Here is a 56,386-nt window from a genome sequence, read left to right as displayed (position 1 = left end):
CGTGCACCCCCGGGCAGCACGCGAACCCGTACTGGCGGGCGGGGGGCTCCCACCCCGCCGGGGCGAGGGCCAGGCAGGGTAGGCGCATGACCACCTGGCTGATCACCGGCTGCTCCACCGGCCTCGGGCGCGCGTTCGCCCAGGCCGTCCTCGACCGCGGGCAGAACGTCGTCGTCACGGCGCGCGACGTCGCCTCCGTGCAGGACCTCGCCGACGCCCACCCGGACACCGGGCTGGCGGTGGCCCTCGACGTCACCGACGACGCCCAGGTGGCCGCGGCCGTGCAGGCCGCGGAGGAGAGGTTCAGCGGGGTGGACGTGCTCGTGAACAACGCCGGCTACGGCTACCGGGCCGCGCTGGAGGAGGGCGTCGACTCCGACGTCCGGCGGCTGTTCGAGACGCACGTGTTCGGCACCGTCCGGACGACCAAGGCCGTGCTGCCCGCGATGCGCGCGCGGCGCTCGGGCACGATCGTCAACCTCTCCTCGATCGGTGCGCGGGTCGCGCCGGAGGGTTCGGGCTACTACGCGGCCGTGAAGTCGGCGGTGGAGTCGCTCACGCTGGCGCTGCGCAAGGAGGTGGCCCCGCTCGGGATCACCGCCATGGTGGTCGAGCCGGGCGGGTTCCGCACCGACTTCGCCGGGCGCTCGCTGACCCAGTCGGCCGAGCCGATCGCCGACTACGCCGACACGGCGGGCAAGCGCCGCAAGGAGAACGACACCGTCCACGGGACGCAGCCGGGCGACCCGGCCAAGGCCGCCGCCGCGCTGATCGAGGCGGTCGAGTCGGACGCGCCGCCGTACATGCTGCTGCTCGGCAACGACGCGTCGGACTCGTTCCGCACGGCGCTGCACACCCTGCTCGACGAGGTGGACGCGTGGGAGACGCTGAGCCGGAGCACCGACTTCGACGACTGAGCCGGCGCGGTCAGCCCCCGCCTCAGAGGGTGCCCTCCTCGAACACGAGCATCTCGGTCCCCTTGGGCGCGTAGTTCGCGAGGTCGGCCGCGGCCGCCTGGCCCTCGGGCGACCCGAGGCCCTGCTGCAGCTCGGCCATCGAGGCGAACGTGTACGCGCTGGCCTGGTGGTAGGTCGACGGCCCGCCCGGCGCGCCGATCGGCCCCAGGTTCCGCGTGATCGCCTGCAGCCCCGCGACGGCGCGGACGAGGGGCAGGTGGTGCTCGACGTAGTAGGCGTCGAACGCCGCGGCGTCGGGCGGGGCGGGGTAGAGCACGAGCAGCTTGGCGGTCATCGGGGTTCCTCCTCGTGGGGATCCCTCATCGTCCCGCCGCGGCCCCGTCGGGGCCAGCCCCCTGCGAGGGCGACGGCTGGTCGCGAGCGACGGCACCGTCACTCCCGCCGGAACCTGACCGCCAGCACGACCCACACCGCGCACATCCCCGCGAACACCACGGCGAGAGAGCCGGTGATGATCACCGCGAGCCAGACGCCGGCGACCGAGTCGATCCGGGCGTCGGCGGGTCGGGCCGGCCGGTAGCGGACGTCGACCACGTCACCCTCGGCGTACGACGGCGGGCTGCTCGCCGTGCCGGAGACGAAGTCGACGTCGCGCCCGTCGGCCGTGGTGAAGAAGATCCGCGGGGCGTACGCGATGGTGCAGACCCGGCGGTCCTCGTCGTCCTGGTCGTCCTCGCAGCTCTGGCGGGCGACCAGCTCGACGACCTGGCCCGTGGCGACGACGCTGTCGGCGAGGAACGCCCGGGTGCGGACCACGTTCACGACGCAGATGATCGTCAGCACCACGGCGAGGCCTCCGAGCGCGACCGCGACGAGGCGGAACGCGCGCCCGAAGGACATGGCGCCGGACGCTAGCAGCGACGCGGCTCCCGCACAGCCCTCAGAGGCCGACCAGCTCCGCGCTGCGGTCCCACAGGCCGCGCGCCAGGTCCGCGTCGCGGGCCTGCGGGTTGCTCTTGGCGACCTTGTTGCGCTCGAAGTACTGCCCCGTCGGCCAGGCGCGTCCGGGCTCCTGCGTCGCGAGCCAGACCAGCCCCTTCGCCCCGCGCTCCGGGCTGATCGTGAACAGGTTCTTGATCACCGGCGTGTGGTAGACGAAGCGCATCGGGTGGGTGGTGTCGCTGGCGAAGCTCGTGCCGACGATCCCGGGGTGGAACGCCGCGGCGGCGATGCCGTCGGCGCGGTGGCGGCGGTCGAGCTCACGGGTGAAGAGGATGTTCTCGAGCTTGCCGTTCCCGTACGCGCGGTCGGGGCTGTAGCCGCGCTCGAGCTGCAGGTCGTCGAGGTCGACGTGGCCGAAGAGCCGCGCGGCGATGCTCGCGGTCTGCACGACCGTCGCGTCGCTGCTGACCAGGGTCGGCATGAGCAGGTTCGTCAGCAGGAACGGCGCCAGGTGGTTGACCTGGAAGGTCCGCTCGAAGCCGTCGACGGTGAGCGCGCGGTGCCCCATGATCCCGCCGGCGTTGTTCGCCAGGACGTCGATGCGCGGGTGGTTCGCGCGCAGGTCGTCGGCCAGCCGGCGCACGTCGGCCAGGTCGGAGAAGTCGCTCGTGTACGCGGTCGCGCCCAGCTCGCCCGCGACGGCTGCGGTCTTGGCCTCTGAGCGGCCGACGAGGACCACCTCGTGCCCCTCCGCGTGGAGGCGCCGGGCCGCGGCGGCCCCGATGCCGTCGCTCGCGCCGGTGATGACGATGGTCGTGCGGTCCATGCGGCGGAGCCTCCGGGGTTCGGTCGAACGTCCCGCACAGGGTGCCGGAAGCCACCAACTCCCTCGCGGCTGTGCGCCAGTCCCCGGTTTCGTGCGGGAGCCGGCTTCTTCGACGCCCAGCTGGGGGCTAGGCAGCGTCCATAGGCTGTCCGCATGGACCCCACCGGGGCTGGCCGGCAGCGCGGGTTCCGCGCGCCCGGGGCCGGTGGCCCGGAGGGTCCCGACACGATCGACACCCGCCCGTCCGGCGAGCCGGACCCGAGCCCCACGACGGGCACGGGCGAGGGTCCGGGCCGCGGACGTACGGCGTCCTGGCGCTGGCTCGTCGCGGCGGGCGCCGTGCTCGTCGTGGCCATGGCCGTCATCGGGACCCTCGCCTTCCGCCTCGGGTCGACCTCCGCCGCCCTCGACGCGCAGAGCCCCTCGCCGTCGCCCACGCCGAGGCCGAGCGCGACGCCGCTGCCGACGACCGACCTCTACCGCCAGGTGGTGCCGTCCGTCGTGCTGATCACCACCGCCAAGGGCGCGCTCGGCACCGGGACGGTCGTCACGGACAAGGGCCTGGTCCTCACCGCGAACCACGTCGTCGCCGACGGCGGGGCCGTGACGGTCGTGTTCGCCGACGGAACGCGGAGCCCGGCCAAGGTGGCGTCCACCAACCCGAAGAACGACACCGCGACGCTGACGCCGCAGAAGCTGCCCGAGGTCGTCGTGCCCGTCGCCCTCGGCGGCGGGACCGCGGTCGGGACCGACGTCGTCGCCATCGGCAACCCGCTGGGCCTGCAGGACAGCACGACCACCGGCGTCGTCTCCGGCCTCGGCCGCACGAGCCGGACCGAGACCGGGACGGTCAAGGGCCTGATCCAGTTCGACGCGGCGGTCAACCCGGGCAGCTCGGGCGGTCCGCTGCTCGACCGGCAGGGCCTGCTCGTCGGGGTGGTCATCTCGATCGCCGACCCGGGCAAGGACGAGGCGTGGGCCGGGATCGGCTTCGCAGTGCCGATCGGCAGCGCGCTCGGCGGTGGTGGGGACGGCCCCGGACCAGGAGGAGGACCGCAGATATGACGCAGGCACCCGACCCGCACGCGTGGTCGCGCGCGAGCGTGGAGCAGCAGCGCCAGCAGCAGGAGGAGGCCCGTCCACCCGCCGCGGGCAGCGCGAACCCGCTCGAGCAGGTCCTCTTCGAGGTCAAGCGCACGATCGTCGGGCAGGACGTGCTGCTGGAGCGGATGGCGGTCGCGATGCTCGCCGGCGGCCACCTGCTCGTCGAGGGCGTGCCGGGCCTCGCCAAGACGCTGGCGGTGAAGTCGCTGGCCGGCGCGATCGGCGGGGCCTTCCAGCGCATCCAGTTCACCCCGGACCTCGTGCCCGCCGACCTCGTCGGGACCCGCGTCTACCACCAGCGGACCGGCGAGTTCGAGACGACGCTCGGCCCCGTCTTCGCGAACCTGCTGCTCGCCGACGAGATCAACCGCGCCCCGGCCAAGGTGCAGAGCGCGCTGCTCGAGGTCATGCAGGAGCGCCAGGTGACCATCGGGCGCGAGACGCACCGCGTGCCGGAACCGTTCCTGGTCATGGCGACGCAGAACCCGATCGAGTCCGACGGCACGTATCCGCTGCCCGAGGCGCAGGTCGACCGCTTCATGATGAAGGTCCTCGTCGGCTACCCGTCCTCGCCCGAGGAGCACGCCATCGTCGAACGGGCCCTGCAGCCCGCGCCGGCGCCGCAGGTGATGCTGCAGCCGGCCGACCTGGTCGCCATGCGCGAGCAGGTCGAGCGCGTCTACGTCGACCCGGCGATCGTCGACTACGCCGTACGCCTCGTGGCCGCGACCCGCTCGCCCGCTTCGGTCGGGCAGGGCGACCTGGAGCGCTACGTCACGTACGGCGCCAGCCCGCGGGCCAGCATCGCCCTGGTGCTCGGTGCCCGGGCCCTCGCGTTCCTGCGTGGGCGCGACTACGTGCTCCCGCACGACGTCGACGAGATCGGCCTCGACGTGCTGCGCCACCGCGTCGTGCTGTCGTACGAGGCGCTGGCCGACGGCCTCGACGCCGACACCGTCCTGGTCCGGGTGCTGCGCGCGGTCGCGGCCCCGGACGTGGTCCTCCAGGGCTGAGCGGAGGAGACCGTGACCGTCACCCCGGAGACCCTCGGGACCGCGCCCGCGCGGCCCACGGCTCCGGACGCGCTCCTGCACCGGCTGGAGTGGACGGTGCTGCGCCAGCTCGACGGCCGCCTGCAGGGCGCCTACCGCAGCCCGCGGCGCGGCAGCGGGATGGACCTCGCCGGGCTGCGCGCGTACGCCGAGGGCGACGACGCCCGCCACATCGACTGGAACGTCACCGCCCGGCTCGATGAGCCGCAGGTGCGCGAGTTCAGCGAGGACCGCGAGCTCACCGCGTGGCTCGTGCTGGACCGTTCCGCCTCGATGGGGGTGGGCGGCGCCCGCTCGGGCGAGGGTGCCGCGCGCGGCAAGGCCGACGTGCTCACCGAGCTGGCCCTGGTCCTCGCCCGGCTCCTCGGGCGCAGCGGCAACCGGGTCGGCGCGGTCCTGTACGGGTCGGGCGCCCCGCGCGTGGTGCCGCCGGGCAGCGGCCGCAACCAGGCGCTGCGCATCGCCCGCGAGCTCGGGCGCGACGACGTCTCCGCTGCGGCACCGGTCCCACCGCCGGCCCGCGGGTCGAGGTGGCGCCCCCGGCGCTCGCGGGCGCGTACGCCGGCAGCCGGCAGCACGACCGACCTCGCCGCGATGCTCGGCACCGTGGCCGGTCTGGCCCGGCGCAACCTCGTGGTCGTGGTCTCCGACTTCATCGGCACGGGCGACTGGCAGCGGCCGCTGGTCCGGCTGGCCCACCGCAACGAGGTGGTCGCGCTGCGGGTCGTCGACGCCGCCGACGAGGCGCTGCCCGACGTCGGACTCGTCGTCGTGGAGGACGCGGAGACCGGCGAGCAGCTGCTCCTCGACTCGGGCGACCCGTGGTTCCGGGCGCGGTTCGACGACGGGGTGGCCCGCCGCGACGACGACCTGCGGACCGGGATGCGGCAGGCGGGCGTCCCGCTGCACCGCGTCGACACCGCCGCGGACTTGGTGACCACGCTCGTCGAGGTCGTGGGACGCACCCGGCAGCCCGTCCGGGGCGGCGCCTCGTGAACGCGTCGGCCGGTCCGGGGCTGACCCTGGCGCACCCGGTGCTCCTCGTGGTCGGCCTCCTGGTGACGGCTGCGCTCGTCCTCGGCGCGCTGCGGCTGACCCGCAGCCGTTCCGCGGCGCTGGCGGCGGCCGGGGTCGCCGCACCGGGTGGACGAGGGCTCCCGCTCGGGCGCTGGCTGACGCTCGGCGGGGTCCTCCTCCTGGCGCTCGCGTGGGCGGGCCCGGCGGCGGCGCTGCCCGTCGGCCGCAGCGCGGGCACGGTGATCCTGGCCATGGACGTCTCGGGAAGCATGGGGGCCACCGACGTCGCGCCGTCCCGGCTCGCGGCAGCCCAGCGCGCGGCGACCGCGTTCATCGACGCGCAGCCCGAGAACGTCGACATCGGCGTGGTCGGCTTCGACCAGGGCGCGCTGACGACGTCCCTGCCGACCGCGGACCGCGACGTCTCGCGGGCGGCCGTCGCCAGCCTGCGCCTGTCCGGCGGCACGTCGCTCGCCTCGGCGATCCTCGGCTCGCTCAGCGCCGTCACCGGCAAGACGGTGACGCTCGGGCGCGACGGTTCCCGGCCCGACATCGGCCGCTGGACCTCGGCGACGATCGTGCTCTTCTCCGACGGCGGCGGCGGGCAGGCGGCCGGCGGGGCCGACGACGCGGACGCCGCCGCCGCGCTGGCGCAGGACGCCGGCGTGCACCTCGAGACCGTCGGCGTGGGCACGGCGGCCGGCGCGGACGTGAAGGTGGACGGCTACGCCCTGCACACCGCGCTCGACGCGGACCGGCTGACCGCCCTCGCGCAGACGACCGGCGGCGCGTACCACCCCGCCTCCGACGCCGCCGAGCTCGACGGCGTCGCCTCCGGCATCGACCTGCGCCTCACCGTCTCCCGCCAGGACGTCCCGCTGGCCGGCGGCGTGGTGGCCGCCGCGCTGGCCCTCCTGGTCGCGGGCGCCGCCCTCACCACCCTGCGCACCGGGAGGCTGGTGTGACCCTCACCTGGCCCTGGGCCCTCCTCACGCTGCTGGCGGTGCCGCTCCTGCTGGCGCTCGCCTGGCTCGTCCGGCGCCGACGCCGGCAGGCCGCCGTCCGGGTCACCTCGATCGCGCTCGTCCGCGAGGCCCTGCCCACGCGTACGCGCCGGGTGCGGCTGCTTCCCGGCCTGCTGCTCCTGCTCGGGCTCGTGCTGCTCGGCGTCGGCGCCGCCCGGCCGCAGGCGCGCGTACCGGTCGCCTCGGACTCGACGACGATCATGCTCGCGATGGACGTGTCGGGGTCGATGTGCTCGACCGACGTCGACCCGAACCGCATCACCGTCGCCCAGCAGGCGGCGATCAAGTTCATCGAGGCGGAGGGCGGCGACGTCCGGATCGGCCTGGTGGCCTTCGCCGGGGTCGCCGGCGTGCAGGTGCCGCCGACGACCGACACCGACGCGCTCGTCACCGCCATCAACGGCCTCTCGACCGCGCGCGGGACCGCGATCGGCTCGGCGATCCTGACGTCGGTCGACGGCATCGCGACCGTCGACCCGACGGTGGCGCCGAGCGGGGTGGACGCGGAGACGGCGCAGCGCGACGGCTTCGCCCCCGACGTGATCGTGGTGCTCACCGACGGCGCCAACACGCAGGGCCCCGAGCCGTCCGTCGCCGCGGAGACCGCCGCGGTCCGCGGCCTGCGGGTCTTCACGATCGGCTTCGGCACGACCACCCCGAGCCGGATGGCGTGCACCGGGCAGCAGGCCGGGGGCTGGGCGGGCGGCGGCGGGTACGGCGGCGTCGGTGGCGGGGGCGGACGGTTCGGGGGGCGCAGCCCGCTGGTCATCGACGAGGACGCGCTGAAGGGCGTGGCCAAGACGACCGGCGGGCAGTACTACCGCGCCGAGAACGCCGACCAGCTCGCCGACGCGCTCGGCGACCTCCCGAGCCACGTCACCGTCGCCCGCAAGAACGTCGACGTCGCGTCCTGGTTCGCCGGGGCCGGCGGCCTGCTCGTCGTCGCCGCGCTGTCCCTCTCGCTGTGGTGGTCGCGCGTCCGTACGGTGCGCTGACCCCGCCCGCCGGCTCCGCCTCGCACGGCCCCCGCTTCGCACGGCGCGGGTCTGGTCACCGGTTTCTCACGTTCACGTGAAAGTCCACGGTGCACGCACGGAACTGGTGCTTCCCGCAGCAGATCTGCTGGGTGGAGCATCGGTTTCTCACGTGAATGTGAAGAACCTGGGACTCGACCTGCCGCGAGGAGCGGGAACCCGACCCGCCGATGAGCGGGGGAGCGCGGCAGGGTCTCCTGGAGCAGCCCACGCACCAGGAGGACCGATGTCGTACCAGGCCTACCTCGACGCGCTCGAGACGAAGACGGGGCGTACGCCCCAGCAGCTCCTTGACGAGGCCGCGGAACGCGGGTTCGGCCCGCAGACCAAGGCCGGTGAGGTGGTGGCCTGGCTGGCGGAGACGTACGGGGTCGGCCGCGGGCACGCCATGGCCTTCCACGGCGTGCTCAAGAACGGGCCCGTGGCGCCCGAGAAGCACGTGGGCACGACCGGCAGCCACCGCGACGAGTCCGCCGTCCTGCGCCTCGACGGGATCGCCGCGCGCTGAGCGACCGGTTGCGCGGCGCCGACCCCGTATTCTGCTGAGCCGGAGTACATTTCGCTCCGCATCGTCCTCGGGGGATCGACGAAGGAAGCCGCATGCCTGCCGAGCGCCACCCCCACCACGGACGGTCGTCGTGACCGCTGCCGCCCGCCGTGGCCGCGCACGCTCGGCGTGGGGCTCGTGGCGCCGGCCGGGCCTCGAGCTCGCCGCCTGGGTCGTGGCCACCGCCGCGCTGACCGCCTACCTGCTCACCACGTCGGCGACGGACGGCTGGCGCCTCGTCGTCGGGAACCTCGCGCTCGCGGTGGCGCTGCTCTACGGGTGCAGCCGGTGCCTGCTCCGGGCCTGGCGCAGCGACGAGACCCGCCGGTCGTGGGTGCTGGCCTCGGTGGCGCTGGGGCTGGCCACGGTCGGCCAGCTGCTGTTCGCGAGCTCCCTGCTGACCGGCGAGCTGCCCTCGCCCTCGTCGGTCACCGACCTGGTGGCCTACCTCGGCGCCGTGCTGCCCCTGCTGGTGGCCCTGCTGATCTTCCCGCGCCCGCCGCAACGCCTGATCTCGCGCTTCCGCAGCGTGCTCGACGCCCTCGTCATCACCGCGGCCGTCGTGCTGGTCAGCGAACGCACCGTCCTGCGGGCCCTGCGCGGCTCGGTCGACATGAGCAGCGCCACCGGCTGGGCGACCCTGGCCTACCCCGTCGCCGACATCGCCCTGTGCGCCGTCGTCCTGACCCTCGGCATGCGTCAGCCGCCCCGCTGGCACCTCACCTGGGCCTGCATGGGCGCGGGCCTGGTGACCTGGGCGGTCACCGACAGCATCTACGTCCGCCTCCTCGCCGAGGGCGCCACCGGCCTCACGGGCGGGCCGCTGGTCGTCGGCTGGATCGCGGCCCCGGTGCTCATCGGGATCGCGACGCTGGTCCCGACGGAACGGACGCTGCGCCGCCGCGACCTGGAGCTGGCCGGCCAGCTCGTGCCGTACGTCCCGGTGCTGGCCGCGGCCGTCGTCCTGGCCCTGCAGGTCGTCCGCGACGACCCGTTCCTGCTCTTCGTCGGGGTGCTGCTGCTCGTCGCCGTCGCCGTGCGCCAGGTGATGATCGTCTACGAGAACCTGACGCTCACCCGCGGGCTGGAGCAGAAGGTCGCCGAGCGCACGGCCGAGCTCGCCACCCTCGGCTCGATCGTGACGTCGTCGCGCGACGCGATCATCGGCTTCGGCCTCGACGGCGCTGTCACCGCCTGGAACCCGGCGGCCGAGTCGCTCTTCGGCCTCTGCGCGTCGGAGGCGATCGGGCGCGGCAGCGGCTTCCTGCCCGAGCCCAACCGGCGCAGCGTGGACGCGCGGTTGCAGGCGGCGCGGCGCGGCGAGCCGCTGGAGGCGTACGAGATCGTCTGGCAGCGGCCCGACGGCAGCGAGGTCCCCGTCGCCCTCACGGTCTCGCCGGTGCACGAGGGCGGCGTCGTCACCGGCATCTCCTTCTCCGCGCAGGACATCACCGAGCGGCGCCGCGCGGCCCAGGTCCTCGAACAGGCGCGCGAGGACGCGCTGCAGTCGGCCCGGGCCAAGTCGGAGTTCCTGGCGACCATGAGCCACGAGATCCGCACGCCCATGAACGGCGTGATCGGCCTCGTCTCGCTGCTGCTCGACACCGACCTGGACGCGCAGCAGCGCGACTACGTCCAGGGTGTGCACCACGCCGGGCAGGCCCTGCTGGACGTCATCAACGACATCCTCGACTTCTCCAAGCTCGAGGCCGGCAAGCTCGTGCTCGACGCCGACGACGTCGAGCTGCGCCGCCTGGCCGAGGAGGTCGGCGACCTCCTCGCGCCCGCCGCGTACGCCAAGGGGCTCGAGCTCATCGTCGACGTCGACCCCGCGACGGTCCCGGTGGTGCGGGGCGACCACGTGCGCCTGCGCCAGGTCCTGCTGAACCTCGCCTCCAACGCCGTGAAGTTCACCGCCGAGGGCGAGGTCCAGATCCGGGTCTCGTCGAGGCCGTCGACCCTCCAGGACCCCGCCGACGGGCAGGCCGGGGCGGACGGCGAGCGGGTGGTCGTGGTCGTCGAGGTCGTCGACACCGGGATCGGGGTCGCGCCGGAGGACCAGGACCGGCTGTTCGAGTCCTTCGCGCAGGCCGACGCGTCGACCACGCGGCGCTACGGCGGCACCGGTCTCGGCCTCGCGATCTGCCGGCGCCTGGTCGAGGCCATGGGCGGCACGATCGGCGTCACCAGCGAGATGGGCGCCGGCAGCACCTTCTTCTTCCACGTGCCGCTGCCGGTCGGGCGGCCGGTCGTCGGCGGGGACGCCCCCTACGCCGCGCCCGCCGTGCTTCCCGAGGGTCTGCGGGCGCTGGTGGTCGACGACAACGCGACGAACCGCACGATCGTCACCGCGCAGCTGTCGTCGTGGGGCGTGCAGGTCGACGTCGCCGAGGGGGCCGAGGAGGCGCTCGCCGCGCTCCGCGCCCGGGCGGGCACCGACCCGTACGACCTCGCCGTCCTCGACCTGCTGATGCCCGACGTCGACGGCCTGGAGCTGGGACGCCGCGTCGTCGCCGACCCGGCGCTGACCGGGCTGCCGATGATCATGCTCAGCTCCGCCCCGCGCCCGGCGCCCGAGGAGGTCGCCTCCGCCGGTGTCTCGACCTGGCTCAGCAAGCCCGTGCGGGCGGACGCGCTCCGCTCGGCGGTCGCCGCAGCCGTGACCGGCACCCGGCCGGACGACGTCGAGCCCGTGGTGGCGGCGCCCGTGCGCCTGCCGGCACCCGCCTCGCGCGGACGGGTGCTCGTCGTCGAGGACAACGAGCTCAACCAGGTGGTCGCGCGCGGGCTCGTCGAACGGCTCGGCTTCGGCGCCGACCTGGCGGCAAACGGCGTCGAGGCCCTCGACGCCCTGCGCCGCCAGACCTACGACCTGGTGCTCATGGACTGCCACATGCCGGTGATGGACGGCTTCGCGGCGACGGCCCGCATCCGCGAGGCGGAGCGCGGGGGCACGCGGATGCCGGTCGTCGCGCTGACCGCCAGCGCGACCGTGGCCGACCGCGAGCGCTGCCTCGCTGCGGGGATGGACGACTACCTGGCCAAGCCGATCGAGCCGGGGCGGCTCGCCGACGTGCTCGAACGGTGGGTGCCGGCCGCGCGGACCGCGGCGCCCCAGGCCGTCGAGCCGGACGTCCGCTCCGGACCCCACCTCGTCGACCAGCGCGGCACGGACGTCGACCGGATCGACGTGGAGCAGATCGAGGGCCTCGCCGAGCTGCGCACCGCGCAGGGCGAGAGCCTGCTGGCGACCTTCATCGCCTCCTTCGCGCGCCGGGCCGACGACCGGCTCGCCACGATCCGTACCTGCGTGGCGCGCGGCGACGACGACGCGCTCGTCATGGCCGCCCACGAGCTCAAGGGCTCGGCGGCGACGATCGGCGCGGTCCGGGTGGCCGCGCTGTGCGCCGACCTCGAGGAGGCCGGGCCGGCCGCGCTGGCCGACCGGCCGGACCTGGTCGACGTCCTGGCCCTGGAGCTCCGGCTCGCCCTGCACGCCCTCGACGAGATCGGGCGCCGGGCCGCCTGAGCCAGCGGGACGTCGCGAGACGCGGCCCGGGCGGCAGTCCTCAGACGGCTCGCGGCTCGACGTCGTGGACGACCCAGACGTTGGGCTCCACGTAGGTGCCGCGGCCGTCCTGCACGGCCAGCGGCGCGAGCCCGCCGGGCACGACGTAGCGCCCGGACCCCGGGAGCGGGTCGTCGACCCAGCCGCGCCAGTCCTCGGTCGTGCCGGTGATCGTCATCGACGCGGCGGCGACCCCGAGCACCCGCGCGCCGAAGCGCAGGTGGGTGCGCAGCCACGGGTCGAACGCCTCGCCGTCGTCCCCCAGCCAGGTGAGGTAGTCCGCCATGTCCACCAGCGGGTAGTGCTGCTTGAGCACCGGCCGGACGGGGGCGATCAGGGCCGGTACGCCGGACTCCGCGGTGAGCTCCCGCAGCGCGCGGACGAGGCGGACGGCCAGCCCTCGCCGCGACGCGTCGGAGGCCACCGTGATCGACAGGGCCGTCGCCGCGGTCGCCCGCCGGCCGGAGCGCTGGAGGTCAGCGGCCCGCGTGACGGCGTCGTCCCAGCCGGCCGGCAGGTCCTCGGGCGTGCCGTCCCAGTCCAGCGGCAGGGAGAAGGCCACGCCGCGCACCCGGTCCTCGGCGTCGACCGCCACGACCTGGTGCTCGGGGGCGCCCGCGACGAGGGCGTCCAGCTGCTCGTCGTGGCCCGGGTGCCCGGCGAGCATGAACATCGGCCAGCGCGAGGACAGCAGCGCCCCGATCTCGTCGACGAGGTCGGGCCGCTCGGCCAGGCTCACGAGCCGCAGGTCGTCCGCCGCCACCTGGCGCGGGTAGGGCGGGTCGGCTGGGAGCCGCCCGTGGCGGTAGTCGGCGACGCTGTAGCTCTGCACGTCGAGACCGGAGACGGTGCTGCGCGGGCCGAAGAGCCAGCCGGCCCAGCGGCCGATGCCGTGCTCGTCGTTGTAGGCGCAGGTGTCGAACCCGATGACGACCCGGCCCGCCTCGAGCCGCCGGCGGATCTCCGAGGCCATCAGGAGCAGCGCCTGGGAACGGCGGCGCTCGGGGTCCACGAAGATGTAGCCGAGGTAGCACAGCGCACCACGGGCGACCGCGTCCGGGAAGCGGCTCCAGTAGTAGGACGGGTTGATCCACGGCACGGCCGTGAGGTCGTACGTCAGCGTCGTCAGCCCGCAGGGGTGGCCGTCGTCGTCGCGCACCACGACCTTGGTGATGCGGGGGTCGGCCATCTCCTCGTCGAACTCGGCGCGGGTGAGGACGTGGCGCGCCGCGGCCCGGGTCAGCAGGGGAGCCATCGCGTTGAGGTACAGCGGGTGCAGGACCTCCAGGTCTTGGCCCTCGACAACGGTCTCCGCACGGACCTGCACGTCCGGAGCATAGGGCCCGTCGGCCGAGGACCGGACAAATACGGGTGGCAGCCACCCCCGACGTGATCTCTCCCACAGCGGGGCGCTCGGCGATATCGTGCCGTCGTGCCTGAGGGGGTCGGGGGTCAGCCGTCGGGGCAGGGGCCGAGCCGGGTCATCCGCACGCCGGACCACCGGCTGCGGGTGTTCGTCTCCTCGACGCTGCGCGAGCTCGTGCCGGAGCGCCGCGCCGTCCGGGCGGCGGTCGAGTCGCTGCACCTGTCGCCGGTCATGTTCGAGCTGGGCGCACGCCCGCACCCGCCCCGCGAGCTCTACCGCGCCTACCTCGACCAGAGCCACGTCTTCGTCGGCATCTACTGGGAGAGCTACGGCTGGGTCGCGCCCGAGGAGGAGGTCTCCGGGCTGGAGGACGAATACCGGCTCTGCGGCCCCAAGCCCAAGCTCATCTACGTCAAGACGCCGGCCAAGGGGCGCCAGGAGCGGCTGGAGACGCTCCTCGACCGGATCCGCGCGGACGACACGGCCTCCTACAAGTCCTTCGACACCCCCGACGAGCTGCGGCGGCTCGTCACCGACGACCTCGCGCTGATGCTCACCGAGCGCTTCGAGGCGTCCCTCGTCCCCGGGCCCGCTGCCGGCCCCGTGCCGGCGCCGGACCCGCCCCCCGAGCCCGTCCACGGGGGAGGTGGCGGCGAGGACGGGCGCAGCGAGGACCCCGACGGTCAGCACCGGCCGACGTGGCCCCGGGTCTACACGGCGCTGGTCGGCCGCGACCGCGAGCTGGCCGAGCTCTCCGCGCTGCTCGCGCGGCCTGACCGGCAGCTGGTGACCCTCCTCGGGCCGGGCGGCATCGGCAAGACGCGGCTGGCCCTGGCGGTCGGCGAGCAGGCCGCCCGGGAGGGACGGGCCACGTACGTGGGGCTGGCTACCCTCGCCGAGCCCGCGGGGGTGCTGCCCGCCGTCGGCGAGGCGCTCGGCCTGCCCGAGACCGCGGAGCCGGGCGAGGGTGCTGTGGTCCGCGCGCTGGTCGACGCGCTCCGGGACCGGACCGAGCTGGTGGTCCTGGACAACGTCGAACACGTCGTCGACGGCGTCGCCGGGCTGGGCGACGTCCTCGAGGCGTGCCCCGGGCTCAGCGTGCTGGCGACGAGCCGGACCCCGCTGCGCCTCGAGGCGGAGCAGGAGTACCCGGTCGCCGCCCTGGCGGCACCGCGGCGCGGGGCCGGCGTGGACGAGGTGGCCGGCTCCGACGCCGTCCGGCTGTTCGTCGACCGGGCGTGCACGGTACGGCCGCGGTTCGCGCTGACGCCCGACAACGCCGACGAGGTCGCCGAGCTCGTGCGCCGCCTCGACGGGCTGCCGCTCGCCCTCGAGCTGGCCGCCGCCCGGACCCGGCTGATGTCCCCGGCCGACCTGCTGCGCCGCCTCGACCGCCGCTTCGAGCTGCTGGCCGGCGGACCGCGCGACACCCCGAGCCGGCAGCAGACGCTGCGCTCCACCATCGCCTGGAGCGTCGACCAGCTCGGTCCCGACGAGCGTCGGGTACTGGACGCGCTCGCCGTCTTCGAGCGCGGCTGCTCGCTGGAGGCCGCCGAGGCGGTGTGCGGGGTGGTCGAACCCGACCGGCCGGACGCCGGGGCCGTCGACGTCGTCGAGGTCATGTCGGTTCTCGTCGAGGACAACCTGGTCGTGGCCTACGACCTGCTCGGCGAGAGCCGCTTCACCCTGCTCGACTCGATCCGCGCGTACGCCCGCGAGGTCCTCGAGGCCGGGGGACAGGACGACGCGGTGCACCAGCGGCACGCCGCGCACTACCGCGCGCTCGCCGAACGCGCCAAGGACCAGCTGACCGGTGCCGAGCAGCGCACCTGGCTGAACCGGCTCGAGGCCGAGCACGACAACCTGCGGGCGGCCCTGCGGTGGTTCGACGACCACGGGGACGGCGACGCGCTGGTCGCCACCGCCTCCGCGCTGCTCTACTTCTGGTGGATCCGCGGCCACGCCCGCGAGGGCCGCCAGTGGCTGTGCCGGGCGGCCGAGGTGGTCGATGACACCCACCCGCTGCGCAGCGTGGCGCTCGGCGGCGTCGGCACCCTCACCTGGCTGCAGGGCGACTACCCGGCGGCGCGGGAGGCGTACGAGGCGTCCCTGACGGCCGCCCGGACGACCGGCGACGAGGCCCAGATCGCCTCCGCCCTCGGCAACCTCGGGGTCATCGCGCTCGAGCTCGGGGAGCTCGGGCGGGCCGGGGAGCTGCTCGAGGAGTCGCTCGCGACCAACCGCCGGATCGGCAACCGCGTCCAGACCAGCCGGACGCTGATCAACCTGTCCCTGGTGCGCATCGCGGGCGACGACTTCGCCGGGGCCCGCACCCTGCTCGAGGAGTCCGTCGCGCTGAACCGCCGCCTCGGCGACACCTGGGGGCTCGCGACGGCGCTGATCAACCTCGGCGACGTGCACCGAGCCGAGGGCGAGCTCGACGAGGCGCAGGCCCGCTTCGCGGAGAGCATGCGGCTCGCCCAGGGCATCGACGACCGCGAGTGCGTCGCGTACGCGCTGGAGGGCGCGGGCACGGTGGCGGCGGCCCGGCAGGACCTCGCCGGGGCGGCCCGGCTGTGGGGCGGGGCCGACGTGCTGCGCGAGACCCTCGGGACGCCTCGCCCGCCGAGCACCGCGGCCGACGACATCGCGGCCGACATCGCCCGGGTGCGCGAGCAGCTGGGGCCGGAGGCGTTCGAGGCCGCGCGGGAGGAGGGGCGCGCGACCCCGCTGGCGCAGCTGGTCGCGGCGGTGATGGGTGCGCCCGGAGGTCCGGCACGGGATCCGGCGAGCAGCGCCCCAGTTAGGCCCGCGCACGTACGGTGACGCCCGTGAGGTGGCGCTGGTTCGTCGTGCTCGGCGCCGCCGTGCTCCTCGTCGCCCTGCCCGCAGCCGTCCAGCACCGCCCCGGCGGAGGGCCCCCGACGCGCCCCACGGCCGACGTCCTCGCCCGCATCCAGGCCTCGGCCGACGTCGGCTGGTCCGGTCGGGCGCAGAGCACCGGGACGCTCCAGCTGCCGAGCAGCGACTCCTTCGCGACCCTGGGCACGCTGCTCGGCGAGCAGGTCGAGCTGCGGGCCTGGTGGCGCGGCGAGGACAGCTGGCGGGTCGACCGGGTCCGCAGCACCGGCGAGACGGACACGTTCCGCGACGGGCGGGGCCAGGTGCGCTGGGTCTTCGAGTCCGAGCGGGCGACCTACTCGCCGGTCTCCACCATCCGCCTCCCCGACGCCGTCGACGTGCTGCCGCCGTCGCTGGGCCGCGACCTGTTCCAGGGGGCGCAGGTCGACGAGGTGGCGTTCCTCCAGGGGCGTCGGATCGCCGGGGTCGATGCGGTCGGCTTCGTCCTGCGGCCGTCGGACCCGGCAAGCACCGTCGGCCGCGTCGAGGCGTGGTTCGAGCCGACGACCTGGCTGCCGCTGCGGGTCGACCTGTACGGCCGGGGCGGCACGACGCCGGTGCTCAGCACGACCCTGACCGAGCTCGACCTGCGCCCGCCGGCGGTGTCCGCGGTGCGCTTCGACCCGCCGGCCAGCGTCGCCCTCGCCTACGAGGAGTCGACCGACGTGGCCGCGGCTGCCAACGGACTGGAGCTGGCCGACCTGCCGTCCTCCGTCGCCGGGCTGCCCACGCGCGACGGCCGTGACCCCGGCGCGGTCGGCGTCTACGGGAGAGGTCCCACGACCATGATCGTCTTCCCGCTCCGTGGCTCGGTCGCCCGGCCGCTGCGCGAGCAGCTCGAGCGCAACGCCGGCACCACGCAGACGTCGGCCGGCACCCTCGCCCCCGTCGGTCCGATCAGCGTCCTGCTGACGCGCCTGCCCGGCCGGGGCGGCGGCTTCCTCCTCGCCGGCACCGTGACCCCGGAGACGCTCACCGCCGCGGCGGCCCAGCTGCAGGAGCGCGCATGAGCGGCACGGCCGTGATCCGCACCCGCGGCCTCACCAAGCGCTACGGCGAGCTGCGCGCGGTCGACGGCATCGACCTGGAGGTCGCGGAGGGGGCGGTCTACGGCTTCCTCGGCGCCAACGGCTCGGGCAAGACGACGACCGTGCGGATGCTCCTCGGCCTGGTCCTGCCGACCGAGGGGTCGGCCGAGGTGCTCGGTGCGCCGATGCCCGCGTCCCGCACGACGGTGCTGCCGCAGGTCGGCGCCCTGGTCGAGGGGCCTGGCGCGTACGACCACCTCTCCGGGCGCCTGAACCTCGCCCTCCTCGACGCCGCCGGGCCGGACCCGCTGCCGCGCCGCGACCGCCGCCGCCGGTGCGCCGAGGTGCTGGAGCAGGTCGGGCTCGACCCGGCCGACCGACGGCCCGTCCGGGCGTACTCCCTCGGCATGCGGCAGCGCCTCGGCCTCGCCGCCGCCCTGCTGCGCCGCCCCCGGCTGCTGGTGCTGGACGAGCCCACGAACGGGCTGGACCCGCAGGGCATCCGCGAGATCCGCACGCTGCTGCTCGCCCTGAACGCGGAGGGCACGACGATCTTCCTCTCCAGCCACCTCCTCGCCGAGATCGAGCAGATGTGCACCGACGTCGGCGTGCTCGATCGGGGCCGCCTCGTGCTGCAGGACCGGCTCGACCAGCTGCTGCGCCCCAGCGGCCTGGTCGAGGTCCACAGCCCCGACGCCCACGCCGCCGCGCGGCTGCTGGGGGACGCGGTGGTCGAGGTGGCCGGCGAGCGGATGCTCGTCCGGGCCGACGACGCCGCCTCGCTCAACCACCACCTGGTCGGCTCCGGCGTCCGCGTGGCCCGGCTCGGTCCGTACGAGCGCGACCTCGAGCAGGTCGTGCTGGAGGCGAGCAGCGTGCCCCCGGCTCCGGTCGAGACCCGGGCGGAGGTGCTGACCTCGTGATCGGCGTGGAGCTGGTCAAGCTGGTGCTGCGGCCGCGGACCTGGGTGGTCCTGGGCATGCTCGTGGCGCTCCCGACCCTGGTCGCGGTGCTGCTGGCGGTCACCGACGTCGCGCCCGGGCCGGGGGAGGGCCCGCCCTTCCTGTCCGCGGTGCTGACCGACGGGACGCTCTTCCCGCTCGCGGCCCTCGGGGTCGTGCTGCCGCTGTTCCTGCCGATCGCCGTCGCCGTGCTCGGCGGCGACGCCGTGGCCGGCGAGGTCCAGTCGGGGACGCTGCGCTACCTCCTCGTCCGGCCCGTCGGCCGGCTCCGGCTGCTGGTGGCCAAGCTCGTCACCGTCGTGGTGTTCGTCGTCCTCGCCGTGCTCGTGGTGGCCGCGGTCGCCGCGGTCGAGGGGCGCCTGCTGCTCGGCACCGCGCCGGCGACCGGGACCGTCAGCCTCAGCGGCTCGACGCTCACGCCGCAGCAGCTGGCCTGGCGCACCGCCCTGGCGCTGGCGTACATGGTCGTCTGCATGCTCGGCGTCGCCGCGGTCGCGCTGTTCCTGTCGACCCTCACCAGCTCCTCGGTCGGGGCCGCGCTCGGCACCGTCGGCCTGCTCATCGCCTCGACGGTGCTGCTCGGCCTCGACGCCGCCTCGGCCCTGCACCCCTACCTGCCGACGCGCTACTGGCTGGCGTTCGTGGACCTGTTCCGCGACCCGATCCTGTGGGACGACGTCGTCCGGGGCCTGCTGGTCCAGCTCGGCTACCTCGTCGTCTTCGGCCTCGCCGCCTGGGCGAACTTCTCCACCTCCGACGTCGACGGCTGACGCCCGCTCAGAAGGTCCGGCCCTCGTGCATTTCACGTTGTCGTGAAACGGCCCCGCTCTGCCAGGTCTGCAGGGGTGGCAGAGGACGTGGAACCTGCGCCAAGCGGCCACGATCAGCCGTGCCCGACGGCCGTCGGCGTCGATCGCCGCGGGAGCTCGCGGAGACTGCGGAACCGGCTCAGCAGCATGCCGAGGCACGCCACGAGGTGGACGCCGGCCAGCAGGCCGATGGCCGTACGGGTGCCGAGTGCGGTGGCGAGCCCGCCGGCGAGCACGCCGCCGACCGGCATCGTGCCGTAGTTGACCAGCTGCATCGTCGTGACCACGCGGCCCAGCACCTCGGGCCGCACGTAGCGCTGGCGCCAGGCGGCGCGGACGACGTTGCCCGCGACCACGAGGGCGCCGGCGAGGAAGGTCGCGACGACGACCAGGACGACGCCCCGGCCGGGCGAGGCCAGCGGCAGCAGCAGCGCGGGCGGCCCGCTGAGCACGAGGAGCCAGGTCGACGCCCGGCCGGAGCCCCAGCGCCGGGCGACGGGCGCCCCGAGCACCGCCCCGAGGACACCGCCGGTGGCGCCGAGGGTCAGCACCACGCCGACGGCCGACCCCGGCACCTGCAGCTCGCGGACCAGGTAGAGCACGAGCAGCGCCTGGTAGCCGGTGAGGCCGAGGTTCGACAGGCCACCCAGCCCGCTGAGCCAGCGCAGGTACGGGTCGCGCAGCACGATCCGGAGGCCCGTGCGGACCTGGCTGCGGAGCGGTTCGGTCGTCCTGGCGGGGCGGGAGGGGGTCACGGGGCGCACCCGCCACAGGCAGAGGGCCGAGACGAGGTAGCTCAGCGCGTCGACGACCAGGCCTGAGGCGGCCGAGACGACCTGGGCGAGCAGCCCGGCCAGCCCCGGACCGACGATGCCGGCGCACGACTCGGTCCCGGCCAGGCGGCCGTTGGCCCGCTCGAGGTCGTGGTCGGGCACGACCCGGGGGAGCAGCGCGACGTACGCGGTGCGGAAGAAGACCGCGCAGGTGCCGTTCAGGAGGGCGACGACGAGCAGGTGCGGCAGCGTGAGCGCGGAGAACCACCAGGCCACGGGCACGCTGCCGACGACGAGCGCGGCGACCAGGTCGGCCACGATCATCACCGCGCGCGGCGGCAGCCGGTCGACCCAGGCACCGGCGGGCAGGCCGACCACCAGCCACGGCAGCCAGGCGGCCGCCGACAGCAGGCCCATCCAGACCGGGCCCGCGTGGAAGGCCACGACGGCCAGGAGCGGCAGCAGCACGCCGGCCGTCGCCCCGCCGAGCAGGCTGACGCCCTCCCCGAACCACAGCAGCCCGAACCCGCGCCCGGCCCACGGCTGCCGGTCGGGTGCCGGCGCGCTCACGGCTGCGTGGGGAAGCCGCGGGCGAAGACCAGCACCGGCTGCCGGGCCGGGTCCTCGTCGGACCCGCGCGCCGCCCAGCGGTCCACGACCGCGATCAGCTCGGCGCTGACCTGCCGGAGCTCGTCGGGGGTCAGCCGCAGCCAGCGCTGGAGAGCGAACGCCGCGTCCGCCCACGGGTCGTCGGGCCGCCCCTCGTCGAGCCAGGCCCGCGCGCGCTCGTGCTGGCGGGTGAGGGCTAGCCGTTCCGCCGCCAGCGCGGCGTCGACGGCCGCCGGGTCGTCGACCAGCTCGGCGCTCGACCAGCGCGTGGAGGGTGCGGCGAGCCGCCACCAGCGCTCCCGCCGGTCCCGGGCCAGCTCGGGCGCCTCCTCGACGAGGCGCGCCGCGGCCAGGACCTTGAGGTGGTGGCTGACGTTGCCGACCGCCTGGTCGGTCCGCGTGGCCAGCACCGACGCCGTCGACGGACCGTCGACCGCGAGGACGTCGAGCAGGCGCGTCCGGAGGGGGTGCGCCATCGCGCTCAAGGCCTTGGCCTCGGTCAGAGTCTGCACGTCTCGCGGGGTCACGTCGTCGACGCTAGATCAGCAAGAGCAGTTGCACAAGAAGTCTTGTGCAGTTGTCGTGGTCGGCCGGCCGAGGCGGTCTGCGGCATCCGCGATCCAGGGCGGCCCACCCGGCGCCGCGCACGTTCAGCCGTACGCGGGTGCCGTCGTCCCGGGTCGGGGATCGAGCATCAGCCGCAGCCGGTCGCAGGAGCCGCCGGGGGGCCGGCGCCCAGCGTCGAGCGAACCGTCGCGGCGACGACGGGGTCGGCCGGCAGCGCGTAGTGCGAGGTGGTGGCCGTGGGGCAGACGTCCTGGACGAGGACGTTCAGCGCGCCGGCCAGCGCGGCGGAGCCGGTCGGTGTGACGACCTGGTCGGCGCCGGAACGTACGGTCGCCCACTCCGGTCCCGCCGGGGTCTCGTCACCGGCGTTCAGGCGGCGCAGCAGCGCGCTGTCGGGCAGGAGCTGCTCGCACGCGGTCGGGCACCCGCCGGCGACCTGGGCGCCGAGGGCGGCGACGCTCGTGCCGTGCTGCGGCGACCCGAGCGTGAGGACGCGGCGGGCCTGCTCGCCGCCGCCGTGGTCGCGCACCCAGAGCCGGACGACCACGCCGCCGGCGGAGTAGCCGACCACGTCGACCGAGGGCGCCCCGCTCGTGCGCAGGACGTCGTCGGCCACGTCGGCGAGGTGAGCAGCCTGGGCGTCGAGGTCGCCGGTGCCGTCCCCGAGCAGGCTCACCACGGTGACGTCACGACCCTCGGCGCGCAGCACCGCCGCGAGCGGGTCGAGCGAGGCCGTACGGCCGCCGTACCCGGGCACCAGCAGCACCGGTCCGGGCTGGTCCTGCGGGACCGGCCCGCCCCGCGTCAGGCCGCGGACGACGGTCGTCGCGACCAGGGCGAGCACGAGCGCGCCGACCCCGACCAGGAGCCCGACGACCAGCCGCCGGCGCTGGGGCGAGAGGGCGTCGAACGGGCGGGCCACCGCCCCAGTGTCCCCGGACGCCACGAGCGGTAGGTTGCGGCGCGAATCTGGCTCGACTTCGCGCGGCAACCTACCGCTCGGCGGTTCTCAGGGGGCGGCCTACCGATGGCCGCTCGGTGGGGTCAGCCCGCTCAGCCGAGCGTGACGTGCTCGTTCGGGACGCAGTGCGTCATGACGAGCCCGGTGACGTCGCGCGAACCGTTCTTGCCCAGGTTGGCCGCCCGCTCGAGCTCGGCCTCGGTGAGCGTCTGGGTCTGCAGCGGCTCGAGCCCGCGGACGTCGTCCGCGCTGATGCCCAGGCCCTCGCCGACGCGCCGGCCCAGCTCGTCCTCGGCCATGAACAGGTGCCAGACCATGCGCTCCTGGATCGGCCGGTCGCACTGCGACAGGGCGTCGACGAAGTTGGCGACCAGGTCGTCCTGCTCCCACGCCTCGCTGAGCAGGTAGCGCTGGCCGGCCTGGGTGTAGTCGTCGGTCCGCGGGATCCGCTTGCGCGTCAGCCGGCCGGTGATCTCCGGGCCCTGCTCGTCGTGGGTCGGGGCCTGCGCCTCGCGCAGCCCGCCCAGGATCGAGGGCTCGTAGTTGACGTGCGGGTTCTGGCCCTCGCCGAGGTCGACCGCGTACGCCATCTGCCCGTCGCGCTGGTTGGTGGCGAAGCGCGTCTTCGGCGCGTTCACCGGCAGCTGCAGGTAGTTCGGGCCGACGCGGTAGCGCTGGGTGTCGGAATAGCTGAACGTGCGCCCGACGAGCATCTTGTCGTCGGAGAAGTCGAGCCCGTCGACGAGCACACCCGTGCCGAAGGCGATCTGCTCGCTCTCGGTGAAGAAGTTCTGCGGGGTGCGGTTCAGCGTCATCGTGCCGACCTTGCGCAGCGGGAAGTCGTTCTCCGGCCACACCTTGGTGTCGTCCAGCGGGTCGAAGTCGAGCTCGGGGTGCTCGTCGTCGCTCATCAGCTGCACGTGCAGCTCCCACGACGGGTGGTCGCCGGCCTCGATCGCCGCGTACAGCTCCTTCGTGTGCACGCCGAGCTCGCGGCCCTGCGCGACGGCGGCGTCGGCCGCGGTCCAGGACTTCACGCCCTGCTTCGGCAGCCAGTGGTACTTGACCAGCTGCGTCTCGCCGGCGGCGTTGACCCACTTGTACGTGTTCACGCCGAAGCCCTGCTGGGTCCGGTAGCTCGCGGGCAGGCCGCGCGGGCTGAACACCAGGCAGAACATGTGGATCGACTCGGGCGTCTGGCTGGCGAAGTCGAACACCCGGTTGGCGACCTGGCGGTCGAAGCTCACGGGGTCGGGCTTCTGGGAGTGGATGAAGTCGGGGAACTTGATCGCGTCGCGCAGGAAGAAGACGCCGAGGTTGTTGCCGACGAGGTCCCAGTTGCCGTCCTCGGTGTAGAACTTCACCGCGAACCCGCGCGGGTCGCGCGCGGCCTCGGAGGAGTCCCGGCCGCCGGCGACGGTGGAGAAGCGGACGGCGACCTCGGTCTCCTGGCCCGGCGTCTGGAAGAGCCTGGCCCGGGTGTAGGTCGAGACCGGCTCGTCGCCCACCGTGCCGTCGGCCACGAACGTGCCGAAGGCCGTCGCGCCGCGCGCGTGCACGACCCGCTCGGGGATGCGCTCGCGGTCGAAGTGGCTGATCTTCTCGAGGAACTGGTAGTTCTCCAGCGTCGCCGGCCCGCGGGCTCCGACCGTGCGCTGGTTCTGGTTGTCGTAGACCGGGTGGCCCTGCCGGTTCGTCAGGACCGGGCGGTCCTGCTCGCTGCGGGCCGGGCCCTGGCTGGCGACGTCAGTCACTGCTGATCTCCTTGCTGGTGGGGTGCAGGAGCGCCGTCGAGGCGGCTCTCCTCCCCAGGGCCTACCCCGTTCGCGCGGCGGGACACGTCCGGCTCGCGTCCGGTCTGCCCGGCCGCGCCGGTCCGCCGACGCCCGGTGGTCGGCGGGCGGCTCAGCCCCGGCCCTTGCGCACCGCCTTGTGCAGGTCGGCGACCAACGTGTCGCGGATGCCGACGGGCGCCAGGTGCAGGCTGCGCTCCAGCGTGCGGATGATCGAGGTCGTGTCGTAGGAGGTGTGGTCGACGCCCGAGCGGCGCATCCGCGCGGAGAGCACGAGCGCGGGGATGCGCGTCCCCGGGCCGAAGGCGTCGTACGCGCCCCGCGTCGGGCTGCCCTTCCCGGGCGGGGGCACGTGGTCCCACTGCCCGCCGAACTCGTCGTAGGTGACGACCACGAGCGTGTCGTCGGCCTCCGGGCCGGCCATGACGGCCTTCAGCAGGTCGACGAGGTGGTCGCTGCCGGTGCTGGCGCTGGCGTACCCGGGGTGCTCGTTCTCGGCGCCGTACGGCTTGACGAAGCTGACCGTGGGCAGGTTCCCGACCGCCGCGGCGGCCAGGAAGTCGCGCTCGTCCTGCAGGTGCGCCCGGCCCGGCTTCCCCTTGGCGTAGTCGGCGAAGTAGTTGAAGGGCTGGTGGTGGTACTGGAACAGCGGGCCGGGGTGGCCGGCCTCCGCGTCGTCCCAGCCGCCGGAGTACCAGGCCCACGAGACGCCCTTCGCGCTCATCCGGTCGCCGATGTTGGGGTACTTCGCGTCGTCGACGAGCGGGATCGCGGCGCCCTTGCCGTACGGGGCGCTCGCCGGCTGCACGGTGTTGACGGCGAAGTTCCCGCAGGCGTGGGCGTAGTCCTCGACGTGCGTCGGGTCCGGGCAGGCGACGGTCAGCTGGCCGTCCTTCACGTCCGGCCGTGTGGCGGCGTACTGGTCGTAGCTGGTCGGCATGCCCTGGTCGTCGAGGACGGTGGCCGCGGGCCGGGTCAGGCCGTCGGGGATGGGGCCGGTCGGGTCCGCCACCGGGGCGCGGCCCGCGACCAGCCACTGGTGGTTGAGGAAGGACCCGCCGTTCGCGCCCTGGAAGAAGCGGTCGGCGACGACGTAGTGCGGCGCCTCCTGCCCGTGCAGGTAGGTGTAGATCGGCAGCTGCGTCGTGTCGTAGGTGCCCATCGTCAGCCCGACCGCGTCGGAGCCCGTCACGTAGCGGTCCTGCCGGCCGCCGTCGATCTGGTACTTCTCCTGGTAGAAGCGGTGGACCAGGTCACGCGTGCAGCCGCCGGGGTCGCCGGTGCCCTTGAGCGTCCCCGTGCCGGACGAGACCCCCGGCTTGGGGCACGTCGTGTCGGTCGGCTCGATGAGCGCGTCGATCGAGAACGGCCGGTTCGTGAAGGCGCTCGGCTTGCTCAGGCCCGGGTCGGTGCAGGTGCCCGGCAGCGGCGGCGAGGTCAGGTTCACGTCGTTCTGCGGCAGGCAGGCGTACGGCGTCCCGTCCTGCCGCACCTGCGTGGTGTGCGCGGCGTCCGCCTTCGACAGGCCCTGGACCTTGTTCTTGCCGACTCGGCCCCAGCTGCCGTACAGGTTGTCCAAGCTGTGGTTCTCCTGGTAGATCACGACCAGGTGCCGGTAGCCCAGGACCTCCGGCGTACGGCGGTGGGTGCGGCTCTCGCGCGCCAGGGCGGCGTCACCCGGGTCGGCGACAGCGGGGGCGACAGCGGGGGCGGGTGCGGCGGGCGCCGGCGAGGCGAACCCGGCGGTGGTGCCGAGGCCGGTCACCGCGGTGGCGGCCAGCAGCGTCGAGGCGAGCACCCCGACGGCGCGACGAGTGATCATGGACGTCTCCTTCGACGGTGACCGGTCTCCTCGGTCTACCGCCGCGGGGCCCTCGCCCGCCAGGGCAGGGGGCAAAGCACTGCGAACTGCCCCGCGCCTGCCGGAACCCGCCACGGAACCGGGTCCAACGGCCCTGGCGCAGGGGCCGCGCTCACTCCTCCAGGACGGCGGCGTACGCGTCGACGGCGCGGTCCTCGATGGAGGTGGGCAGCTCGAGGTGCCAGGCGCCGGAGGGCAGCAGGCCGGCGCCGCCGTCGCGCTCGGCCACCTGGAGCTGGGTGACCACGTCCTCGCCGCGCAGGTTCGGCGGGAGGTCCGCCCAGAAGCGGTAGCCGCCGACGGCCCGCAGCGACTCGGTCCGGAACAGCACGCACCCGGCGACCCACGCGACCTTGTACGGGACCCAGCCGTGCGCGGCGAGGGCCCCGGCGGGCACGCGGTCGAGGAGGTGCTGGACGTTCGCCGCGTTGTGCAGGCGCCAGCGCTCCCAGCCCGGGTCGCCCTTGCGGACGCGTTCCGGGCGCACCCGGCCGCCCTCCCAGAGCTCGAACGCCTCGAGCTCGACCGGGCGGACGTCGTCGAGGTAGGACGCGGCGGCGTGCGCCATGCCGACGAACCCGCAGCCCAGCACGTCCATCGCCTCGACGAGCTGGCGCAGCACCCAGCGCTCCAGCAGCACGTCGTCGTCGAGCATCAGCAGGTAGGTGCGCCGGGCCCGGTCCAGCAGGTGCTGGCGCTGCTCGGTCACGCCCTGGGCCGGCCCGGTACGGTGCTCGACCTCGACCTCCCAGCCGCGCAGGCGCATCACCGCCAGCAGGCTCGCGATCTCGGGCTGCTCGGCCGCGCTCGTGCCGGGCGTCTGGTCGGCGAGCACCAGCCGGGCGCTGAGGTCCTGCGCCAGCAGCCCGGCGAGCGTCACGGCGAGTGCTTCGCGACGGTTCCGCGTGGGGATCAGCACGTCCAGGTCCCCGCGGTGGGGGACGGCGGTGCTCACGGCTGGGTAAGGATCGGGGCCGGCACGCCGCAGATCGTGGCACGCCGAGGACGTCGGATGCTGCGCGTGAACGGTGCGCGCGGACAGGGGGAGCAGGTGCGGGTGGCCGTGGTCTGCGGGACGTACGCCCCCGAGCGCGACGGCGTCGCCGACTACGTCCGCCGGCTCGCCGGGGAGCTCCGGGGAGGTCCGGACCCGGTCGACGTCGTGGTCGCGGCACGTTCCGAGGACGGGCGCGCCCCCGAGGGCGCCGTCGCCCTCGCGCCCGGCTGGTCGCCGCGCCACCTGCCGCAGGCGGCGCGCGCGCTCGACGCGCTGGGCGCCGACCTGGTCCACGTGCAGTGGGCCCCCTCGGCGTACGGCTGGTCGGGCGCGGTGGGCTGGCTGCCCGCCCTGCTGCGCACCCCGGTGGTCACGACGCTGCACGAGTACGGCTGGTGGGCCTGGCCCGCCTGGGTCCCGCAGCGGGCCTGGCCGCTCGTCGAGGGCGGCGGGGCGTACGACCGCGAGACCGGGCTGCTCGGCCCCCGGAGCCGGGGGCTCGTGACGACCAACGCCGGGCACGCCGCGGTCGTCGGCGCACGCCTGGGCCGGTGGCCGACGACGATCCCCATCGGCCCGAACGTCGCCTCGCCGGGTCCCGACGCCGCCGGGGCGCGGGCTCGCGTACGGGCCCGGCTCGGCCTGGCCGACGGGGTGGCGCTGCTGGTGTTCTTCGGGTTCGTCCACCCGGTCAAGGGCTTCCGCGAGCTGGTCGACGCCGCGGCCCTGCTCCGCGACGAGGGCGTGGACGTGCACGTGGTCGGCGCGGGCGGGTTCGCGTCGCTGGCGCTGCCGGGCGACGAGGCGCGCTCGTTCCGGGCCGAGGTCGAGCAGCGGATCGCCGACCGCGGCGTCGGCGACCGGGTCACGCTCACCGGCTGGGTCGACGAGGCCGAGGTGTCGGAGCTGCTGTCGGCCGCCGACGCCGTCGTGCTGCCGTTCACGGTCGGGGTGACGACCAAGAGCGGCTCGCTGCTGGCCGCCCTGGACCACGGGGCGCCGGTCCTGGCGACCGTCGCCGACGAGCGGGACGCCGACCTCGTCGACGGGGCGACGGTGCTCGACGTCGCCGCGCGGCGCGACCCGGCGGCGATCGCCGCGGCCGTCCGGCGGCTGCTGGCCGACCCGGACCTGGCCGCCCGCGTCGCGGCCGGCGGGCGTCGGCTCGCCGCCGGGCGGGGGTGGGACGCGATCGCCGACGCCCACGTCGCCCTCTACCGGTCGGTGCTCGGCCGGTGACCGCCCGGCCCGACGGCCTCCGACGCATCCTCGTCGTCGAGCTCCTCGGCGGGTTCGGCGACGTGCTGCTGGTGCTGCCCGCCGTGCACGCGCTGGCCCGCAGCCATCCGCAGGCGGAGGTCGACGTGCTGACCTTCACGCCGGGCGACGTGCTGCTGGCCCACGACCCGCTCGTCACGCGCGTGCTGCCCACGAGCGACCACACCGACGGGGTGCCGCGCACCGTCGTCGAGGCCGCCCTCGACGAGGCCGAGCGGGACGCTCGCCCGTACGACCTGGTCGTGACCACGACGACGTACGACGGCATCGGCGAGCTCTGCGCGTCCCGGGCCCCGCGCGCGGTGACGAACCTGTGGCGCCGCCCGCCCGTCGGCGAGCTGATCGACCGCCGGTTCGTCCGGCTGCTCGTCGAGGACGGCGTCGTGGACCCCCGGTTCGCCGACGAGCCGCTCGCCGTGACCCTCACCGACGCCGAGCTGCTCGCCGCCCGCGAGCGTCTGCAGAACTTCTGCACGGTTGACCACCTCACAGGTGGTCAACCCTGCAGAAGTTCTCCGGTGGTCCTGGTGCCCGGCTCCGGGATGCGGGTGAAGGAGTGGCCGGCCGAGCGGTGGGTCGACCTGGCGACCCGCGCGGCCGCGGCGGGCCACCCGGTGCTCACCGCCGGCGCGGCCGGCAGCAGCCCGGTGGAGGGCACCGCCCTGCTCCCGCCGGGCGGCCTGCGCGACCTCGCCGCCAACCTCGCCGTCGTCGGTGAGCTCGGCGGCGTCGTGGTCGGGGGCGACACGGGACCGGTCCGGCTGGCGACGGCGGTGGGGGCGCGGGCGGTGGCGCTCTTCGGGCCGACGGTGGCCGGTCGCTACGGGCTCGACCCTCGGCTCGGTACCTCCCTGCAGGGCCTGCCCGGCTGCGAGGTGCGCCGGCCCCTGGCGATCACCGAGCAGGAGTGCTGGTGGTCGGCCCGCTGCCCGCTGACCGGGGGAGACCCGGCCTGCCTCGCCGACCTGTCCGTCGACCGGGTCGCCGCCGCCGTCCTCGGCTGAGCCGGGCACCGGCCCGACGCCCGACGTTCACCCCCTGCGCCCCGAACCGCCGGAGGCGGACCCCTAGCGTGGGGCCATGACGCAGCTGGCGAGCATGGGTGGCGACACCGCCGCCGACAACGAGGGCGGCACCGGGGGACCGACGGTCGCGCCGATGCCGTACGAGCTCGGCACGCCGGAGGGTGTGCTGGAGCAGGAGGAGCTGCGGCTCGTCGACGCCTGGTGGCGTGCCGCGAACTACCTCGCGGTCGGCCAGATCTACCTGATGGCCAACCCGCTGCTGCGCGAACCGTTGCAGGCCGAGCACGTCAAGCCGCGCCTGCTCGGGCACTTCGGCACCGTGCCCGGGCTCAACCTCGCCTACGTGCACGCCAACCGGGCGATCCGGGCGCGCGACCTCGACGCCGTGTTCGTGGCCGGTCCCGGCCACGGCGGACCCGGCCCGAACGCCTGCTCGTGGCTGGAGGGCACCTACTCCGAGCTCTACAGCCACATCACCCAGGACGAGCGGGGGATGGAGGCGTTCTTCCACCAGTTCTCCTTCCCCGGCGGCGTGCCCAGCCACTGCGCGCCCGAGACCCCCGGCTCCTTCCACGAGGGCGGCGAGCTCGGCTACTCCCTGCTCCACGCCTTCGGGGCGGCGCTCGACAACCCCGACCTCACCGTCTTCTGCGTGGTGGGCGACGGCGAGGCCGAGACCGGCCCGCTGGCCGGCAGCTGGCACGCGGCCAAGTTCATCGACCCGGTCCGCGACGGCGCCGTGCTGCCGATCCTGGCGCTGAACGAGTACAAGATCGCCAACCCGACGCTGCTCGCCCGCATCCCCGAGCCGGAGCTGCTCGAGCTGCTGCGCGGCTACGGCTACGACCCGCACGTCGTCGCCGGCGACGACCCGGGAACCGTCCACCAGGCGTACGCGCAGACGCTCGAGACCTGCCTGGACGCCATCGCCGAGATCCAGCGCCGGGCGCGCACCGCGGACGGCGAGCCCGGGCCGGACGCCACCGGACCCCCGGTGGCCCATGATCATCATGCGGACCCCGAAGGGCTGGACCTGCCCGCCGCAGGTCGACGGCCAGCAGGTCGAGGGAACCTTCCGCGCCCACCAGGTGCCGCTGCCCGCGGCCCGCACCGACGGCACCCACCGCGCCGTGCTCGAGCAGTGGATGCGCAGCTACCGCCCCGAGGAGCTGTTCGACGAGTCCGGTCGTCCGGTCCCCGAGCTGCTCGACCTGCCGCCCACCGGCACCCGGCGGATGAGCGACAACCCCGTCGCCAACGGCGGCTCGCTGCTGCGCGACCTCGACCTGCCCGACTGGCGCGCGTACGGCGTCGACGTCCCCAACCCCGGCACGACGAGCCACGAGGCGACGAAGGTCCTGGGCACCTGGCTGCGCGACGTCACCCGGCGCAACCCGTCGACCTACCTGACCATGGCGCCCGACGAGCTGGCCAGCAACCGCCTGCAGGACATCCTCGACGTGACCGGGCGCAAGTGGCAGGTCGAGGAGGGGCGCTTCGACGAGCGGCTCGACCGGCAGGGCCGGGTCGTCGAGGTGCTCAGCGAGCACATCTGCGAGGGCCTGCTCGAGGGCTACCTGCTGAGCGGGCGGCACGGCGCGTTCACCTGCTACGAGGCGTTCATCCACATCGTCGACTCGATGTTCAACCAGCACGCGAAGTGGCTGCAGGCCAGCGCGCAGGTCGCGTGGCGCCGACCGCTCGCGAGCCTCAACTACCTGCTCAGCTCCCACGTGTGGCGACAAGACCACAACGGGTTCACCCACCAGGACCCGGGCTTCCTCGACGTGGTGCTCAACAAGGACCCGTCGATCGTGCGGATCTACCTGCCGCCGGACGCGAACACGCTGCTGTCGACCTTCGACCACTGCCTGCGCTCGCGCCACTACGTGAACGTGGTCGTCGCGGGCAAGCAGCCGCAGTTCGACTACCTGTCGGTCGAGGACGCGGCGCTGCACTGCGCCCGCGGCGCCGGGATCTGGGACTGGGCCTCGAACCGCGACGACACCGGCACGTTGCCCGACGTCGTCCTCGCCGCGGCCGGGGAGATCCCGACGCTCGAGGTGCTGGCCGCCGCCGCGATCCTGCGCGAGCGCCTGCCCGACCTGCGCGTCCGGGTGGTCAACGTCGTCGACCTGATGCGGCTGCTGCCGGAGGACGAGCACCCGCACGGGCTGTCGGACCGCGACTTCGACACGCTCTTCACCGCGACGCAGCCGGTGATCTTCGCCTTCCACGGCTACCCGTGGCTGGTGCACCGGCTCACCTACCGCCGCGCCAACCACTCCGGGATCCACGTGCGCGGCTACAAGGAGCGCGGCACGACCACCACCCCGTTCGACATGGTCATGCTCAACGACCTCGACCGCTTCCATCTGGTCATGGACGTGATCGACCGGGTGCCGGCGCTGGGCGCGAGCTGCGCGGGCCTGCGCCAGGAGATGGCCGACGCCCGCCTGCGGGCCCGCACCTACACCCGCGAGCACGGCCTCGACGACCCGGAGGTCTCGAGCTGGACCTGGCCGGGCTGACCCGGGGTGCCGAGGCGGCTGCTTGGTCGGCCCAAGGATCGCTGAGGGCAGGGCAAAAGTTCCCCGCAGGGGGGCAGGCGTCATCCGGTTCGCCCCCGGGATGACCCGTGATCATGGTCGACTGCTCGCGCCCAACCGTACGAGCACCCCCGAGGACGACCCATGAGCGACACCTCCGCCACCGACCGCCAGCCGCAGACCGGCACCGGCCCCGGCTTCGTCTCGCCGCCGCAGCCGGCTGGTCCGGTCGAGCACGGCGGGCAGCCCGGTCCCCAGGCCCAGCCCGAGCTGCCGCCCCAGGGGCAGGCCGTCGAGCAGGAGCACCGCTGGACGCCCGAGGGCCTCGTGACCGAGACGGTTCCGGTGCTGCCGCCGGAGCGCGTGGGCAAGGGCGCGCTGCTGTCGCTGCTCGCCATCCCCGTCGGCGTGCTGCTGGCCGCCGGCATCTGGAAGCTCGGCTTCGTCGCCTCGATCTCGGGCCTCGTGCTCGCCGCGGGCGCGGCGGTGCTCTACGTGCGCGGCTCCGGCGGCCGGATCAAGAAGGGCATCCCGGTCGTCGCGCTCGTGGTCCTGCTCGGCATCGTCGCCAGCTTCTTCGCCGTCGTGGCCGTCGACCTCTACAGCGTGTTCCCGCAGCTCGACCCGAGCATCTCCGAGACCTACGCCGGCCGCGGGAGCTTCGTCGCCGAGAACCTGTTCTACGGCCCCGTGCTGCGCGAGTACGTGAGCACCGGCGTGATGCTCGCGCTGTTCGCGGCCCTCGGCGCCTTCGGCACGATCCTGCGCCTGGTCCGCGCGAACGCCGCCCTGCAGCGCTGACCGCGAGCCCAGCCGTCCCGCCGGGGCACCGGGTGCCCCGGCGGGCGGGTCAGCGGGCGGCCAGGTAGGTCCGCACGTAGTGCAGGTAGTTCTGCCCGACGACCTCGAGGAACGCCGCCTCGTCGCCGTCGTCCAGGTAGCGCTGGAGCGGCTCCTTCCAGATGGAGCGTCCGATGGCGAAGCCGACGAAGCCGTCGACCGGCGCCGCGACCTGCAGCCAGTGGTCCAGCGTCTCCTGCGGGGCGTCGCGCCCGAGCACGATGCAGTCGGCGTCGCGCCCGTCGCGCTTGGCCGCCGCCACGATCTCGCGCGCCGCGTCGGCCGTCTCCAGGCCCTCGATCTTCCACAGCGTCGGCTCGACGCCGGCGTCCTGCACGGCGTGGATGACCTGCGCCCCGAGCCCGGGCCGCAGGTCACGGTCGTACGCCGTGCTGTCGCCGCCGACCGACGCGAGCTGGGCGTCCGAGGCCGGCACGAGCAGCTCGAAGAGGAACGGGCGGTCGGACGCACGGAGCTGGTCCGACAGCGCCTTGAGCCGGTCGAGCTGGCCGCGCGTGCCCGCCTGGTCGTCGTCGGGGTTCATGCGGACGAGCACCTTGACGTAGTCGGGGTCCCAGCGCTCCACGTGGGCGGCGGTGTCGTCGCCGTACTCGAGGTCGAAGAGCTTCTGGCCGCTCTTCTCGACCGGGTACGCGAGCACCCGGCCGTCGGCCTTGGCCCGCTGGAGCACCTCCGGGCCGTACTCCTCGTCGGTCAGCACCCCGATCTGCACGTCCCCGACCTGGTCGGCGACGGCGGCGACGCCGCGGTAGACCAGCGTCTTGGCCGCGCGCATCTGCTCGACCTGGTCGGGCGTCGCCTCCTGCTCCTCGGTGCCGAAGAGCTTGGCGAAGGAGTCGCGCTGGTCCATCGCGAGGATGAGCAGCGGGCGGGCGGACGTGGGGCGCTCCATGGGTCCCATCGTGCTCCCGGCCCCGAGCCGCCAGGGGGCGGGGCACGATGGGGGCACCGCGGCCCCCGGGGCCGCACCCACCGAGGAGGAGCACGCATGAAGGCCGTGGTCGAGGGGACCGTCGTCGCGGAGGCCCCGCAGGAGGACCTGCTGAAGATCGAGGGCAACTGGTACTTCCCGCCCGCGAGCGTGAAGGCCGAGCTGCTCGAGCCGAGCCCGACGCCGTACACCTGCCCGTGGAAGGGCGCCTGCCAGTACTTCACGGTCGTGGTCGACGGGCAGCGCCTCGAGGACCGGGCCTGGAGCTACCCCTCGCTGCGCGACGGCGCCGCGGAACGGGTCGGCAAGGACTTCACGAACTACGTCGCCTTCTGGAAGGAGGTCCGGGTCGTCGACTGACCGGGACACGCGTGTGCACGCTCCCTGAGCTTGTCGAAGGGCCACGCAGTGGTCGGCGTGCGCTTGCTGCACCGGTCGCGGGTGCAACGAGGACTCGTCGCGCCTGAACCCGCCGGCCGAGCTCGACGCCGACCTCTCCGAGGCCCTTCGACGAGCTCAGGGAGCGTCCTCGGCCCGGACGCCGACCTCTCCGAGGCCCTTCGACGAGCTCAGGGAGCGTCCTCGCGGTGGTCGAGGCCTCAGGAGCGGTCGCGGCCGGCCTAGGTGACCAGGCGCTCGCCGAGGCGTGCGTCGCCCGAGGTGCCGGGCTGGTCGAGGTACGCGTCGTGCTCGTCGTGCGCCTGCTTGAGGAGCCGGGTCAGCTTCTCCTCCTCGCGGATCCGGGTGCGGTACTTCTCGGGCAGCCCGAGGATCGTCTGCTCCTCGTCGAGGAGCTTGTCGTAGATCTTCTGGCGCAGCCCGGGGTCGGACTCGAAGTTCGTGTCGAGGTACTGCGTCGCGTGGCGACGGGCCCCGGACACCGCGTTCTGGGCGCGTCCCTTCGGGCTGACGAGGGAGGCGACGACGGTGATCACGAGGACGCCGATGATCACCGACAGCGACAGCGGCGTGCTGATCTCCGGCACCTTGACATGCTCGCCGTCGTTGATGAACGGCACGTTGTTCTCGTGCAGCGCGTGGAGGATGAGCTTGACCCCGATGAAGGCCAGGATCGCCGCGAGGCCGTAGGACAGGTAGATCAGCCGGTCGAGCAGGCCGTCGATCAGGAAGTAGAGCTGGCGCAGGCCGAGCAGCGAGAACGCCGTCGCCGTGAAGACGATGAAGACGTTCTGGGTGAGGCCGAAGATCGCCGGGATCGAGTCGAGGGCGAAGAGGATGTCGGTGCCGCCGATGGCCGCCATCACGAGCAGCATCGGGGTCATCACCCGCTTGCCGTCCTCGACCGTGAACAGCTTGTCGCCGTCGTAGCGGTCGGAGGTGTGGAACAGCCGGCGGGCGACCCTGATCATGATGTTGTCGGCCTCGTGGCTGTCCTCGCCCTCGGACTTGATCAGGTTGCCGGCGGTCACCAGCAGGATCAGGCCGAAGAGGTAGAAGATCCAGGCGAAGCTGTTGATCAGCGCGGCGCCGAGGAAGATGAAGCCGGTCCGCGCGATGAGCGAGAAGACGATGCCGAACAGCAGCACCTTCTGCTGGTCGGCGCGCGGCACCTTGAAGCTCGTCATGATGATCAGGAAGACGAACAGGTTGTCGACCGACAGCGCCTTCTCGGTGATGTAGCCCGCGAAGTACTCACCGCCCGCCTCGGACCCGCCCAGCACGAGCACGCCGACGCCGAACAGGATCGCGATCCCGACGTAGACCGCCGACCAGCGGGCTGCCTCGCCGAGCGACGGGGTGTGCGCCTTGCGCACGTGGAAGATGAAGTCGAAGAGCAGGAGGCCGACCACGAAGACGATCGTGAGGGTCCAGGCCAGGGGTGTGACGTCCATTCGAGGCGCTTTCGTCGGGAACGGGCGAGACCTCAAGGGTAGTGGGTTCTGGGAGACCCCCGCCCGTCCACGGCGACCGCCGGGCGTATGGTCGGGCCTCATCCATATCCAGACTTTCCAGTCTGGGCACGGAAGTCCTGACGACGACGTCGAGGAGGCACGGGTGTGAGCGGCGTCGTCGTGGGCTACGTGCCCAGCGCCGAGGGTCGGGCGGCCCTCGCCACCGGGATCGCCGAGGCGCGGCTGCGGGGCTGCCGGCTCGTGGTGGTCAACACCAGCCAGGGGGACGCACTCGTCGACGACAGCTCCCTCGCGGGTGACGCCCTGGACGCGCTGCGCGCCGAGCTCGAGGGCCTCGACGTCCAGGCGGAGCTCCGCCAGCCGCGGACGTGGGACGACGTCGCGGAGGACCTGGACGCCGTCGCCGACGAGGTCGACGCCGACCTGATCGTCATCGGGCTGCGGCGGCGCTCCGCCGTCGGCAAGCTGATCCTCGGCAGCGCAGCCAGCCGCATCCTGCTGACCGCGCACCACGCGGTGCTGGCGGTCAAGGCGTGAGCGCGTCCGCCGGCGCGGCACCGGCGGACACCTTCCTCACGCTCGCCCGGCTGACCTACGTCGACGACTCGCCGGAGCGCCGGAGCGACGCCCTCGCGCTGCTCGCCGAGCAGCCCGACCTGGCCCGGCGCGACGTCTTCGCCGCCGCGGCGCTCGGTGACCGGGACGCCGTCGGCGAGCACCTCGACCGTGACCCCGCCGTCGCCTCGGCCGCGGGCGACGACGGCTGGACCCCCCTGATGTGCCTCACGTACGCGCGGGTGCCGCAGCGCGACGCGTACGGCACCGCCCGGCTGCTGCTCGACGCGGGCGCCGACCCCGACGCCGGCGTGCTGCTCGGCGGCGACGTGCCGCCCTTCACCGCGCTGACCGGCTGCTTCGGGGAGGGCGAGCAGGGGCCGGGCCGGCAGCCGCGGCACCCCCAGGGCGAGGCCCTGGCCACCCTGCTCCTCGAGCGGGGCGCGGACCCCTCGGACGGCCAGGCGCTCTACAACCGCATGTTCGGCCGCGACGACAGCCACCTGCGGCTGCTGCTGGCCCACGGCCTGGGTCGCGGTGACGGCGGGACGTGGCGCCGGCGGCTGGGGGAGCGGCAGGACCCGCCCGGGCGCATGGTCGCCCTCCAGGTCGACTGGGCGCGCGACCACGGGTTCACCGACCGGTTGACGCTGCTGGCCGCGTACGGCTTCGGCGAGGGCACGCCCCTCGACCACCCGTCGCCGTGGCACGAGCGCGTGGCCCTGCCCGCCGTCTTCGCCGCGGCCACGCCGGCCGGGGTCCGAGGGGTCGCGGCGGAGGGCGCTCCTCTCGACGTGAAGCACCACGGGCGGACCCTGCTCCACCACGCCGCCTGGATCGACGACGTCGAGCTGGTCGAGGTGCTGCTCGAGCTCGGTGCCGACCCCGGGGTGCTCGACGACGAGCACCGGGCCACGCCGCTGGGCTGGGCCGCCTGGGCGTACGCGCACCGGACCGCCGCGCTGCTGCGCCCGGTCACGCCGGAGCCGCTGGCCTAGGGTCGTCGCGTGGGCGCCGTGCTGCTGTTCGCGCTGGTGCCGGTGGTGGCGGCCGCGCTGTCCGGCGCGGTGGCGGCGCTCCGGCCGCCGGGCGAGCGGCTGACCAGCGGGCTGCAGCACTTCGCGGCCGGCGTCGTCTTCGCCGCCGCGGCGATCGAGCTGCTGCCGGGCGTGCTCGAGCGCTCGCCGCTCGTGGCCGTCGTCGGGTTCACGGCGGGCATCGCCGTGATGTTCGGCTTCCGTGCGGTCGGCGCGCGGCTGGAGGAGCGCCGCGAGGCGTCCGGGCACACCGGCCTGCCGATCGGGCTGGCCGTCGCCATCGGCGTCGACTTCTTCATCGACGGGCTGATCCTCGGCGCAGGGTTCGCCGCCGAGCAGCGGGTCGGCGTCCTGCTCACCGTCGCGCTCGCCGTCGAGTACCTCTTCGTCGGGCTGTCGCTCTCGGCGACCCTGGCGGGATCGGTGTCGCGGCGGTTCGTGGCGCTCGCGCCCGTCGTGCTCGCGCTGCTCACGGTGGTCGGCACCGGGCTCGGCGTCGTGCTGCTGGCCGGGGCGGGCCCCGCGGTGCTGGCCGGCGTGCTCGCCTTCGGCGCCGTCGCCTTCATGTACCTCGCCACCGAGGAGCTGCTCGTGGAGGCGCACGCCCGCGGCGAGACGAGCATCGGCAGCGTCGGCTTCTTCGTCGGCTTCCTGATCTACCTGGTGCTGTCGGAGCTCATCGCCTGAGCGCGGCCCCGCGCGCCCCAGGGTCGAGCGCTGCGGCGTCCGTCCGGGTGTTTGCGCAGGTCAGGGAGTAATTCGGTCCTCGACACACCGAGGGGCCGGTGCAGACCAGCAGCGTCGGTGGTCTACGTTTCCTGTGGAAGTCCCGCCCAGCGAAGGAGCAGTCGTGAACAGAGGCCTCATCGGAACGATCATCGGCATCCTGGTGATCATCATCCTCGTGATCGTGATCCTGCAGCTCACCTAGGCAGCACCCGCACGACGCGTCCGGCGGCGTGCGGCAGGCCGGGCGGTCCGGCAGCCTGACGGGCTCTGACGGGCCCGCCTGCGACGGACCTCGGTCCCCCAGCCTGCCGCCCGCCCCGCTCGCGCCCCTACTGGTCCTGCTGGTCCTGCTGGTCCAGCACGATCTGCACCACCCGGGTGAGCTCGGGCGTCAGGTCCTGCTCGGGGACCGTCAGCTCGAAGGAACGGCAGGCGACCGTGTAGGTGAACCGGTCGGGCTGCGGCTCGGACCTCCCCAGGTCGCTCACGCTGATCTGGTCGAGCAGGCGTCGCAGCTCGCTGCCGAAGGGGTCGGCGCCCAGGCTCATCCGGCCCGACCGCGTGACCCCAGCGAACCCTCCCGAACGCCGCACGGCGACGACGTCGTCCTCGTCCGGGACGAGGTCGCCCCCGGCGCCCGCTCCGGTGCCGGGAGCGGCGGGGGAGTCCTCCGCGCCTCCACGGGTGCCCAGCCCCGAGACGTCCGGCGCCGCGGGACCCGTCGTCGTGGCGTCCGAGGGCGTCGCGGCGGGAGACCCCTCCGTGGGAGCCGGGGCGGGGGAGGACGGGGAGCCGGCCGGTGCGCCGTCGCCGGTGGTGGCGTCACGCGAGGAGCCGGTCAGGAGCCCCACCTGCTGCCACGCCTGCCGCACCTGGTCGGCCACCGAGGGGTCGTCGCCGAAGAGCCGGGCGGCGGCGTCCACGGTCGCCTGGGCGAACCCGGCGAAGTCGGTCCCGGCCGTGACCGACCCGTCGGTGAGGGCGGCGTACCAGACCTGGCCCGGCCGCTCCCAGCTGTTGCCCCCGACGCCGCGGGCGGCCAGCGCGAAGGCGCGGTTGGGGATGCCGGAGTTGATGTGCACGCCGCCGTTGTCCTCGGTCGTGTCGACGTAGGCGTCCATGCTCCCGACCTGCGGGTCGCGGCCCAGCCGGGGGTCGTCGTACGCCGTGCCGGGCTCGAGCATCGAGCGGAGCGCCGTCGCCTTGACGTCGGGCAGGAACAGGCCCTGGCCGATCAGCCAGTCGGCCTGCTGCGCGTCCTGGCCCAGCGCCCGCTGCTTGGCCATCGAGGCGAAGACGTCGCTGACGCTCTCGTTCAGCGCGCCCGACTGGCCCTGGTAGGTCAGCCCGGCGCTGAACTGGGTGACGCCGTGGGTGAACTCGTGCACCGTGACGTCGAGGGGCTTGGTGAAGCGGTCGAACAGCTCGCCGTCGCCGTCGCCGAACACCAGCTGGTCGCCGTCCCAGAAGGCGTTGTCGTAGTCCTGCCCGTAGTGCACCGTCACCGTGAGGGGGGTCCCGCGCCCGTCGACCGAGCGGCGGTCGAACACCTCGGCGAAGAGGTCCCACGCGACGCCGGAGTGGTCGTGCGCCTCGTCCACGGCCGCGTCACCGGTGGCCGGGTCGTCCTCGTCGCGGACCCGGCGGCCGGGGAGGTCCTCGGCGCCGCCCGCGTCGTAGACCACGCGGTTGCCGCCGCCGGCCGGCGCGAGGGGTGGTGTGGCCGCCGTCGCCGCCTCGCGGCGGCCCCTCAGCCGCTCGTCGACGGCGAGGGTGCTGCGGCCGCCGGCGACCAGGCGGCGCTCGGTCGAGGCCTCCGCCACCCGCTGCAGCAGGTAGGGCGGGAGGAAGGTGCAACGTCCCGCTCGCGGGGACTCCGAGGAACCAGGTGCGGTGCGCGTCATGGGACTAATGTGACAGCCACGGCTGACAGTCCCGGATGGAGCCTGGCTCGAGCCGGTACGGGCCTGATCGGCTCCGGCGGGACCCGTCCCGGTCGCTCTGCGACCCTCGGCGACGGGTGCTCCCGGAGAGGCGCGCACGGCCGGTGGTCCTTGACCTCGGGTCGAAGCGGGTGAAGTCTGTCACAGGAAGTCGTGGGACGCGCGTCAGGGCGTGACCCACCGTGCTGCGCCCAGCACGCTCGTCGAAGCCGGCCACCGCCCCGTGGCCCGCGGCCGACGGGCCGGGCGGGCAGCAGGAGAGGGAGTCGCTCCAGGGTCGAAGCGGTCGACGGACGCGCAGCGGCGAGCTGCGTCGCGTTGGGTCTAGCGCACCTAACGCGATTTTGCCATGTCCGGATGTGGAAATGTCCTCATCCTGACACCGCTACGGCGTGACGAGGGGTCCTGAATCGCATAACGTTCACATCGACCCCCCAAGACGGTCTCGGAAGCAAAAAAGTCTCGCTCTCGAGGTCGAAATCGAAAGGACTTACCATGTTCTCCTCCCTCAACGTCCGCAAGGCCGTCCGCGTCGCCGCCACCTCGACCGTCGCCGGCGCGACGCTCGCCCTCGTCTTCCTCGGAGGTTCGGCGGACGCCGCGACCGTGACCGGCGCCATCTTCGCGGGCCGCGGCTACTGATCCGACGCACCCAGGCTCTGCGCCGGCCCGGCAGGGTCCGACGCAGCCAGCAGCTCCAGCACGGTGCTGAAGGGCACCTCCCCTCGGGGAGGTGCCCTTCGTTCGTCTGCGGGGGTAGCTCGGGCTCGTGCGGCGGGCCGGCCGGTCTGGACGACCAGGCGGGTCGAGGACGCGCGGCGGCACGGTGCGGTGGGTCCGGGTGGCGGGGTGAGCGGGTGGCCGGGGAGGTTCAGGCCGTCGTACGCATCGAGTCGGCCCTGACCAGCGCCGCCCCGAGCTGCAGGCGCGTCGTGACCCCGAGCTCGTCCATCAGCTCGGCGATCCAGCGCCGCACCGAGCGCACGTTGATGCCCAGCTGGTTGGCGATCGCGTCGTCGGTCGAGCCGCTCATCATCAGCGAGATCAGCATCTGCCGGCGCGGGTCGCCGTTGAGGTAGGTGCCGGCGGTGATGGGGATGGCGGTGTCCCAGACGGCGTTGAAGAGCCACACCAGCGACTCCACGATCAGCGGGTGCCGCACGAAGCTGGCCCGGCGCTCGTGCCCGGGCATGTAGGACGGCATCGAGGGGATCCAGGCGATCTTGGCGTCGAAGAGGATGAGCTTCATCGGGACCGGGGCGGTGCGGGACTTCTCACCGACCTGGGCGAACATCGCCATCTCCTTGAGCCGCTCCGGGTCGAAGCCGGGGTGGTAGACGCTGCGCTGCGACACCCCGCGCTCGAGCGCCCGCCACTCCGGGGAGACCTCGCGCAGCTCGTCGGGGGAGTGCGCTGCCGGCCCACCGACGTAGGGCGGCTTGTCGAACAGGCAGATCTCGGTGGTCGTCTCCTCGCAGAGCCGGGCGTACTCCGCCCACGACGTCTGCCCCACGAACACCTGGACGTCGTCCTCGGTGCTGTGCGACGCGGCGAGCAGCTGGTTGTGGAGGGTGTCGGCCGCGATGGCCGCGGCCTCGATCTCGGCCATCCGCCGCGCCTTCAGGCCCTTGACGACGTCGGCGAGGGGCAGCGCCTTCCAGCGGCCCTGCCCGAGCGCGACCGCCAGGCCGAGGTCGGCGAGCGAGTCCAGGTGGGTGCCCACCGCGCCGGGCGCGGTCTGCGTCCGGTGCGCGAGGTCGTCGAGCGAGGCGCTGTCGAGGGAAGCGAGCACGACGTAGAGCGCTTCCGCGTCAGCCGGGATGCCCAGCGGCTCCAGCACAGTTCTGACCTCCGGCGTCGGCGACCAGGGTCTGGGGGAGGGATCTCCGGACCGACGCGTACGGCTACGCTCACGACGGCGCGTGGCGGAGCCTGCGCCTCGACTATGTCATAAAACGGACAGGAGTGCGGTCATGACCCAGAAGGCCGAGATCGGTGTCACGGGACTCGCGGTCATGGGGCGCAACCTCGCCCGCAACTTCGCCCGCCACGGGCACAGCGTGGCCATCCACAACCGGACCTTCGCCAAGACGCAGGCGCTGCTCGACGAGGCCGGCCACGAGGGCACCTTCGTCGCCTCCGAGACCATGGCCGACTTCGTCGCCTCGCTCGAGCGCCCGCGCAAGGTGATCATCATGGTCAAGGCCGGGCCCGGCACGGACGCCGTCATCGACGAGCTCGTGCCGCTGCTCGAGGAGGGCGACATCATCGTCGACGCGGGGAACGCGCACTTCCCCGACACCGTCCGCCGCGAGAAGCAGCTGGCCGAGCACGGCCTGCACTTCGTCGGCAGCGGCGTCTCCGGAGGCGAGGAGGGCGCGCTCAACGGGCCGTCGATCATGCCGGGCGGCTCGCGGAAGTCGTACGAGTCCCTCGGCCCGCTGCTCGAGGACATCTCGGCCAAGGTCGACGGCGTCCCGTGCTGCACCTACATCGGGCCCGACGGCGCCGGCCACTTCGTCAAGATGGTGCACAACGGCATCGAGTACGCCGACATGCAGCTCATCGCCGAGGCCTACGACCTGATCCGCCGGGGCACCGGCAAGTCCCCGTCCGAGATCGCCGCGATCTTCCGCGAGTGGAACTCCGGTGAGCTCGAGTCCTTCCTCATCGAGATCACCGCCGAGGTGCTCGCCCAGGACGACGCGCGGACCGGCAAGGCGCTCGTCGACGTCATCCTCGACCAGGCCGAGCAGAAGGGCACCGGCCGCTGGACGGTGCAGAACGCGCTCGACCTCGGCGTCCCCATCACCGGCATCGCCGAGGCGACCTTCGCCCGCGCCCTCTCCGGAGGCGTCGCCCAGCGCGAGGCCGCCCGCGCGGTCCTGCCGGCCGGCACGGTCGAGTGGCAGGTCAAGGACCCCGACGCCTTCGTCGAGGACGTCCGCCGCGCGCTCTACGCCTCCAAGGTCGTCGCCTACTCGCAGGGCTTCGACCAGATCGCTGCGGCCAGCAAGGAGTACGGCTGGGGCATCGACCGCGGGGCGATGGCCCGCATCTGGCGTGGCGGCTGCATCATCAGGGCGCGCTTCCTCAACCGGATCACCGAGGCCTACGAGCGCGACGAGCAGCTCCCGCTGCTGATCGCCGACGACTTCTTCGTCGACGTGATCACCCAGTGCCTCGAGCCCTGGCGCCGCGTGGTCGCGGGAGCCGCCCAGAACGGCATCCCGACGCCGGCCTTCTCCTCCTCGCTGGCCTACTACGACGGCGTGCGGGCCGACCGCCTGCCGGCGGCCCTCATCCAGGGGCTCCGCGACCTCTTCGGCGCACACACCTACCGCCGCGTCGACGCGGACGGCACGTTCCACACCGAGTGGGGCGGCGACCGCTCCGAGACCGCCGTCGACGGCGGCTTCACCGAGGACAAGAGCGCGCACACCGACGAGAAGAAGGTCGACCAGCCGATCTCGTGAGGTCGCGGAGCATGCGTGACCTCCCCGGGGCCCGCCGCGCCGCCAGCGCGCGGGCCCTGGCCGCCGAGGCGGTCCGCCGCGGCCGCAACGCCGTGGCCGTGCGGGGCTTCGCCGGGCGGGCGGCGGCGAACGGTCCGGTGCCGGACGGCGGCGTCGCCGTCTTCTTCTGCACCGGGCCGGAGAACCTGTTCCAGCTGGAGCAGTGGCGCCTCCCGCTGGAGCACCTCGCCCGCACCCGGCCGACCTTCGTCGTCGTCGACCGTCCCGACACCGGCGAGGCGGTGCTGGCCCGGAGCACGCTCCCCGTCGCCTTCGCGCCCGGCAGCGGGGCGCTCGAACGGCTGGTCGTCGAGCACGACGTGCGCGTGGTCCTCTACGTCAACCAGGTCGAGCGGAACTTCCGCATGCTGCGCTTCGCGGAGCCGGTGCACGTCCAGCTCGGGCACGGCGAGAGCGACAAGGCCTACAGCGTCTCCAACCAGCACAAGGCGTACGACCTCACGTTCGTCGGCGGCCGCGCGGGCCGCGACCGGCTGGGGGCGGCGCTGCGGGGCTTCGACGCCGAGCAGCGCACGGTCGGCGTGGGCCGCCCGCAGCTCGACCACGCCTACCCGGGCGCTCCGGACTGGCCGCGCGAGAGCGGGCTGCGGGTCTGGTACGCCCCCACGTGGGAGGGCGACCGCCCGAGCGTGGCGTACGGGTCGCTGGTCAGCCACGGCGTCGCGGTCGTCGAGGCGCTGGTCGCGGACCCCGACGTCCGCGTCGTCTACCGCCCGCACCCGCGCACGGGGTTCTCCTCGCCGGCCCACGCCGCCGCCGACCGGGCGGTCCGCGACGTGCTCGCCCGCAGCGACCCGCGCGGGACCCGTCACCTGGTCGACACCGGCCCGTACGGCTGGCAGTGGGCCTTCGCCGACGCGTGCGTCACCGACCTCTCCTCGGTCGCCTACGACTGGCTGGCGACCGGCAAGCCGCTCGTCGTCACCGAGCCGACCGCGACCGCCGCCTACCGGCCGGCGTCACGGCTCCTCGACGAGCTGCCGCTGCTCCCGGCGTCCGCAGCCGGCACGGTGCTGGACGTGCTGCGGGCCCGCGGTCTCGGGGGCGACGCAGGGGCGGACGGCCTGCTGGCCGACCTCGCCGCGTACTACTTCGGCGACACCGCCGACGGCGCCAGCACGCGACGGTTCGAGTCGGCGGTCGAGCAGGCCGTATCTTCTGTCTCCGCTCTGCTCCGACGCTCGTGACGCTCTGATCCGCCGCCTTCCTCCCTCCCGCTGACGCCGCGCGTCTGCGTGGACGGCCCGGTCGGGCTGCTGGTGGCGTCAGCGTCCGGTCGTCCAGGCGGCGGCGCGCCACTCGGCGCGGATCACTCGCGACACGGAGTCGACACTCGTCGGTGATCTCGGGGCGCACGCGGCGACGCGGTCCGCAGGAGGCGGAGAGCTCTCCCGGGGGCGGCTCAGAGGCCGCGGAGGAAGTCCACGTCGTCGTCGGGGGCCTTGGGCCGCTTCGACGGGCCCACCTCGCCGCGCGACTGGGCGGTCGGGCGGCCGAAGAACAGCCAGCCGAGCGCACCGGCGAGCGGGAGGCAGATGACGGCGACGGCCCACAGCCAGCGGGGTGCGCGACGCACCGCGTACGGCGGGGCCTGGGCGACCTCGACCACGCAGTAGATCGTGAGCAGCGCCACGATCACCAGCGGGAGGAACCGTCCCATGGGCCAAGAGTACGCACGCGCCCCCAACCCGGGACAAGAGTCGCGGGGCCGGTCCCGCGCGGCTCGGCAGCGCCTCCGCCCCGCCGTCCTAGGCTGGTCCGATGCTCACCGAGCGCCCGGCGCGGCCGACCATCGCGCAGCTGCGCGAGGTGACCCAGCCGCCGAGCGTGCGGACGCGGGCCGGGGCCGAGCACTGGGTGGCCCACCTCTACCTGCGCGACCTGTCGCCGTACCTCACCCGGGTCCTGCTGCGGGCCGGCTTCTCGGCCGACGCGGTCACCTGGCTCATGATCCTCTGCGCCGTGCTGTCCGCGGTGTCCACCGGCTGGCCCACCCTCGCCGGCGCGGTCGGGGTCGTCGTCCTCGCCCAGCTGCAGCAGCTGCTCGACTGCTGCGACGGCGAGGTCGCCCGCTGGCGCCAGACCTCGTCGCCGCGCGGCGTCTACCTCGACCGGGTCGGCCACTACACGGCCGAGTGCGGCATCGCCGTCGCGCTCGGGGTGCGGGCCAACGGCGGGCTCGCCCTCAGCAGCGTCTGGATCAGCGCGGGCCTGGCCCTCGGGCTGCTGGTCTGCCTCAACAAGGTCGAGAACGACCTCGTCCACGTGTCGCGGCACTACGCGGGGCTGACGCAGATGGCCGACGTCGAGAGCGTCCGGGTGCCGCAGCGGGGCCTGCTGCGCACCGCGAGGCGGGCGGCGCGGCTGGTGCCGTTCCACCGCATCTTCCACTCGATCGAGATGTCGCTGCTGGTCCTCGCCGCGGCGGTGGTCGACCTCTTCGTGGGCGGGTACGCCACCCGCGTGCTGCTGCTCGCCATGCTCGCCTCCGCCGTCGTCACCGTGGTCGGCCACCTGGCCGCCGTGCTCGGGTCGGCGAGGCTCCGGTGAGCGGCTCCACCGCGGCCGGCGGCCCGGTGACGCCGACGCGATTCGCGGTCGTCGTGCTCACGATGGGCAACCGGCCGGACGACCTGCGCGCCGGCGTCGAGTCGCTGCTCGGCCAGCGCGACGTCGAGCTCGACGTGGTCGTGGTCGGCAACGGCTGGCAGCCCGTGGGGCTGCCCGACGGGGTGCGGACGCTCGGCCTGCCGACGAACCGCGGCATCCCCGCCGGCCGCAACGCGGGCGTCCCGGAGGTCGAGGGCGACCTGCTGTTCTTCCTCGACGACGACGCGGTGCTGCCGCGCGACGACGTGCTCGCGCGGATGGCCGCGCAGTTCGCCGCGGACCCGTCGCTCGGGCTTGTCCAGCCGCGTGTCGTCGACCCCGAGGGGCGCGAGGCCCCGCGGCGCTGGACCCCGCGCGTCCGCGTCGGCGACCCCGCGCGCAGCAGCCCGGCGATGAACGTCTGGGAGGGCGCCGTCGCCATGCGCCGCAGCGCCTTCGACTACGCCGGCGGCTGGCCGGAACCCTTCTGGTACGCCCACGAGGGCATCGAGCTCGCCTGGCGCGTGTGGGACGCCGGGTTCCACGTGCGCTACGACGGCAGCATCGAGGTCCACCACCCGGCGATCCAGCCCACGCGGCACGCGGAGTTCTACCGCTACCAGGCCCGCAACCGCGTCTGGCTCGCCCGCCGCAACCTGCCGCTGCCGGTCGGCGTGGCCTACGTCGCGGCCTGGGCGGCGGTCGGCGGCAGCCGGCTGCGGTCGTCGGAGGCGGTGCGCGAGACCCTGCGCGGCTACCGCATCGGTCTGCGCGAGGACGGCGGCGAGCGGCGGCCGATGTCGTGGCGCACGGTCTGGCGCATGACCCGCGCGGGGCACCCGCCGGTTCTCTGACGGAGCGTTCTCGGCCCCCCGGCGAGCTCGGGAGCGTCCTCGGCTACGGGCCACCGCGCCAGTGGTCGACGCGGCGGTGGTCGGGCCGGAAGCCGTTCTCGACGCCCCACAGCACCGCCTGCGTACGGCTCTCGACGCCGATCTTGCGGTAGGCGGAGCGGATGTAGGACTTCACCGTGTTGATGCTGAGGTAGGTCAGGCCGGCGACCTCCTCGTTCGTGTGGCCCTGGGTGATCAGCGCGAGGACCTCGGCCTCGCGGTCGCTCAGCCCCTTGCTGCGCCCCGGCCAGTCCGAGCCGCTGGCGGGCCGGGCCCGCGGGGGCGGTTCGCTGAACACGACGTCGCCGGCGTGCACCGCCTCGAGCGCCGAGACGAGGTCGGCGGCGGGCAGCGACTTCGACAGGTAGCCGTGCACGCCCTGGCGGCGGGCGCGCTCGACGAGGTCGGGGTGGAAGTTCCAGGTGTAGACGACGACGCGACGGGCCCGCGGGTTCTCGACCAGCACGCGCACCTCGTCGCGGTCGGACTCGGGCTGGCCGAAGGAGTCGTAGAGCACGACGTCGACCCGGTCGTGCACGGGCTTGTTCGTGTCGATCTCGGCGATGACCACGCGCTCGGGGAACTGCCCCAGGATGTTGGCCACCCCGAGGACGACGACGTCGTAGTCGTTGACGAGCGCGACCGTGATGGGGCGCGTCAGCGTGGTCGTCATGCTCAGACCGTACACCCCTGAGGATGTACCAGCCAGGTTCCCGCGATGGTCTGATCGAAGACGCGGGACCGGAAGATCTCCGGTGCCGAGCCGCTCGCAACGGCAGATCTCGAGGAGGACATCGTGGAGATCATCGGCGTCATCGTGGCCGGCATCATCATCGGCCTGCTGGGCAAGTTCGTGGCCCCCGGGAACCGGGACAACATCCCGCTCTGGCTGACCATCCTGTGCGGCATCGGCGGTGTGATCATCGGCTGGTACGTCTACACCGCCTTCGGCGGCAACGGCAGCCCGGGCATCGACTGGACGCGGTGGATCATCGCGATCCTCGTCGCCGCGGTGCTGGTCGTCATCGCCTCGGCGCTGACCGGCCGGTCGCGGACCAGGACGACCGTCTGAGGCAGGCCTCCCCGGGCTCTCGCCGAACGGTCCGTGGGGGGTCGTGAGGCAGGGGCCGGGCGCGGCCGTGGACCGCGCCGGGAGGACCTCGCCGAGGACGGTACGAGCGCGCGGCTCCCACCTCCGGGTGGGAGCCGTCGCTGCTCCCGACCACCTGCGCACCGGGGCGCGACGGGCGCGTGCCCGCCCACCCGTACGGCACCGGCCCGGTCCGGATGGGTGCGGGCCGTCGCGCTCCGACGTGGCACGATCGCGCGGTGACGATCACGGCGGCGGCGGACGGTTCGGCCCTGGGCAACCCGGGACCGGCGGGCTGGGCCTGGTACGTCGACGAGGACCACTGGGCGAGCGGGGGCTGGCCCCGCGGCACCAACAACATGGGCGAGCTCAAGGCCGTGCTCGACCTGCTCCACCAGACCGCGCACCTCGACGACGACCTGCTCGTCTACTGCGACAGCCTCTACGTGATCAACACCGTCACGCAGTGGATGAAGGGCTGGAAGCGCAAGGGCTGGCGCAAGAAGGACGGCAAGCCGGTCCTCAACGTCGAGCTCGTCAAGGGCCTGGACCAGGCCCTCGTCGACCGCGCGAACACGGACGTGCGCTTCGAGTGGGTCAAGGGCCACGCCGGCCACCCGCTCAACGAGGCCGCCGACCGGCTGGCGGTGGCTGCGTCCACCGCGTTCCGGGAGCACCGCGAGCCCGACGCAGGGCCCGGCTTCCCGGGCGCGACCCCGGTCCCCGAGCCCGAGGTGGAGGCGGTCCCCGCCGACGACGACCTGTTCTCGGTGTCCTCGGGCGGCACGGCCCCGGCCGTCCCCTCCGCCCCGACCCGCGACGTGCGCGCGGACGACCTCCCCGCCGCCGGGACCGAGCTCGACGACGTCGTCGACCTCGAGCGCGCGCTGCTCAGCGACCGCGTGCGCTCCGACCGTTCCGCCGTCGACGCGCTGCTCGACCCCGCCTGGAGCGAGGTCGGCGCGTCCGGGCGGCTCTGGTCGCGCGACGAGGTGCTGTCCACGATCACCCCGCTCGACGACGCCGAGCTCGAGGTGCTCTCGGTCGAGACCCTCGCGCCCGACGTGGTGCTGCTGGTGTGGCGCAGCCGGGTGAGCGGGCGCGCCGCGCTGCGCAGCTCGGTGTGGGTGCGTTCCGGCGGGCGGTGGCGGCAGCGGTTCCACCAGGGCACGCTCGAGGGCGGTGGCCGTGCGCGGTGACCCGGGCGCGGCGCACGACCGCCGCTGGCTCGACTGGGCCCTGTCCCAGGTCGAGGCCGACAGCAACCGCAGCGCGGACACGCACCTGCACGTCTTCCCGCTGCCGCCGGAGTGGGGGGTCTCCCTCTACGTCAAGGACGAGTCGGTGCACCCGACCGGCAGCCTCAAGCACCGCCTGGCCCGCTCGCTCGTGCTCTACGGGCTGTGCAACGGCTGGATCGAGGAGGGCACGACGCTGGTCGAGGCGTCGTCGGGGTCGACCGCGGTCAGCGAGGCGTACTTCGCCCGGCTGCTCGGGCTGCCCTTCGTCGCGGTGATGCCGGCGACGACGGTGCGCGAGAAGTGCGAGCTCATCGAGTTCTACGGCGGGCGCTGCCACCTGGTCGACGACCCGGGGACGATCTACGCCGAGGCCGAGCGGCTGGCGGCGGAGAGCGGCGGGCACTACCTCGACCAGTTCACCTACGCCGAGCGCGCGACCGACTGGCGAGGCAACAACAACATCGCCGAGTCGATGTTCGCGCAGCTCGGCCGCGAGCCGCACCCCGTGCCCGCCTGGGTGGTCGTCGGGGCGGGCACCGGCGGGACCAGCGCCACCATCGGGCGCTACCTGCGGCTGAACCAGCTGCCGGCGTCGCTGTGCGTGGTCGACCCCGAGGGGTCGGCGTTCGAACGTTCCTGGCGCACCGGGCGGACCGACGTGACCGCGCGCGGCTCGCGCATCGAGGGGATCGGACGGCCTCGGGTCGAGCCGAGCTTCGTGCCGGAGGTCGTCGACCGGATGATCCCCGTTCCCGACGCCGCCTCGGTCGCCGCCATGCGGTGGGGCACCCGCCACCTCGGCCGGATGGTCGGCGGCTCCACCGGCACCAACCTGTGGGGCGCCTGCCAGCTCGTCGCCGAGCTCGTGGCGGCGGGCCGTACGGGCAGCGTCGTCACCCTGCTCTGCGACGACGGCCACCGCTACGCGCACAGCTACTACGACGACGCGTGGGTGGGGTCACGGGGCTGGGACCTCGACCCGCCGACCCGGACGCTCGAGCACTTCATGGCGACGGGTGCGTGGGTCGAGGGCGCCTGACGTCAGCCCGCCCCGGGCCGGGTTCTCGGGTGCCCGAGGTCCCACTCAGCCGAGGTTCCTCGTGCTCTGCGCACCCTGCAGACGTGGCGGAGCCCGTGCATCTCACGTTGTCGTGAGATGCACGGGCTCCCGCGCGCTCAGGAGATGGCGACCGTGACGGTGTCGGTCGTGACCTGCTTGGTGTAGACCTTCGACTTCGGCTTGTCCGGGGCGAGCAGCTGGTAGGTGAAGGTGAGCGTCACCGACTGGGCGTCGTCGGGGAGCGCCGGCACGGTGAAGACGTTGCCGTACGAGTTGGGCTTCTTGATCAGGTAGCCCGGGGACACGGTCGCCGTATCGACGATCGGCGACGGCGCGGCGAGCGGCCCGTCCGGGCCCAGCACGTCCATCCGCACGTCGAGCTCGGCCAGGTAGATGTCCTGCTTGTACTTCCCGGGGAAGCCGGCCGTGAGCGAGAGGGTGATCGGCTTGCTCGCCTCCGGCGTCCACTGGGCCATCGGCATCGTGGAGTAGTAGACGGTCTTGAGCTCGATCGCGCCCGCGTCCAGGGTGTGCTTGGCGACGCCGCGGCTGAGGTCGTTCTTGATCCGGGCCTTCTTCGGCGTCGGGGACGGCGAGGGCGTGGCGGCCGGGGTGGCGCGCGGCGAGGGGCTGGCCGTCGCGGTGGCCGCCTCCCAGGGCGGGGTGCTGCACCCGGCGGCGACGAGGAGGGCGGCGACCGCGGCAGCGGCGGAGAGGGCACGGCGGAACATCATCGGGGGGTTCCTGTCGGGGGAGGGGGAACGGCCGTCGGATCGTCCGAGAGCCGCAAGATAACACCGCCCGCACCCCGCGTGCCCGGTTCCGGGCGAGGGTGCGGGCGGCTTTCCGAGCCGGGAGGGGACCGGGCTCAGACCTTGTAGCCGCGCTCGCGGCGGAAGAGCTTGCCGACCATGACCACGGTCTGAGCGATCGTGACGACGTAGAGGACCGGCCAGCCGAGCCAGAGGATCGAGGTCTGGATGAGCAGCGGCAGCTGGAACCAGGTGTAGCCGAGGACGAGGAAGGAGACCGCGAGCACGATCAGCGGGGTGAGGTACGCCTTGCCCGAGCCGCGCTCGGCCTTGGCCTGCTCGGCCCAGTTGTCGACCTTGACGCGGGAGAGGAACTTGGCCCAGGCGCGGACGAAGTGGCCGGCGCGGAGCCACATGTAGATCTCGGCCGGGATGCCGGTGGCGGCGAAGAGCACGTCGCGGACGTTGCGGTTCTTCATCGAGAAGGCGATGCGGACGTTCAGCAGGACCGCGACGACCGGCGGGACCAGCCAGATGGGCGAGAAGACGAAGGCGTGGATGCTGAGCGAGGCGGCCAGCAGGAGCACGAAGGCGATGCGGGTGAAGATGTTGGTCGCCATGCCGAAGTTCTCGGCCCAGCGCAGGCGCAGGTTCGGGTGGAAGGGCTGGCCCTTCGTGTCGCCGCGCTGGCCCGGCCACATCAGGTCGATGGCGCCGTAGTTCCACTTGACCTGCTGGCCGTCGAGCGAGCGGACCGTGGTCATGCCGCCGACGTCGGCGCGGGCCTGCGCGGAGATCTTGGTGAGGTAGCCGGCCGACTTGATCTGCAGGCTGAGCAGGGAGTCCTCGACCTCGGAGTCGTTGACCCACGGGGTCTGCTGGTGGTTCTCGGCCATGACCGCGCGGAGGGCCTTCATCGAGAAGATCGAGCACTGCCCGCCGAGGACGGCCATGTTGCGGCCGCGGAGCATGTTCTGCATGTTGAAGGCGGCGAACTGGGTGCGCTGGCCGGCGATGAGCAGCTTGGCGACCGGACCCTTGATCTTGGTGTCGTCGATGGAGTAGATCGCCGAGATGCCGCCGATGCGGGTGTCGGAGACGATCTCCTCCTCCAGCTTCTCGACCGCGTTCGGCGCGAGGACCGTGTCGCCGTCGACACCCAGGAGGTACTCCGCGTCCTGGATCAGGTTGAAGCCGTAGTTGAGCGCGCCGACCTTCTTGTCGGGGTTCTCGCCGATGTCGTGGACGAACACCTCGGTGCGCTGGCGCTTCTGGCCGCGCACCTTGGCGCCCTTGTGCGGGCCGGCGAACTTGGCTGCGAGCTCGAAGGAGTTGTCCTTCGTGTTGTTGATGATCACGTGGATCTCGTCGGGCAGCCGCGTCTGGGCCAGCAGGCCCCGCAGCACGTCCTCGATCGACTCGGCCTCGTTGTAGGCCGGGATGATCACGCCGATCTTCGGGCGGAAGGTCGGCAGCGCCTCGATGTCGGCCAGGTGCTGGTGGAGGTAGCGGGAGAGCGCGGCGCCCTCGACGGTGCCCTCCTCGACGGCCGGTGCGTCGGTCTCGACGGACTCGACGGTCTCGTCGGTCTCGGTGCCCTGCGGGAGGTCGAAGTTGATGCTCATCGGGGGTCTGCTCCTCGTGTCCGCCAGCCCTGCGCTGACATCAACAAGATTGCGGCTTCAACCTTCAGGCTCCACTCAGACTGCTGCGGGCTTCTCCGAGGTCTTCCTCAACGCGAACGGTTGAACAGTCAACCGCGCTGAGGTTGCTGAGACTTCCTTGAGGTTCCGCAGGGAGCGGTCAGCAAAGGCTCTGACACCGGTGTCAATCGTGAGGTGCAAGGGATCCGCCGGCCGCTGGTCGTGGCGTGGGGCGAACGGGAGGGTGCTGACCTGAGCGTCGGACGCCCGTCCTCGCGGCCCACGAAGGTCGAGGAGGCCCTCGCGGGGCCCGCTCAGGGGCCGGCTGCCACCCTCAGGCAGATTCTCAGTAACGCTCGGTGCGTGGACCTCAGGCGAGGATCAGGGCGAGCGCACTGACCAGGGCCGTGGCGAGCCCGGCGAGCCCGGTCGCCTTGAGGACGGCGATGAGGTCGCGGCCGCGGGCACCCTCGACAACCGCGCGGACCGGTTTTACCAGCACCACGAGGGCGATCAGCGCGAGCAGCACCCACGGCGTCGTCAGCAGGGCGACGCCGACGAGGCCGAGCGCACCGACGGCGACCAGCGCGGCGTAGAGGAAGCGGGTCCCGCGGTCCCCGAGCCGCGTGGCGAGCGTGCGCTTGCCCGACGCGGCGTCGCCGGCCAGGTCGCGCAGGTTGTTGGCCACGAGCACCGCCGTCGTGAGGGCCCCGACCCAGACCGCGGTCACCAGGAGGGCGGCGCCGACCGTGCCGGTCTGCACGTAGCCGGTCCCGCAGGTGGCGACGAGGCCGAAGAAGACGAAGACGAACACCTCGCCGAGGCCGGCGTAGCCGTACGGTCGCCGCCCGCCGGTGTAGTACCAGGCGGCGAGGACGCAGGCGGCCCCGACGGCCAGCAGCCACCAGTGGCCGGTCAGCACGACGAGGGCCAGGCCGGCGACCGCGGCGACCGCGAAGCAGGCGAAGGCGGCGTTGCGCACCGTCCGGGGGCGGGCGAGCCCGGAGCCGACGAGGCGCACGGGGCCGACGCGGACGGCGTCCGTGCCCCGGATGCCGTCGGAGTAGTCGTTGGCGTAGTTCACGCCGACCTGCAGCGCGAGGCTCACCACGAGGGCGAGCAGGGCCGCGACCGGGTTGACGCGGTCGGTGAACGCGACGACCCCCGTGGCCGCGACGACCGGGCTGACCGCGGCCGGAAGGGTGCGCGGACGTGCGCCCTCGAGCCACTGGGCGGGTGTCGCCGTGGTCGCTGCTGCGCCGGCGGGCGTGCTCATCGGTTCTCCTTCGTCGGTGCCAGCTCGGCGCGGAGCCGGCGGCGGTCGACCTTGTCGCCGCCCGTCCGGGGCAGCCGGTCGAGCGCGACCAGCCGGCGGGGGGCGGCGTACGCGGGCAGCTCCGCCCGCACCCAGCTCCTCAGCCCGGCCAGCGTCAGGTCGTGGTCGTCGGTGACGGCGACCACCTCGGTGCCCCACTCCGGGTCGGGCACGCCGACCACGGCGATCTCGGCGGTGCCCCGCTCGGGCCAGGCGTGCGCGCGGGCCTCGACGGCGGAGAGGTCGACGTTGTGCCCGCCGCTGACGACCACGTCGTCGACCCGGCCGAGGACCGCCAGGCGTGCGACGCCGTCGGTCCCGGTGACCCAGGCGCCGCGGTCGGAGGTGAGGAACCGACCGGACCGCAGGGCGTCCGCCGTGAGGTCGGGGCGGCCGCGGTAGCCGGAGAACACGACGGGCCCGCCGACGCTGATCCGGTCGCCGTCGACGCCGCCGACGCGGTCCGGGAGACCGACGGCCACGTCGACCCCGTCCAGGGGCACGCCGTCGTAGACGCAGCCGCCGCAGGTCTCGCTCATGCCGTACGTCGTCACGCAGGGGACGCCCGCCACGCGGGCGCGGGCGAGCAGCGCGGGATCGGTCGCCGCCCCGCCGACCAGCACCGCGTCGAGGGACGCGAGGGCCTCGACGAGCCGCGGCAGGGCGAGGGCGCGGACGAGCTGCGTGGGGACCAGGGACAGGTAGCGCCGGCCGGAGGGGAGCGCGAGGTCGGGCAGCTCGGCGAGGTCGCCGGACAGCGGCACGACCGCCGACCCGGACAGGTGGGCCCGCGCGAGGACCATCAGGCCGGCGACGTGGTGGCGGGGCAGCGGCAGCAGCCAGTGACCGACGCCCCCGAGGCGGACGTGCGTCGCCTCGGCCCCGGCCCGGAGCGCCGCGGCCGAGAGGACGACGCCCTTGGGCTCGCCCGTCGAGCCCGAGCTCAGCACCACCACCGCGGCGTCGGGGTCGGCGGGCTCGTCGAGGCGGAGGGCGCGGACGGCGCGGGCGCGCTCCGCGGGTTCGGGGGGCAGCGGGGCGACCGGCCGGCCGCCGTCGAGCGCCTCCGCCAGCGCCGCCGGCAGCGCGTCTCCCTCGACCGCGCGCAGCAGGGTCGTGCTGCCGGCGGTCACCTCGTCAGCCTAGGTGCCCAGATGGGGGAGACTCACGTGGTGACGGGCGGCGAGAGGGTGCGCGGGTACGAGCTGGCCATGCCGGTGCGGTTCCGGGGGCTGACCCGTCGCGAGGGCCTGCTCTGGCGCGGCCCGGCCGGCTGGGCCGAGTGGAGCCCGTTCCTCGACTACTCCGGCGCGGAGCTGCTGCCCTGGCTCCGGGCTGCGGACGAGGCGGCCGACCAGGGCTGGCCCGCCCCGCTCCGAGGTGCGGTGCCCGTGAACTGCACCGTCCCCGCCGTCGGCCCCGCGCAGGCGCACGCGATCGTCGCTCGCGCGGTCGCGGGCTGGGGCTGCGGGACGGCGAAGGTGAAGGTGGCCGAGCGCGGCCAGTCCCTGGCCGACGACCTGGCGCGGTGCGAGGCCGTCCGCGACGCGCTCGGGCCGGTGGGCCGGCTCCGGGTCGACGCGAACGGCGGGTGGGACGTCGACGCCGCCGAGACGGCCGTCCGGGCGCTGGACCGCTTCGAGCTCGAGTACGTCGAGCAGCCCTGCCCGTCCGTCGAGGACCTGGCCGCCCTGCGCGTCCGGCTCGCCCGGACCGGCCGCCCGGTGCCGGTGGCGGCCGACGAGTCGATCCGCCGGGTCGAGGACCCGTACCGGGTCGCCGCGCTCGAGGCCGCCGACGTCGCGGTGCTCAAGGTCGCCCCGCTCGGCGGGGTGCGCGCGGCCCTCGAGGTGGCCGACCGGATCGGGCTGCCGGTGGTCGTGTCCAGCGCGGTCGAGACCTCGGTCGGCCTCGCGGCCGGTGTCGCCCTGGCCGCCGCGCTGCCCGAGCTGCCGTACGCCTGCGGCCTGGGGACGACGTCGCTGCTCGACGGGGACGTCGTCACCGACCCGCTCGTCCCCGTCGACGGGGCGCTGCCCGTCCGCGCCGTCGCGGTGGACGAGGAACGTCTCGCCCGGCACCGCATGGACCCCTCGGACGAGGAGTCCTGGCTGCACCGGCTGGAGGAGACCCGGGCCCTGGCCGTGGCCTCGCCCGGACGCGCCCCGGAGGCGTCCCGTGGCTGACGCGGGCGCGCTCGCCCGCACGGTCGTCGCCGCGCTCGTGCAGGCCGGCGTGCGCGACGTCGTCCTGGCGCCGGGGTCGCGCAGCGCGCCTCTGGCCTTCGTGCTGTGGGCGGCCGAGCGGGCGGGGTCGCTGCGGCTGCACGTCCGGGTCGACGAGCGCGGCGCGGGCTTCGTCGCGCTGGGCCTGGCGAAGGCGACCGAGCGACCGGTCGCCGTGGTGACCACGTCGGGCACCGCCGTCGCGAACCTGCACCCCGCCGTCCTCGAGGCCTGGCACAGCCACGTCCCCCTCGTCGTGGTCAGCGCGGACCGGCCCGCGGCGCTGCGCTGGACCGGCGCCAACCAGACGACCCACCAGCAGGACCTCTTCGCGAGCCACGTCCGGGCCGCGGCGACGCTGACCGACGAGCGCGACGCCCCGTTCGAGGTCGCCCGCCTGCTCGTCGCGGCCACCGGCTCGCGCAGCCGGCTCCCCGGCCCCGTCCACCTCGACGTCGAGCTGGTCGACCCGCTGGTGCCCGACCCCGGCGAGCTCGGCCGGGCGCTGCCCGCGGTGACGCTGCCGACGGTCCGGCCGACGGGCGCCGGGGCGGCGCTCGAGCTGGCCCGCGGTCCCCGGACCGTGGTCGTGGCCGGGGAC

50 protein-coding genes and 1 pseudogene (1 of these 51 cut by a window edge) are annotated in these 56,386 nt (G+C 74.1%); 31 read left to right on the top strand and 20 right to left on the bottom strand.

The genetic code is table 11. The features are described 5' to 3' along the window. Positions 1-86: 86 nt before the first annotated feature. Positions 87-917 (top strand): oxidoreductase, encoded by an 831-nt coding sequence (locus BMY04_RS18940; protein WP_091185015.1) that lies wholly within the window; start codon positions 87-89, stop codon positions 915-917. Between the two features lie 22 nt (positions 918-939). Here the strand turns inward: BMY04_RS18940 and BMY04_RS18935 are convergent, their stop codons facing one another. The 3 genes from BMY04_RS18935 to BMY04_RS18925 all read right to left on the bottom strand — a co-directional run bounded on the left by BMY04_RS18935 (position 940) and on the right by BMY04_RS18925 (position 2,685). Beyond that, positions 940-1,251 carry an EthD family reductase gene (locus tag BMY04_RS18935; protein ID WP_091185012.1) on the bottom strand — a complete coding sequence of 104 codons (312 nt, stop codon included), beginning with the start codon at positions 1,249-1,251 and terminating at the stop codon, positions 940-942. A 98-nt stretch (positions 1,252-1,349) separates the two neighbouring features. Further along, positions 1,350-1,817, bottom strand: coding sequence for a DUF3592 domain-containing protein (locus BMY04_RS18930; protein WP_091185009.1), 468 nt, complete (start codon positions 1,815-1,817; stop codon positions 1,350-1,352). A 40-nt stretch (positions 1,818-1,857) separates the two neighbouring features. After that, positions 1,858-2,685: an SDR family NAD(P)-dependent oxidoreductase gene (locus tag BMY04_RS18925; protein WP_091185005.1), complete on the bottom strand. Its 828-nt coding sequence runs from the start codon at positions 2,683-2,685 to the stop codon at positions 1,858-1,860. Between the two features lie 153 nt (positions 2,686-2,838). Here BMY04_RS18925 and BMY04_RS18920 point away from each other — a divergent pair, with 153 nt between their 5' ends. The 7 genes from BMY04_RS18920 (at position 2,839) to BMY04_RS18890 (ending at position 11,993) form a co-directional block, all read left to right on the top strand. Next, positions 2,839-3,750 (top strand): S1C family serine protease, encoded by a 912-nt coding sequence (locus BMY04_RS18920; protein ID WP_198410265.1) that lies wholly within the window; start codon positions 2,839-2,841, stop codon positions 3,748-3,750. Continuing rightward, entirely contained in the window at positions 3,747-4,802 is a 1,056-nt protein-coding gene (locus BMY04_RS18915) for an AAA family ATPase (RefSeq protein WP_091185002.1), read from the top strand. The genes BMY04_RS18920 and BMY04_RS18915 overlap by 4 nt, the downstream gene beginning before the upstream one ends. A 12-nt stretch (positions 4,803-4,814) precedes the next feature. Next, on the top strand, positions 4,815-5,837 hold the full coding sequence (locus BMY04_RS18910; RefSeq protein WP_091185000.1) for a DUF58 domain-containing protein: 1,023 nt from the start codon (positions 4,815-4,817) through the stop codon (positions 5,835-5,837). Next, positions 5,834-6,823 (top strand): VWA domain-containing protein, encoded by a 990-nt coding sequence (locus BMY04_RS18905; protein ID WP_232506501.1) that lies wholly within the window; start codon positions 5,834-5,836, stop codon positions 6,821-6,823. Before BMY04_RS18910 ends, BMY04_RS18905 begins: the two co-directional genes overlap by 4 nt. Further along, entirely contained in the window at positions 6,820-7,878 is a 1,059-nt protein-coding gene (locus BMY04_RS18900; protein WP_091184998.1) for a vWA domain-containing protein, read from the top strand. Before BMY04_RS18905 ends, BMY04_RS18900 begins: the two co-directional genes overlap by 4 nt. Positions 7,879-8,143: 265 nt before the next feature. Further along, positions 8,144-8,425, top strand: coding sequence for a DUF4287 domain-containing protein (locus tag BMY04_RS18895; protein WP_091184994.1), 282 nt, complete (start codon positions 8,144-8,146; stop codon positions 8,423-8,425). Positions 8,426-8,555: 130 nt separating this feature from the next. Beyond that, positions 8,556-11,993 (top strand): PAS domain-containing hybrid sensor histidine kinase/response regulator, encoded by a 3,438-nt coding sequence (locus BMY04_RS18890; protein WP_091184991.1) that lies wholly within the window; start codon positions 8,556-8,558, stop codon positions 11,991-11,993. A 40-nt stretch (positions 11,994-12,033) separates the two neighbouring features. Here BMY04_RS18890 and BMY04_RS18885 read toward each other — a convergent pair whose 3' ends face one another. Beyond that, positions 12,034-13,359: a hypothetical protein gene (locus tag BMY04_RS18885; RefSeq protein ID WP_091184988.1), complete on the bottom strand. Its 1,326-nt coding sequence runs from the start codon at positions 13,357-13,359 to the stop codon at positions 12,034-12,036. A 105-nt stretch (positions 13,360-13,464) separates the two neighbouring features. Here BMY04_RS18885 and BMY04_RS18880 point away from each other — a divergent pair, with 105 nt between their 5' ends. The 4 genes from BMY04_RS18880 to BMY04_RS18865 are packed head-to-tail and all read left to right on the top strand — an operon-like array spanning position 13,465 to position 19,059. Continuing rightward, entirely contained in the window at positions 13,465-16,224 is a 2,760-nt protein-coding gene (locus tag BMY04_RS18880) for a tetratricopeptide repeat protein (RefSeq protein ID WP_091184985.1), read from the top strand. Positions 16,225-16,229: 5 nt separating this feature from the next. Then, a complete protein-coding gene (locus BMY04_RS18875) occupies positions 16,230-17,309 on the top strand; it encodes a LolA-like protein (protein WP_139209990.1) in 1,080 nt (359 codons plus the stop codon). Continuing rightward, a complete protein-coding gene (locus BMY04_RS18870; protein ID WP_091184980.1) occupies positions 17,306-18,250 on the top strand; it encodes an ABC transporter ATP-binding protein in 945 nt (314 codons plus the stop codon). The genes BMY04_RS18875 and BMY04_RS18870 overlap by 4 nt, the downstream gene beginning before the upstream one ends. Beyond that, entirely contained in the window at positions 18,247-19,059 is an 813-nt protein-coding gene (locus BMY04_RS18865; RefSeq protein WP_091184977.1) for an ABC transporter permease, read from the top strand. Before BMY04_RS18870 ends, BMY04_RS18865 begins: the two co-directional genes overlap by 4 nt. A gap of 113 nt (positions 19,060-19,172) precedes the next feature. Here the strand turns inward: BMY04_RS18865 and BMY04_RS18860 are convergent, their stop codons facing one another. From BMY04_RS18860 to BMY04_RS23570, 6 genes are all read right to left on the bottom strand, one after another. Further along, entirely contained in the window at positions 19,173-20,441 is a 1,269-nt protein-coding gene (locus BMY04_RS18860) for an MFS transporter (protein ID WP_170854220.1), read from the bottom strand. Continuing rightward, positions 20,438-21,007, bottom strand: a complete 570-nt coding sequence (locus tag BMY04_RS18855; protein WP_232506500.1) for an ArsR/SmtB family transcription factor — start codon at positions 21,005-21,007, stop codon at positions 20,438-20,440. Before BMY04_RS18855 ends, BMY04_RS18860 begins: the two co-directional genes overlap by 4 nt. A 167-nt stretch (positions 21,008-21,174) precedes the next feature. Continuing rightward, positions 21,175-21,969: a lipase family alpha/beta hydrolase gene (locus tag BMY04_RS18850; RefSeq protein ID WP_091184969.1), complete on the bottom strand. Its 795-nt coding sequence runs from the start codon at positions 21,967-21,969 to the stop codon at positions 21,175-21,177. Positions 21,970-22,100: 131 nt separating this feature from the next. Next, entirely contained in the window at positions 22,101-23,762 is a 1,662-nt protein-coding gene (locus BMY04_RS18845) for a catalase (RefSeq protein ID WP_091184965.1), read from the bottom strand. Between the two features lie 151 nt (positions 23,763-23,913). Continuing rightward, a complete protein-coding gene (locus BMY04_RS18840; protein ID WP_091184960.1) occupies positions 23,914-25,623 on the bottom strand; it encodes an alkaline phosphatase family protein in 1,710 nt (569 codons plus the stop codon). Positions 25,624-25,774: 151 nt separating this feature from the next. Continuing rightward, complete coding sequence (locus BMY04_RS23570) at positions 25,775-26,617, bottom strand: glycosyltransferase (protein ID WP_091184956.1); 843 nt, start codon at positions 26,615-26,617, stop codon at positions 25,775-25,777. A 57-nt stretch (positions 26,618-26,674) separates the two neighbouring features. On the opposite strand from BMY04_RS23570, the gene BMY04_RS18830 reads away from it, so the two are divergent. From BMY04_RS18830 to BMY04_RS18815, 5 genes and pseudogenes are all read left to right on the top strand, one after another. Beyond that, positions 26,675-27,898: a glycosyltransferase gene (locus BMY04_RS18830; RefSeq protein WP_091184953.1), complete on the top strand. Its 1,224-nt coding sequence runs from the start codon at positions 26,675-26,677 to the stop codon at positions 27,896-27,898. Then, positions 27,895-28,941, top strand: coding sequence for a glycosyltransferase family 9 protein (locus tag BMY04_RS18825; RefSeq protein ID WP_198410264.1), 1,047 nt, complete (start codon positions 27,895-27,897; stop codon positions 28,939-28,941). Before BMY04_RS18830 ends, BMY04_RS18825 begins: the two co-directional genes overlap by 4 nt. Positions 28,942-29,017: 76 nt before the next feature. Further along, positions 29,018-29,869: pseudogene (locus tag BMY04_RS23430) on the top strand (phosphoketolase family protein); the annotation flags it as partial. A 103-nt stretch (positions 29,870-29,972) separates the two neighbouring features. Then, positions 29,973-31,493, top strand: coding sequence for a phosphoketolase family protein (locus BMY04_RS23425; RefSeq protein ID WP_269766235.1), 1,521 nt, complete (start codon positions 29,973-29,975; stop codon positions 31,491-31,493). Positions 31,494-31,655: 162 nt separating this feature from the next. Then, a complete protein-coding gene (locus BMY04_RS18815) occupies positions 31,656-32,312 on the top strand; it encodes a hypothetical protein (protein ID WP_091184944.1) in 657 nt (218 codons plus the stop codon). Positions 32,313-32,361: 49 nt separating this feature from the next. Here BMY04_RS18815 and BMY04_RS18810 read toward each other — a convergent pair whose 3' ends face one another. After that, positions 32,362-33,264, bottom strand: coding sequence for a 2-deoxy-5-keto-D-gluconate 6-phosphate aldolase domain-containing protein (locus tag BMY04_RS18810; RefSeq protein ID WP_170854219.1), 903 nt, complete (start codon positions 33,262-33,264; stop codon positions 32,362-32,364). Positions 33,265-33,360: 96 nt separating this feature from the next. Between BMY04_RS18810 and BMY04_RS18805 the strand changes: the two genes are divergently transcribed. Further along, entirely contained in the window at positions 33,361-33,663 is a 303-nt protein-coding gene (locus tag BMY04_RS18805) for a DUF427 domain-containing protein (protein ID WP_091184937.1), read from the top strand. Between the two features lie 260 nt (positions 33,664-33,923). On the opposite strand, the gene BMY04_RS18800 is transcribed toward BMY04_RS18805, so the two are convergent. Beyond that, positions 33,924-35,156, bottom strand: coding sequence for a TerC/Alx family metal homeostasis membrane protein (locus BMY04_RS18800; protein ID WP_091184933.1), 1,233 nt, complete (start codon positions 35,154-35,156; stop codon positions 33,924-33,926). A 165-nt stretch (positions 35,157-35,321) separates the two neighbouring features. On the opposite strand from BMY04_RS18800, the gene BMY04_RS18795 reads away from it, so the two are divergent. The 3 genes from BMY04_RS18795 to BMY04_RS18785 are packed head-to-tail and all read left to right on the top strand — an operon-like array spanning position 35,322 to position 37,456. Further along, positions 35,322-35,714 carry a universal stress protein gene (locus tag BMY04_RS18795; RefSeq protein ID WP_091184930.1) on the top strand — a complete coding sequence of 131 codons (393 nt, stop codon included), beginning with the start codon at positions 35,322-35,324 and terminating at the stop codon, positions 35,712-35,714. Further along, positions 35,711-36,730 (top strand): ankyrin repeat domain-containing protein, encoded by a 1,020-nt coding sequence (locus tag BMY04_RS18790; RefSeq protein WP_091184927.1) that lies wholly within the window; start codon positions 35,711-35,713, stop codon positions 36,728-36,730. The genes BMY04_RS18795 and BMY04_RS18790 overlap by 4 nt, the downstream gene beginning before the upstream one ends. A 9-nt stretch (positions 36,731-36,739) precedes the next feature. Beyond that, positions 36,740-37,456, top strand: a complete 717-nt coding sequence (locus BMY04_RS18785; protein ID WP_091184924.1) for a ZIP family metal transporter — start codon at positions 36,740-36,742, stop codon at positions 37,454-37,456. Between the two features lie 371 nt (positions 37,457-37,827). Here the strand turns inward: BMY04_RS18785 and BMY04_RS18780 are convergent, their stop codons facing one another. Further along, positions 37,828-39,402, bottom strand: a complete 1,575-nt coding sequence (locus tag BMY04_RS18780; protein WP_139209988.1) for a protealysin inhibitor emfourin — start codon at positions 39,400-39,402, stop codon at positions 37,828-37,830. 534 nt (positions 39,403-39,936) lie between these two features. Here BMY04_RS18780 and BMY04_RS22915 point away from each other — a divergent pair. Then, positions 39,937-40,083 (top strand): hypothetical protein, encoded by a 147-nt coding sequence (locus BMY04_RS22915; RefSeq protein WP_170854218.1) that lies wholly within the window; start codon positions 39,937-39,939, stop codon positions 40,081-40,083. A 229-nt stretch (positions 40,084-40,312) separates the two neighbouring features. On the opposite strand, the gene BMY04_RS18775 is transcribed toward BMY04_RS22915, so the two are convergent. Beyond that, positions 40,313-41,281, bottom strand: a complete 969-nt coding sequence (locus BMY04_RS18775) for a helix-turn-helix domain-containing protein (RefSeq protein ID WP_091184920.1) — start codon at positions 41,279-41,281, stop codon at positions 40,313-40,315. A gap of 133 nt (positions 41,282-41,414) precedes the next feature. Here BMY04_RS18775 and gndA point away from each other — a divergent pair, with 133 nt between their 5' ends. Continuing rightward, complete coding sequence (gndA, locus tag BMY04_RS18770) at positions 41,415-42,917, top strand: NADP-dependent phosphogluconate dehydrogenase (protein ID WP_091184918.1); 1,503 nt, start codon at positions 41,415-41,417, stop codon at positions 42,915-42,917. 11 nt (positions 42,918-42,928) lie between these two features. Then, positions 42,929-44,164 carry a CDP-glycerol glycerophosphotransferase family protein gene (locus tag BMY04_RS18765; RefSeq protein WP_091184914.1) on the top strand — a complete coding sequence of 412 codons (1,236 nt, stop codon included), beginning with the start codon at positions 42,929-42,931 and terminating at the stop codon, positions 44,162-44,164. Between the two features lie 215 nt (positions 44,165-44,379). On the opposite strand, the gene BMY04_RS18760 is transcribed toward BMY04_RS18765, so the two are convergent. Then, on the bottom strand, positions 44,380-44,637 hold the full coding sequence (locus tag BMY04_RS18760) for a PLD nuclease N-terminal domain-containing protein (protein ID WP_091184910.1): 258 nt from the start codon (positions 44,635-44,637) through the stop codon (positions 44,380-44,382). Positions 44,638-44,738: 101 nt separating this feature from the next. Between BMY04_RS18760 and BMY04_RS18755 the strand changes: the two genes are divergently transcribed. Both BMY04_RS18755 and BMY04_RS18750 read left to right on the top strand, forming a co-directional pair. Then, a complete protein-coding gene (locus BMY04_RS18755; RefSeq protein WP_091184906.1) occupies positions 44,739-45,527 on the top strand; it encodes a CDP-alcohol phosphatidyltransferase family protein in 789 nt (262 codons plus the stop codon). Next, complete coding sequence (locus BMY04_RS18750; RefSeq protein WP_232506499.1) at positions 45,524-46,420, top strand: glycosyltransferase family 2 protein; 897 nt, start codon at positions 45,524-45,526, stop codon at positions 46,418-46,420. Before BMY04_RS18755 ends, BMY04_RS18750 begins: the two co-directional genes overlap by 4 nt. 43 nt (positions 46,421-46,463) lie before the next feature. On the opposite strand, the gene BMY04_RS18745 is transcribed toward BMY04_RS18750, so the two are convergent. Then, complete coding sequence (locus BMY04_RS18745) at positions 46,464-47,132, bottom strand: response regulator transcription factor (protein ID WP_091185158.1); 669 nt, start codon at positions 47,130-47,132, stop codon at positions 46,464-46,466. 123 nt (positions 47,133-47,255) lie between these two features. Between BMY04_RS18745 and BMY04_RS18740 the strand changes: the two genes are divergently transcribed. From BMY04_RS18740 to cds1, 3 genes are all read left to right on the top strand, one after another. After that, positions 47,256-47,531 carry a GlsB/YeaQ/YmgE family stress response membrane protein gene (locus tag BMY04_RS18740; RefSeq protein ID WP_091184901.1) on the top strand — a complete coding sequence of 92 codons (276 nt, stop codon included), beginning with the start codon at positions 47,256-47,258 and terminating at the stop codon, positions 47,529-47,531. A 257-nt stretch (positions 47,532-47,788) separates the two neighbouring features. Further along, entirely contained in the window at positions 47,789-48,748 is a 960-nt protein-coding gene (locus BMY04_RS18735) for an RNase H family protein (RefSeq protein ID WP_091184898.1), read from the top strand. Continuing rightward, positions 48,732-49,829, top strand: coding sequence for an L-cysteine desulfhydrase Cds1 (gene cds1, locus BMY04_RS18730; RefSeq protein WP_408630469.1), 1,098 nt, complete (start codon positions 48,732-48,734; stop codon positions 49,827-49,829). Before BMY04_RS18735 ends, cds1 begins: the two co-directional genes overlap by 17 nt. A 137-nt stretch (positions 49,830-49,966) precedes the next feature. On the opposite strand, the gene BMY04_RS18725 is transcribed toward cds1, so the two are convergent. The 4 genes from BMY04_RS18725 to BMY04_RS18710 all read right to left on the bottom strand — a co-directional run bounded on the left by BMY04_RS18725 (position 49,967) and on the right by BMY04_RS18710 (position 54,693). Continuing rightward, a complete protein-coding gene (locus tag BMY04_RS18725) occupies positions 49,967-50,584 on the bottom strand; it encodes a hypothetical protein (protein WP_091184894.1) in 618 nt (205 codons plus the stop codon). Between the two features lie 134 nt (positions 50,585-50,718). Next, entirely contained in the window at positions 50,719-52,227 is a 1,509-nt protein-coding gene (locus BMY04_RS18720) for a glycosyltransferase family 2 protein (protein WP_091184890.1), read from the bottom strand. 388 nt (positions 52,228-52,615) lie between these two features. Beyond that, positions 52,616-53,521, bottom strand: coding sequence for a 1,4-dihydroxy-2-naphthoate polyprenyltransferase (locus BMY04_RS18715; RefSeq protein ID WP_091184886.1), 906 nt, complete (start codon positions 53,519-53,521; stop codon positions 52,616-52,618). After that, positions 53,518-54,693 (bottom strand): AMP-binding protein, encoded by a 1,176-nt coding sequence (locus BMY04_RS18710; protein ID WP_198410263.1) that lies wholly within the window; start codon positions 54,691-54,693, stop codon positions 53,518-53,520. Before BMY04_RS18710 ends, BMY04_RS18715 begins: the two co-directional genes overlap by 4 nt. A gap of 21 nt (positions 54,694-54,714) precedes the next feature. Here BMY04_RS18710 and BMY04_RS18705 point away from each other — a divergent pair, with 21 nt between their 5' ends. Together BMY04_RS18705 and menD are read left to right on the top strand one after the other, a co-directional pair. Beyond that, complete coding sequence (locus tag BMY04_RS18705) at positions 54,715-55,746, top strand: o-succinylbenzoate synthase (protein WP_091184883.1); 1,032 nt, start codon at positions 54,715-54,717, stop codon at positions 55,744-55,746. Beyond that, positions 55,739-56,386: the 5' end (the start) of a 2-succinyl-5-enolpyruvyl-6-hydroxy-3-cyclohexene-1-carboxylic-acid synthase gene (gene menD / locus BMY04_RS18700; protein ID WP_091184880.1), read on the top strand. The gene runs 996 nt beyond the window's last position; 648 of the gene's 1,644 nt are visible here — the first part of the coding sequence; its start codon is at positions 55,739-55,741; the stop codon falls past the right edge of the window. The genes BMY04_RS18705 and menD overlap by 8 nt, the downstream gene beginning before the upstream one ends.

Origin of the sequence: Microlunatus flavus, assembly GCF_900110855.1 — a bacterium.
In the GTDB taxonomy this organism is placed as follows: domain Bacteria; phylum Actinomycetota; class Actinomycetes; order Propionibacteriales; family Propionibacteriaceae; genus Microlunatus; species Microlunatus flavus.
The sequence above is the reverse complement of the archived record's forward strand: the minus strand, read 5'-3'. Positions and strand labels throughout refer to the sequence as shown.

What these genes read in the sequence shown, in the direction of transcription:
- BMY04_RS18780 (WP_139209988.1), bottom strand. Translation starts at nt 39,402, where the DNA reads ATGACGCGCACCGCACCTGGTTCCTCGGAGTCCCCGCGAGCGGGACGT.
- BMY04_RS18925 (WP_091185005.1), bottom strand. Translation starts at nt 2,685, where the DNA reads ATGGACCGCACGACCATCGTCATCACCGGCGCGAGCGACGGCATCGGG.
- BMY04_RS18935 (WP_091185012.1), bottom strand. Translation starts at nt 1,251, where the DNA reads ATGACCGCCAAGCTGCTCGTGCTCTACCCCGCCCCGCCCGACGCCGCG.
- BMY04_RS18810 (WP_170854219.1), bottom strand. Translation starts at nt 33,264, where the DNA reads ATGGAGCGCCCCACGTCCGCCCGCCCGCTGCTCATCCTCGCGATGGAC.
- BMY04_RS18720 (WP_091184890.1), bottom strand. Translation starts at nt 52,227, where the DNA reads ATGAGCATCAACTTCGACCTCCCGCAGGGCACCGAGACCGACGAGACC.
- BMY04_RS18915 (WP_091185002.1), top strand. Translation starts at nt 3,747, where the DNA reads ATGACGCAGGCACCCGACCCGCACGCGTGGTCGCGCGCGAGCGTGGAG.
- BMY04_RS18840 (WP_091184960.1), bottom strand. Translation starts at nt 25,623, where the DNA reads ATGATCACTCGTCGCGCCGTCGGGGTGCTCGCCTCGACGCTGCTGGCC.
- BMY04_RS18800 (WP_091184933.1), bottom strand. Translation starts at nt 35,156, where the DNA reads ATGGACGTCACACCCCTGGCCTGGACCCTCACGATCGTCTTCGTGGTC.
- BMY04_RS18715 (WP_091184886.1), bottom strand. Translation starts at nt 53,521, where the DNA reads ATGAGCACGCCCGCCGGCGCAGCAGCGACCACGGCGACACCCGCCCAG.
- BMY04_RS18805 (WP_091184937.1), top strand. Translation starts at nt 33,361, where the DNA reads ATGAAGGCCGTGGTCGAGGGGACCGTCGTCGCGGAGGCCCCGCAGGAG.
- BMY04_RS18940 (WP_091185015.1), top strand. Translation starts at nt 87, where the DNA reads ATGACCACCTGGCTGATCACCGGCTGCTCCACCGGCCTCGGGCGCGCG.
- BMY04_RS18745 (WP_091185158.1), bottom strand. Translation starts at nt 47,132, where the DNA reads ATGACGACCACGCTGACGCGCCCCATCACGGTCGCGCTCGTCAACGAC.
- gndA (WP_091184918.1), top strand. Translation starts at nt 41,415, where the DNA reads ATGACCCAGAAGGCCGAGATCGGTGTCACGGGACTCGCGGTCATGGGG.
- BMY04_RS18765 (WP_091184914.1), top strand. Translation starts at nt 42,929, where the DNA reads ATGCGTGACCTCCCCGGGGCCCGCCGCGCCGCCAGCGCGCGGGCCCTG.
- BMY04_RS22915 (WP_170854218.1), top strand. Translation starts at nt 39,937, where the DNA reads ATGTTCTCCTCCCTCAACGTCCGCAAGGCCGTCCGCGTCGCCGCCACC.
- BMY04_RS18760 (WP_091184910.1), bottom strand. Translation starts at nt 44,637, where the DNA reads ATGGGACGGTTCCTCCCGCTGGTGATCGTGGCGCTGCTCACGATCTAC.
- BMY04_RS18830 (WP_091184953.1), top strand. Translation starts at nt 26,675, where the DNA reads ATGCTGCGCGTGAACGGTGCGCGCGGACAGGGGGAGCAGGTGCGGGTG.
- BMY04_RS23425 (WP_269766235.1), top strand. Translation starts at nt 29,973, where the DNA reads ATGCGGACCCCGAAGGGCTGGACCTGCCCGCCGCAGGTCGACGGCCAG.
- BMY04_RS18755 (WP_091184906.1), top strand. Translation starts at nt 44,739, where the DNA reads ATGCTCACCGAGCGCCCGGCGCGGCCGACCATCGCGCAGCTGCGCGAG.
- BMY04_RS18930 (WP_091185009.1), bottom strand. Translation starts at nt 1,817, where the DNA reads ATGTCCTTCGGGCGCGCGTTCCGCCTCGTCGCGGTCGCGCTCGGAGGC.
- BMY04_RS18870 (WP_091184980.1), top strand. Translation starts at nt 17,306, where the DNA reads ATGAGCGGCACGGCCGTGATCCGCACCCGCGGCCTCACCAAGCGCTAC.
- BMY04_RS18725 (WP_091184894.1), bottom strand. Translation starts at nt 50,584, where the DNA reads ATGATGTTCCGCCGTGCCCTCTCCGCCGCTGCCGCGGTCGCCGCCCTC.
- BMY04_RS18815 (WP_091184944.1), top strand. Translation starts at nt 31,656, where the DNA reads ATGAGCGACACCTCCGCCACCGACCGCCAGCCGCAGACCGGCACCGGC.
- BMY04_RS18705 (WP_091184883.1), top strand. Translation starts at nt 54,715, where the DNA reads ATGGGGGAGACTCACGTGGTGACGGGCGGCGAGAGGGTGCGCGGGTAC.
- BMY04_RS18920 (WP_198410265.1), top strand. Translation starts at nt 2,839, where the DNA reads ATGGACCCCACCGGGGCTGGCCGGCAGCGCGGGTTCCGCGCGCCCGGG.
- BMY04_RS18895 (WP_091184994.1), top strand. Translation starts at nt 8,144, where the DNA reads ATGTCGTACCAGGCCTACCTCGACGCGCTCGAGACGAAGACGGGGCGT.